Origin of the sequence: Proteus sp. fly-1008, assembly GCF_040140305.1 — a bacterium.
GTDB classification, from domain to species: domain Bacteria; phylum Pseudomonadota; class Gammaproteobacteria; order Enterobacterales; family Enterobacteriaceae; genus Proteus; species Proteus vulgaris_B.
Window position 1 is genome coordinate 52,968 of sequence record NZ_JBEEWH010000009.1, and the last position, 57,671, is coordinate 110,638.

40 protein-coding genes, 2 tRNA genes, 1 pseudogene and 1 riboswitch (1 of these 44 only partly in view) are annotated in these 57,671 nt (G+C 38.6%); of the genes and pseudogenes, 17 read left to right on the forward strand and 26 right to left on the reverse strand.

Annotated features, from left to right (window positions below):
- A tRNA-Met gene (locus tag ABN256_RS14495) sits at positions 1-74 on the forward strand.
- 22 nt (positions 75-96) lie between these two features.
- Positions 97-173, forward strand: a tRNA-Met gene (locus ABN256_RS14500).
- 212 nt (positions 174-385) lie between these two features.
- Here the strand turns inward: ABN256_RS14500 and amiC are convergent.
- Entirely contained in the window at positions 386-1,648 is a 1,263-nt protein-coding gene (gene amiC / locus ABN256_RS14505) for an N-acetylmuramoyl-L-alanine amidase AmiC (protein ID WP_072070031.1), read from the reverse strand.
- A 240-nt stretch (positions 1,649-1,888) separates the two neighbouring features.
- Here amiC and argA point away from each other — a divergent pair, with 240 nt between their 5' ends.
- The gene (gene argA / locus ABN256_RS14510; protein WP_072070032.1) at positions 1,889-3,223 is read left to right on the forward strand and encodes an amino-acid N-acetyltransferase; all 1,335 of its coding nucleotides are present in this window, start codon (positions 1,889-1,891) and stop codon (positions 3,221-3,223) included.
- Positions 3,224-3,298: 75 nt separating this feature from the next.
- On the opposite strand, the gene recD is transcribed toward argA, so the two are convergent.
- The 12 genes from recD to rppH all read right to left on the reverse strand — a co-directional run bounded on the left by recD (position 3,299) and on the right by rppH (position 21,948).
- Entirely contained in the window at positions 3,299-5,209 is a 1,911-nt protein-coding gene (gene recD, locus ABN256_RS14515) for an exodeoxyribonuclease V subunit alpha (protein WP_349439632.1), read from the reverse strand.
- A gap of 2 nt (positions 5,210-5,211) precedes the next feature.
- Entirely contained in the window at positions 5,212-8,832 is a 3,621-nt protein-coding gene (recB, locus tag ABN256_RS14520) for an exodeoxyribonuclease V subunit beta (protein WP_340893718.1), read from the reverse strand.
- Positions 8,829-11,717, reverse strand: coding sequence for a pitrilysin (ptrA, locus tag ABN256_RS14525; protein ID WP_340893719.1), 2,889 nt, complete (start codon positions 11,715-11,717; stop codon positions 8,829-8,831). Before ptrA ends, recB begins: the two co-directional genes overlap by 4 nt.
- 15 nt (positions 11,718-11,732) lie before the next feature.
- On the reverse strand, positions 11,733-15,116 hold the full coding sequence (gene recC, locus ABN256_RS14530; protein ID WP_340893722.1) for an exodeoxyribonuclease V subunit gamma: 3,384 nt from the start codon (positions 15,114-15,116) through the stop codon (positions 11,733-11,735).
- Between the two features lie 12 nt (positions 15,117-15,128).
- Positions 15,129-15,473, reverse strand: a complete 345-nt coding sequence (locus tag ABN256_RS14535; RefSeq protein ID WP_231619359.1) for a hypothetical protein — start codon at positions 15,471-15,473, stop codon at positions 15,129-15,131.
- Positions 15,461-15,739 (reverse strand): DUF2509 family protein, encoded by a 279-nt coding sequence (locus ABN256_RS14540; protein WP_349439661.1) that lies wholly within the window; start codon positions 15,737-15,739, stop codon positions 15,461-15,463. Before ABN256_RS14540 ends, ABN256_RS14535 begins: the two co-directional genes overlap by 13 nt.
- Positions 15,740-15,918: 179 nt before the next feature.
- A complete protein-coding gene (locus ABN256_RS14545) occupies positions 15,919-16,563 on the reverse strand; it encodes a prepilin peptidase-dependent protein (RefSeq protein WP_196554710.1) in 645 nt (214 codons plus the stop codon).
- The gene (locus ABN256_RS14550; protein WP_349439633.1) at positions 16,557-17,066 is read right to left on the reverse strand and encodes a prepilin-type N-terminal cleavage/methylation domain-containing protein; all 510 of its coding nucleotides are present in this window, start codon (positions 17,064-17,066) and stop codon (positions 16,557-16,559) included. Before ABN256_RS14550 ends, ABN256_RS14545 begins: the two co-directional genes overlap by 7 nt.
- A 229-nt stretch (positions 17,067-17,295) precedes the next feature.
- Complete coding sequence (locus tag ABN256_RS14555) at positions 17,296-18,147, reverse strand: thymidylate synthase (protein ID WP_196554712.1); 852 nt, start codon at positions 18,145-18,147, stop codon at positions 17,296-17,298.
- A 45-nt stretch (positions 18,148-18,192) separates the two neighbouring features.
- Positions 18,193-19,083 carry a prolipoprotein diacylglyceryl transferase gene (lgt, locus tag ABN256_RS14560; protein WP_197269912.1) on the reverse strand — a complete coding sequence of 297 codons (891 nt, stop codon included), beginning with the start codon at positions 19,081-19,083 and terminating at the stop codon, positions 18,193-18,195.
- Positions 19,084-19,162: 79 nt separating this feature from the next.
- Positions 19,163-21,409: a phosphoenolpyruvate--protein phosphotransferase gene (ptsP, locus tag ABN256_RS14565; RefSeq protein WP_349439634.1), complete on the reverse strand. Its 2,247-nt coding sequence runs from the start codon at positions 21,407-21,409 to the stop codon at positions 19,163-19,165.
- An 8-nt stretch (positions 21,410-21,417) separates the two neighbouring features.
- Entirely contained in the window at positions 21,418-21,948 is a 531-nt protein-coding gene (rppH, locus tag ABN256_RS14570; RefSeq protein WP_036934096.1) for an RNA pyrophosphohydrolase, read from the reverse strand.
- Positions 21,949-22,060: 112 nt separating this feature from the next.
- A riboswitch (TPP riboswitch) is annotated at positions 22,061-22,152 on the forward strand.
- A gap of 65 nt (positions 22,153-22,217) precedes the next feature.
- Between rppH and thiB the strand changes: the two genes are divergently transcribed.
- The 6 genes from thiB (at position 22,218) to rluA (ending at position 31,745) form a co-directional block, all read left to right on the forward strand.
- Positions 22,218-23,231 carry a thiamine ABC transporter substrate binding subunit gene (thiB, locus tag ABN256_RS14575; RefSeq protein WP_502929700.1) on the forward strand — a complete coding sequence of 338 codons (1,014 nt, stop codon included), beginning with the start codon at positions 22,218-22,220 and terminating at the stop codon, positions 23,229-23,231.
- The gene (gene thiP / locus ABN256_RS14580) at positions 23,231-24,811 is read left to right on the forward strand and encodes a thiamine/thiamine pyrophosphate ABC transporter permease ThiP (protein WP_349439635.1); all 1,581 of its coding nucleotides are present in this window, start codon (positions 23,231-23,233) and stop codon (positions 24,809-24,811) included. Before thiB ends, thiP begins: the two co-directional genes overlap by 1 nt.
- On the forward strand, positions 24,804-25,505 hold the full coding sequence (thiQ, locus tag ABN256_RS14585) for a thiamine ABC transporter ATP-binding protein ThiQ (protein ID WP_197269908.1): 702 nt from the start codon (positions 24,804-24,806) through the stop codon (positions 25,503-25,505). The genes thiP and thiQ overlap by 8 nt, the downstream gene beginning before the upstream one ends.
- A gap of 89 nt (positions 25,506-25,594) precedes the next feature.
- Positions 25,595-27,949 (forward strand): DNA polymerase II, encoded by a 2,355-nt coding sequence (locus ABN256_RS14590; RefSeq protein ID WP_197269907.1) that lies wholly within the window; start codon positions 25,595-25,597, stop codon positions 27,947-27,949.
- Positions 27,950-28,132: 183 nt separating this feature from the next.
- Complete coding sequence (rapA, locus tag ABN256_RS14595; protein ID WP_349439637.1) at positions 28,133-31,036, forward strand: RNA polymerase-associated protein RapA; 2,904 nt, start codon at positions 28,133-28,135, stop codon at positions 31,034-31,036.
- Positions 31,037-31,091: 55 nt separating this feature from the next.
- Positions 31,092-31,745, forward strand: coding sequence for a bifunctional tRNA pseudouridine(32) synthase/23S rRNA pseudouridine(746) synthase RluA (gene rluA, locus ABN256_RS14600; RefSeq protein WP_164526714.1), 654 nt, complete (start codon positions 31,092-31,094; stop codon positions 31,743-31,745).
- A gap of 243 nt (positions 31,746-31,988) precedes the next feature.
- Here the strand turns inward: rluA and djlA are convergent, their stop codons facing one another.
- A complete protein-coding gene (gene djlA, locus ABN256_RS14605; RefSeq protein ID WP_196554719.1) occupies positions 31,989-32,789 on the reverse strand; it encodes a co-chaperone DjlA in 801 nt (266 codons plus the stop codon).
- A gap of 430 nt (positions 32,790-33,219) precedes the next feature.
- On the opposite strand from djlA, the gene lptD reads away from it, so the two are divergent.
- Genes lptD through apaH form a run of 6 tightly spaced genes read left to right on the forward strand, consistent with a single transcriptional unit; the run spans position 33,220 to position 40,006 of the window.
- Positions 33,220-35,592, forward strand: a complete 2,373-nt coding sequence (lptD, locus tag ABN256_RS14610; RefSeq protein ID WP_196554720.1) for an LPS assembly protein LptD — start codon at positions 33,220-33,222, stop codon at positions 35,590-35,592.
- 50 nt (positions 35,593-35,642) lie between these two features.
- Positions 35,643-36,980, forward strand: coding sequence for a peptidylprolyl isomerase SurA (gene surA, locus ABN256_RS14615; protein WP_072070045.1), 1,338 nt, complete (start codon positions 35,643-35,645; stop codon positions 36,978-36,980).
- Entirely contained in the window at positions 36,970-37,968 is a 999-nt protein-coding gene (gene pdxA / locus ABN256_RS14620) for a 4-hydroxythreonine-4-phosphate dehydrogenase PdxA (RefSeq protein WP_196554722.1), read from the forward strand. The genes surA and pdxA overlap by 11 nt, the downstream gene beginning before the upstream one ends.
- On the forward strand, positions 37,961-38,779 hold the full coding sequence (gene rsmA, locus ABN256_RS14625) for a 16S rRNA (adenine(1518)-N(6)/adenine(1519)-N(6))-dimethyltransferase RsmA (protein ID WP_115350151.1): 819 nt from the start codon (positions 37,961-37,963) through the stop codon (positions 38,777-38,779). Before pdxA ends, rsmA begins: the two co-directional genes overlap by 8 nt.
- A 25-nt stretch (positions 38,780-38,804) precedes the next feature.
- Positions 38,805-39,182 carry a Co2+/Mg2+ efflux facilitator ApaG/CorD gene (apaG, locus tag ABN256_RS14630; RefSeq protein WP_109409103.1) on the forward strand — a complete coding sequence of 126 codons (378 nt, stop codon included), beginning with the start codon at positions 38,805-38,807 and terminating at the stop codon, positions 39,180-39,182.
- 2 nt (positions 39,183-39,184) lie between these two features.
- Entirely contained in the window at positions 39,185-40,006 is an 822-nt protein-coding gene (apaH, locus tag ABN256_RS14635; RefSeq protein WP_197269902.1) for a bis(5'-nucleosyl)-tetraphosphatase (symmetrical) ApaH, read from the forward strand.
- A 434-nt stretch (positions 40,007-40,440) separates the two neighbouring features.
- Here the strand turns inward: apaH and folA are convergent, their stop codons facing one another.
- Positions 40,441-40,926 carry a type 3 dihydrofolate reductase gene (gene folA, locus ABN256_RS14640; RefSeq protein WP_196554724.1) on the reverse strand — a complete coding sequence of 162 codons (486 nt, stop codon included), beginning with the start codon at positions 40,924-40,926 and terminating at the stop codon, positions 40,441-40,443.
- 175 nt (positions 40,927-41,101) lie between these two features.
- Between folA and ABN256_RS14645 the strand changes: the two genes are divergently transcribed.
- On the forward strand, positions 41,102-41,716 hold the full coding sequence (locus ABN256_RS14645; RefSeq protein ID WP_197269901.1) for a LysE family translocator: 615 nt from the start codon (positions 41,102-41,104) through the stop codon (positions 41,714-41,716).
- A 45-nt stretch (positions 41,717-41,761) separates the two neighbouring features.
- On the opposite strand, the gene ABN256_RS14650 is transcribed toward ABN256_RS14645, so the two are convergent.
- The 11 genes and pseudogenes from ABN256_RS14650 to nudF all read right to left on the reverse strand — a co-directional run bounded on the left by ABN256_RS14650 (position 41,762) and on the right by nudF (position 56,463).
- Positions 41,762-42,322, reverse strand: a complete 561-nt coding sequence (locus ABN256_RS14650) for a hypothetical protein (RefSeq protein ID WP_349439639.1) — start codon at positions 42,320-42,322, stop codon at positions 41,762-41,764.
- Positions 42,323-42,358: 36 nt separating this feature from the next.
- Positions 42,359-42,904, reverse strand: coding sequence for a hypothetical protein (locus ABN256_RS14655; protein WP_349439640.1), 546 nt, complete (start codon positions 42,902-42,904; stop codon positions 42,359-42,361).
- Positions 42,905-43,011: 107 nt separating this feature from the next.
- A complete protein-coding gene (pta, locus tag ABN256_RS14660) occupies positions 43,012-46,236 on the reverse strand; it encodes an autotransporter Pta (RefSeq protein WP_349439641.1) in 3,225 nt (1,074 codons plus the stop codon).
- 457 nt (positions 46,237-46,693) lie between these two features.
- Positions 46,694-48,115 carry a cell division protein FtsP gene (gene ftsP / locus ABN256_RS14665; protein WP_115350153.1) on the reverse strand — a complete coding sequence of 474 codons (1,422 nt, stop codon included), beginning with the start codon at positions 48,113-48,115 and terminating at the stop codon, positions 46,694-46,696.
- A gap of 244 nt (positions 48,116-48,359) precedes the next feature.
- Positions 48,360-49,109 (reverse strand): 1-acylglycerol-3-phosphate O-acyltransferase, encoded by a 750-nt coding sequence (locus tag ABN256_RS14670; protein ID WP_072070052.1) that lies wholly within the window; start codon positions 49,107-49,109, stop codon positions 48,360-48,362.
- A gap of 64 nt (positions 49,110-49,173) precedes the next feature.
- A complete protein-coding gene (locus ABN256_RS19250; RefSeq protein ID WP_431311724.1) occupies positions 49,174-49,899 on the reverse strand; it encodes a DNA gyrase C-terminal beta-propeller domain-containing protein in 726 nt (241 codons plus the stop codon).
- A gap of 105 nt (positions 49,900-50,004) precedes the next feature.
- Positions 50,005-52,131: pseudogene (parC, locus tag ABN256_RS14675) on the reverse strand (DNA topoisomerase IV subunit A); the annotation flags it as partial.
- 32 nt (positions 52,132-52,163) lie between these two features.
- Positions 52,164-54,059, reverse strand: coding sequence for a DNA topoisomerase IV subunit B (gene parE / locus ABN256_RS14680; RefSeq protein ID WP_196554730.1), 1,896 nt, complete (start codon positions 54,057-54,059; stop codon positions 52,164-52,166).
- A 123-nt stretch (positions 54,060-54,182) separates the two neighbouring features.
- Positions 54,183-54,758 (reverse strand): esterase YqiA, encoded by a 576-nt coding sequence (yqiA, locus tag ABN256_RS14685; protein ID WP_196554731.1) that lies wholly within the window; start codon positions 54,756-54,758, stop codon positions 54,183-54,185.
- Positions 54,759-54,761: 3 nt separating this feature from the next.
- The gene (gene cpdA / locus ABN256_RS14690) at positions 54,762-55,601 is read right to left on the reverse strand and encodes a 3',5'-cyclic-AMP phosphodiesterase (protein WP_349439642.1); all 840 of its coding nucleotides are present in this window, start codon (positions 55,599-55,601) and stop codon (positions 54,762-54,764) included.
- A 226-nt stretch (positions 55,602-55,827) separates the two neighbouring features.
- Positions 55,828-56,463, reverse strand: coding sequence for an ADP-ribose diphosphatase (gene nudF, locus ABN256_RS14695; RefSeq protein ID WP_196554732.1), 636 nt, complete (start codon positions 56,461-56,463; stop codon positions 55,828-55,830).
- Between the two features lie 213 nt (positions 56,464-56,676).
- On the opposite strand from nudF, the gene tolC reads away from it, so the two are divergent.
- Positions 56,677-57,671 carry the 5' portion of an outer membrane channel protein TolC gene (tolC, locus tag ABN256_RS14700; RefSeq protein WP_196554733.1) on the forward strand. 400 nt of this gene lie beyond the right edge of the window, so the window shows 995 of its 1,395 coding nt (coding positions 1-995); its start codon is at positions 56,677-56,679; the stop codon falls past the right edge of the window.

The window sequence follows — 57,671 nt, forward strand, 5'->3', positions numbered from 1 at the left end:
GGGATGGAGCAGCATGGTAGCTCGTCGGGCTCATAACCCGAAGGTCGTTGGTTCAAATCCAGCTCCCGCAACCAATTCTATAAACAACAATTCAGTCGCGGGATGGAGCAGCATGGTAGCTCGTCGGGCTCATAACCCGAAGGTCGTTGGTTCAAATCCAGCTCCCGCAACCAATTTTTCTTCAAAATTTCCTCTTCTTTTTACTTTCTCTTTTAATTCAAAAAGTTAATCGCATCAAGCATAGATTTATTACATCAATTTCTTTTATTTCAATAACCATTATATTGGATAAATTTATTGTGCTGAAAATACAATAAGAAGCTCCAATAGAAAGCACATGATCTTAGCTTTCTACTGGAATATAAGAAAAGGGTATAGGAAGAGATTAGCTACGATCAGCTAAGGTTAACTCGCCACCGTTGGCAAAATAGGCTTTGATACCTTTAAAGATAGACTCTGCGATTTGTTGTTGGAATTTTGCTGTTTTTAGTTTTTTCTCTTCTTCGATATTACTGATAAAAGCAGTCTCAACTAAGATAGAAGGGATTTCAGGTGCTTTTAATACTGCAAATCCGGCTTGATCAACCTTATTCTTATGCAGTTTATTAATTCCCCCCATCAATTTAAGCACTTCACTACCAAATTTCAGGCTGTCATTGATAGTCGCCGTTTGTACAAGATCAAGCATCGCATGATCAACATAACGGTCACCACTTTTGCTCACACCACCGATTAAATCAGACTCATTTTGTGTTTGTGCAAGATAGCGTGCAGTATTACTGGTCGCACCTGTTTTTGATAACGCAAAAACAGATGAACCTCTGGCAGAACGATTCGTAAATGCATCTGCATGAATAGAAACAAACAAGTCAGCTTGCATTTTTCGTGCTTTAGCAACACGTACTGTTAATGGAATAAACACATCTTCATTACGTGTCATATACGCCTTCATTTTGGCGTCTTTATCAATAAGTGTTCTTAAACGGCGTGCAATTTGTAAAACGACATCTTTTTCACGGGTTTTATATTTACCAATGGCACCGGGATCTTCACCGCCATGACCAGGATCGATCATGATAATGATAGGTCTATCTCGCCCTGCTCTACCTGGTTTTCGGGTATCTGTTTGGGCTGGTACGGCTTGTTGTAAATCACCATCATTATATTCACGTAACAGCGCTAAGAGTGGATCATCTTCAGCATTTGCACCGTGGCTTGGGTAGAAATCTAACACCAAACGGTTTTTAAATTCAGCAACGGGTTTTAGAGTAAACATTTGTGGTTGTACGGGTGTTTTTACTTCAAAGACCAATCGCACTGTTTTGGGCGTATTTTGACCAACCCGGATCAACTTTAAATAAGGATCGCTAGTCTGAACTTGATTAGCGACACCCTTTAATACGCTATTAAGTTGAATACCTTCTAAATCCACCACAATACGTTCTGGGTTTGATAATGCAAACTGACGATATTTCAGTGGTGTCCTTGATTCTATAGTCACGCGAGTATAAGTCGAAGCAGGCCAAACCCTGACAGCAACAATAGATGCTGTCGCAGCAAAGCCAACAGGACTAACACTTAACAATAATAACGCGCCAATTCCTTTAACAAGACGACGACGAGTTTGATTGTGCTCAGAATGACTCATGAAAATATTCCAAAAAAACGATTAACGTCAATAAACTCTAAAAAGAGATAAAAAAAGTTAAGAACGAAAAACTTTACCCAATCCACACTTCACTGTCACTTAAAAACAGCACAATTACTCACATTTACACGAATATTCTGCCCTCATGCAAAACAATAAGATAGGATTTTACTTGCCATTTCTCATTAAAAAGAATAAAAATACATTAAATGCGAATAAAAATTCACTTGAGAGGGTTTTATGAAAGAGCGCAGCACCGAATTGGTCGATGGATTCCGCCATTCGGTTCCGTATATTAATGCACATAGAGGCAAAACGTTTGTCATTATGTTGGGTGGCGAAGCTATCGCACATGAAAATTTTCCATCAATCATTAACGATATTGGATTACTACACAGTTTAGGCATCCGTTTAGTGGTTGTTTATGGCGCAAGACCACAAATTGATATGGCGCTTGAAGTACAAAAAGTCTCACCAATTTATCATAAATATACTCGTATTACTGATAGTAAAACCTTAGAAGTTGTTAAACAAGCTGCGGGTACATTACAGCTCGACATTACAGCACGTTTATCAATGAGTTTAAGTAATACACCATTACAAGGTGCGCATATTAATGTCGTTAGTGGCAATTTTGTCATTGCACAACCCTTGGGAGTTGATGATGGCGTGGATTATTGTCACAGCGGAAAAATTCGCCGTATTGATGAAGAAGCTATTCACCGCCAATTAGACAGTAACGCCATTGTATTAATTGGCCCTGTTGCAGTGTCTGTTACTGGTGAAAGTTTTAATCTCACATCTGAAGAAGTGGCAACACAACTTGCTATAAAACTTAAAGCGCAAAAAATTATTGGTTTTTGCTCTTTCCAAGGTGTTGTCGATGAAGATGGACACATTGTCTCTGAATTACTACCTAATCAAGCCGAAGATAAAATCCAAGAGCTACAAACCGAAGGCGATTACCACTCAGGTACAGTCAGATTTTTGCGAGGTGCCGTTAAAGCCTGTCGTCGAGGTGTGGAACGCAGCCACCTATTAAGTTATCAATCTGATGGTGCGCTTATTCAAGAGCTATTCTCTCGCGATGGTATAGGAACTCAAATCGTGATGGAAAGTGCTGAAAAAGTTCGTAGAGCCAATATCAATGATATTGGTGGCATACTCGAACTTATTCGCCCATTAGAGCAACAAGGTATTTTAGTCAGACGTTCAAGAGAACAATTAGAAATAGAGATAGATCAATTCACTATTATTGAACGCGATAATATGACTATAGCCTGTGCCGCACTTTACCCTTATCAATCAGAAAAAATTGGTGAAATGGCTTGTGTTGCTGTTCATCCCGATTATCGTAGCTCTTGTCGTGGTGAGGTATTACTACAACGTATTTCTACCCATGCTAAGCAATTAGGATTAGAAAAACTATTTGTTTTAACAACACGTAGTATTCACTGGTTTCAAGAAAAAGGATTTGAACCTGCTGAAATTGATAAATTACCCATTGAAAAGCAGGCACTCTACAATTATCAGCGTCGCTCCAAAATTTTGATTTTAGATTTACATAAAGAGTAACTATCAAACATAAATAAAAAGACAGGCATCCCTCTCAAGCCTGTCTTTTATTGTTTTTATCTTATCCGACAGAAATTAATAACGTAACTTATCGACTAAACCACTTCGACGCTGAATACGTGTTTGAATAGCCATTTTCACCATATACTCGCTGGCATAAAGAGAAAGTTTTTGTTTAGCGCGTGTTAAGGCGGTGTACAGTAATTCACGGCTGACCACTGGCGAAAATTTTTCAGGCAATACTAATGCTGTATGCGTAAATTCAGATCCCTGTGATTTATGCACTGTCATAACATACGCAGTTTCGTGTTGAGGCAACCGGCTAGGTTGAATTGCTTTTAAAGTACCATCCGGTAATTGGAAAAAGGCTTTCATTTCGCCTTCATCATTATTGAGCATAATACCAATATCACCATTAAACAGCCCAAGTGTACTGTCATTTCGCTGGATCATAATTGGACGTCCAATATAGTCACTCTGGTAGCTATTTGTAGGGCGACGAATTAATCGTTGACGATGCAATAGCATTTCAATTCGATCATTTAATCCACTTACACCAAATGGCCCTTCTCTTAATGCACACAATAAACGATATTGGTTAAATGCATTAAGAATAGCATCAGGAGTGGCGTTTTCTGCTATCAATGAGAGATACTGACGATAGGCTTGCGCCGCATCTTGTATCATCAGTAAATAGTTTTCATCACTTTCTAATGGGATAAAATTCACATCTTGAGTATCTAGTGCCATTTCAATTTGTTGAGGCGTAATTACTGCCTTCTTCAGTAATGTCAGTGCTGTTTTGGTCTGTCCTTGGTTTACAGCAAAAGCAAGTTGACCAATACCTGAATTCGAGCCGAATCGATAACTTTTTCGTAATAGGCAAAGTGAATCACTAACAACTGAAACAGGTGTGTTAGAAACAGAGATAATCGCTGCAGATTTTGATAATTCACCTTGTGTTAAATAATCAATTTTATCAAATCGCTTTTGGCTCAAACCATCATCAGCAAAACGACAAATATCCCCTAATACGGCTCCGGCTTCAACAGAAGCGAGTTGGTCTTTATCTCCCAAGAAAATAACGTGACATTGTGGCGGAAGTGCATCAATTAAGCGAGCCATCATAGGCAAATCAACCATCGATGCTTCATCAACTACTAAAATATCAAGTTGTAATGGGTTATCTTTATGGTAACGCACTTGCTGGCTTTCAGGCTGAGCCCCTAACAAACGATGAATAGTTTGTGCTTGCTTTGGCATCCACTTATATTCTTCTTCACTTAAAGCGAGTTGGGCAAGTGCTTTACCTAAGGATTCAGTTAATCGAGCAGCGGCTTTTCCGGTTGGTGCTGCTAATTGAATAATGGGCTTTTCATTCGAAGTAAGCATCACAAAAGTAGCCAAGATTTTTGCCACTGTTGTGGTTTTTCCTGTTCCAGGGCCCCCAGAAATAATAGAGATAGGGCTAGTGATAGCAACACTGGCAGCTACTTTCTGCCAATTAGTTTCTTTATTGTCTTTTATTATTGGAAAAAGTTGATTGAGTGCTTTAATTAATGCATTTTCATCAATTTCAACCACTGGGTATTCTTGCCTAAAAAATTGAGCCACTTTTTCTTCGTAGCTCCACATTCTTTGCAGATAAAGAAGTCCATTATCTAAAATGATAGGTGATGGGGAATTATCACCACTTTGATTAACACAATGACTTTGTATTAACGCTTCAATTATTTGATTAGTAGAAGGCTCTCCCATTCTTTGCCAAATATCACGAGCAAGTTCGTCTTGCCTACTATCAAATAATTGATTTTCTTTGATAATATTTAATGGCAAACAAACATGTCCAGCTCCTGTTTGAGCACTTAAATAAGCAAATATAAACAGTAAAATCGGATTTTCATCTTCTACCAGCATTTGTGCAAATCGAAGATCTAATGGTCGTAATACATTTTGTGTAATCGCTTGTTCTAATAGTTTGATCATTTTTATTTCTCATCGACTACATCAGGAGTGCTACTTTTCATTCTTTTACCTGTAAATAAAGCATCTAGCGCCAAAACAAACGCCTCATCAGGTAAATAAGCATAAACTCCATTTCCAGGGTGTGCTTTATCTATACCGCGTAAGAAAAGGTAATAGATTCCCCCAAAATGGCTTTTGTAATCATAATCTGGAATGCGTTGCTGTAAAAAGCGATGTAACGCTAATGTATAGAGTTGGTACTGCAAATCGTAACGGTGATCTATCATTGCATTGACCATCGCTTCTTGAGTGTAATCTTCACTCGATTCACCTAACCAATTTGATTTGTAATCCACCACATAGTATTTCCCTTCCCAGCAAAACACTAAGTCAATAAAGCCTTTTAACATGCCTTCTACTTGCTGGAATTGTAAAGCAGTACAACGTTTTGATAAGGGATCAAATTGACTTATTAATTGAGTCAACTGAGATGATGTTATTTCTTGTTCAATCGGCAAATAAAATTGCAATTCATCCAGTTGTTGTGTTTTAGGGATATCAGCAAGGCATAACCCATCAGTATTAAGAGGGGTATAAAACAGTGTTTCCATCCATGTTACTAATAATGGCGCCCACTTTTCATCAAAGCCTTGAGCTGTTAATTGCTCTTGCATCCATTGTTCATCAATGGGTTGAGAAAAATCCAAGACTTCAAGCAAACCATGTAAAAATGTTCCCGCAACCGCGCCTCGAGGAAAATGATGAATCGAATTTTCATTGGTTTCTTCTCGTTGCTTCTCACCTTTGGCATCAGTATCCAATCCTGGGGCAATAGACTGCACTAAAGCCTCAATATCACCTAAATCGAAATGGTACCCGCGATTTGAATGTTGATAAGTTAGTCCTGAATAACTGGTTATACGCCAATTATCATGAATTTTACGTTTAAATACCGCAGCCTCTAATTTTGCCTCACTGACTAACTGAGGTTGGTAACGGTGAGCTGAAACTTCATCAAGCGTGATCACACTAATATTTTCATCGAGTAATGCATGAATTGATTGATGTAATAATTCGCTATTCCCTTCTTCACCTTGCTGTAATAAATACCCTAAAGCATTTTTATGAAGATCAGTGAGTCCCGATTTACGTTTATTCCCTTTCACCAATGGCGCAACACCCACATAACAACAAAATTTAGAACGTGTTAATGCTACATAAAGCAGGCGTAAATCTTCTGCTAAACGCTCCTCATCAGCTAAACGCAAGCTTTCAGGTCTGCTAAAAATATCTAACTTAGCGTAAAATTTTTCTCTGTCATGATAAAGCGCCCCTTTTTGCTCTTGATAGTTACAAGCAAAAGGTAAGCAAACAATAGGATATTCAAGGCCTTTGGATTTATGAATAGTACAAATTCGCACAAGATTTCGGTCACTTTCCAAACGCATTTGTTGGCTTTCTGATTGCGCATCAGGGTGAGAAATTTGTTGTGCTAACCAACGAATAAGCGCATGTTCGCTATCAAGCTGTAACGAGGTTTCCTGCAATAATTCACCAATATGCATGATATCGGTGAGTCTGCGTTCACCATCAACACTGGCAAGTAGATCCTCGGCAATCTGATTATCCATCATAATTTTACGCAACATCGGTAAAACGCCACGTTTTTGCCATAATACATAATAGTCAGCAAATTTCTCTACATAACTATTCCAGCGCTGTTCATCATGATTTAGGCTATCAATTTGTCTTGCACTAAAACCAAATAACCGACTAGCTAAAGAGGCTCTTAAAACACGCTCTTTCTCTGGCGTTACAACTGCTTGCAGTAACCAAAGCAAATCTTTAGCTTCGTTCGTTTCAAATACACTTTCGCGGTTTGATAAGAATACAGATTGTATAGAGAGTAAATTTAGTGCATCACGAATAAGTAATGCTTCTCTACGACTACGAACCAGCACCATAATATCAGCCGATGTCAGTGATTTTTTTTCACCTTGTTCTAGAAGCCATGCTTGCTGTTGATCGCCTGCTGATAGCCAATCACGAATTTGAGTGGCACATTGTGTTGCCATAATTTGCTCATAATTTCCCGTTGATAGACTTTCACCTTCAGCAAGCCAAAAATTAAAAGGCGAGATCGATTTACCATGGTAAATAAAAGCCATATCTTGGTTTTTTTCAGCAGAACTCACATCAATAAAAGGGATATGCTCAAATAAAAACGGAGCACTAGAACGCATAAAAAGCTTATTAACCGCATTCACCATCCCTGGTGCAGAACGCCAGTTAGTATTTAAAGTGTAATGGTGTGCCGTTTGTTTTCGCGCTTGAATATAAGTGAAAATATCAGCACCACGGAAAGCATAAATTGCCTGTTTAGGATCACCGATAAAAAGTAACCCACTGTTTTCATGCTCACCATAAATAGCATCAAAAATACGGTATTGTTGAGGGTCGGTATCTTGAAATTCATCAATCATTGCAACGGGGTAACGCTCACGAATAGCCTGCGCTAATGCTTCTCCCCCTTCACGTTTTAATGCTCTGTCTAAACGTGTTAAGAGATCATCAAACCCCATTTCCCCTCGACGCATTTTTTCATTTTCAATACCTTGGCGTATTTCAGGAATAGCATTCACTAAGATAACATCACGCAGTGTTAAGCTTTGTTTTGTTAGACGCTCAATTTCAACAAAAAGAATATGCTCTGGAGCAGGGCCCTTGGTCGCTTTCTCATTTAAAGTTTCTTGAGAAAAACGAACCAAGCAATCAGGTAACTGATAACTTTTTGTTTCAAGCGTTGCGGCCCATAACGTGATTTCTTCAATCCATTTAGGTAAAAAACGGCTACTATAACTTCGTTTATCTACTCCTGAGGCCGTTATCCACGCTTCAACTTCATGATGATGTTCATTCCAACGCGCTTTCACCTTGTTAATAGCTTCAATAACAGCTTGATGACGCTCTTTTACTGATTCATTTTCACTGTCTAATGCCACGCCTTCAATTTCTGGCATTTCACCTTGTAAATAAGGCTGTATTTCATAAAGCAGTTGCTCAGGACCAGACCAAATCTGGCTAACCGCATTAGCAACATCATAAGAAAGGGGATAACAGTGGCGACGCCAAAAATCAGCACAAACACGTTTTTTCAACTCATATTCATCTTGGATCAAGACTTGTTCAAACAACACACCTGACTCAAATGCATTGTTTGCCAGCATACGCTGGCAAAATCCATGAATAGTGTAAATAGCCGCTTCATCCATTTGACGCTCAGCTTCTAATAACCACTGCGCAGCTAACTCTTTATTAGGAATTTGCTTGAGTAATTCTTGGTATGTTTTGTCAACATTATCAATGTTATGACGGATACAGGCAAGCCTTAGTTCATGGATGTTTTTACGAATACGTGCACGTAATTCATCGGTTGCAGCATCTGTAAATGTCACAACCAAGATCTCTTCAACGCTTAGAGGTCGATAAAACGCAGAATCCCCCCCTAAACCAAGAAGTAATCGCAAATACAGTAATCCAATGGTATAGGTTTTACCTGTACCCGCAGACGCCTCAATAAGGCGTCTTTGGTACAAAGGAAGTGTATAAGGATTTAATGGCTGCGCCTGTATCACTTCACTCACTCTTTAATTTCCTCAACTGGTAACGTTCTTTGTAATTCGCTAACTGTTGTATAACGTTTCCATTGTTTATTTTGCGCGTAATCAGCTTCTTTACCATCTTTGCCAATTATTTGAGAAACAAACACAAAACCGTTTGGTTTTATTACTGCTTTTTCATAAAACTCAATAGCTTGCTTTAACGTCACTTTATTAAGCTCAGCTAAGAATTTCTCTCGTCCATCATATTTTAAATTATTACGATGGAAATCATTTCGATAAAGAGAAACTTCTTCATAGAAAGTTTGAGGTGGTTGTTTAACTTCAGTAATAATTGCTTTCTTATACTGATTAAAATCAGCCTCATTCATTTTTTTCAAGCGTTCATAGGCTTGCTGATAAAATGCGTTATAACGCTCATTTAAATAAACTGGCGGTTTAGCATTACTTTGTAATAAGAAACCTAGACCAGACTGTTCACCCATAGTGCCTTGATAAGCAAATACAGCATAACCAAGTTGCTCTTCTGTTCTTAATTGATCATAAAACCAAGGTTTAATAACCGAAGCTAACACAGAAGAAATAGCCTGACCTTCAAGGCGGCTATACCCAGTAGGAATATAAAGTTCGCCTAAGGCATTATCGGTACTGTTTGATTTATTTTGAAATTCAACAGCATCTAATTTATTGAATACTAATGTTTCACCAATCCAGTATTCTGTTCCTTGATTACCTAATAACTCATGTGCAGACTTCGCTATATCACGGCTTTGCTCTGGCGTTAAGTTACCAATAATCAGTGCTTGAAGAGCTGCGTTTTTAATCACTTCACGACGGTTATCAACAATATCTTGCAGTGTAATTGACTCTAATGCTTTGAGTTTGTCAGCTTCTTCATAATACGGAATAGTATTTAATCGGCGAGCTGGCAACATCGCTGCTTCAAACGCTTTTAGGTTATGAGTTACTTCAAGTTGTTCGCGATACCAAGATTTAGCCTGTTCAAGCTCTTCTTGTGTTGATTCAAAACTCATATAACTTTTTAGTGTGGCATTAACTAATTCTGGTAAATGTTGTGTGTAGCCATTCATTGAAAAATCGATACCTTGTCCTGATGAGGATGAGATATTCATGCCTGCAACAGATGCTTGGTAAGATAATTCACTGAATGCTAAACCAGCAAGATAATCAGTTAAGGTTTGCGTAACTTGCTGTTTAACAGTAATGTCTGATTTCTTGTTTACCAAACTTAATGTCACGCTGGCTTTTGGCTCATCAGAAAAATAGTGTGATGGCATATAGAACAAGCGAGCACTTTTATCTTGCCACAATAATTGTGGCTTAGTGATTTTACTATCAGCATCAATCAACGACAGATTATTAGGAATGTATGGGTTAAGTGCCGGTAATGATAATGAAATATCATCCGACAGTGTTTGCCATGTTTTTAATTGTTTATCGGTGATTTTATCAACCTGATAAGGCGCATTAACAAAATAAGCTTGTTTGTTTGATGGCTCATTAGGGCTTATTACCCAAATTCGTGCTTTCTCTGGTGTGAGTGACTCAAGGCGAGCAAGAATTGCTGAAGGCTCATAATTATCGGCAATATAATCAGCATTCAGGATATTTTTGATTGGATAACGCAACATCATATCTGAAATGCCTTCTATGTAATTCATATCTCTTACAATAGAGCCATAACGAAATGAGAGATCTAAAACATTCGCAATTTCATTAAAATAGCGCTGGCTAATACCATGTGTCTCAATTAAGCGGAGATATGAAAAGATAGCTGAGATAACTTTATCTTTTTGCGCTAAACCTTTATCTGTTAATGCGACATAAATCGTAAAGGAGCCTTGGTTACGATCGATATACGGTTCTGAAAATGCACTAATACTTTCAGCTAAACCTTGATCTTGTAACCATGTTGCAAGTGTTCCAGAACTACGATTACCGATTAAATAACCGATATATGCATCAGATTTGCTACGAAAATCGGCAACATTATTATCAATACCAAATTCAATCTGTAAGGTTTTTTGCGGTAAAGCCGGTACTAGATGGATCATTAACCCTTTTTCTTTATCCGTCATCGCAGGCACTGTGGTTACTGGAGTATCTGCTTTTTTATTTGGAATACGGGCAAAGGTTTCTGCGGCTAATCTAGATAATTCATCAAGTGATTTATTACTATAAATCACCCCATTCATTAAGTTGCCAGAATAGTGTGTTTGATAAAACTTAATGAGTTCATCTTGAAGTTTGCTATTTGGCTTATCACTTAGCGTTTCTAAATTTCCGCCCATAAAACGAGAGCTTGGATGTGCTGGGTTTAAGGTTTCTGCTCTAACCTGCCAAAAACGCATACCATCACGCGCACGCGCCATAGTTAATTCGGCATTAACGGCATTGCGCTCACGATCTGCATTTTTAGGATCAAGTAAAGGTTCAGCTAAAGCATCTGCAAGACGATCGACCGCTTCATTAATGGCGCTATTTTCTACTTCTAAGTAGAAAGCTGTACGATATGTAGTGGTGCTTGCATTATGAGATCCCCCGTTCTTTTGTAAGAACTCTGACATACTGCCAGATTGAGGATATTTAGCCGATCCCATTAGCACCATATGTTCTAAATAGTGTGCAAGCCCTTGCTGACTATCTGGATCTTCTAATGCGCCAACAGGTAACGCAACCGCCGTTAATGATTTAACCGCTTTTTCGTCAGAAACCAGTAATACAGTCATATCATTAGGCAATTTAATCGCTTGATATTGCCGTGGATCGCTTTCACTCTTTTCAATGCTATCTGGCAATACTCGCCAAAGTGGATCAGCAGCAAAGCTGTTGATACTCACTAGCATCAATAGCAACATGATCCATAGTTGCGATAAGTATTTTCTCATCTGATATGAGCTCCCTTATTTTTTTAAAAATGGAATTATTGGTTTAAATATCGTTAATGTCGTCTGTTTTACAGTTTGTAAAAAATGCTCGTCTAATTGAGAGAATGCACGCTGAACATACATATCACTCATTTCGCCATCTCGATTATAGCTATCCGTTAAATGTTGCAGCAGCACTAACTCTGCTTTTGCGAGTGTCTCTTCATCATCAAGTAAAAATTCTTGTGTTTTTTTATCATAGCAAGCTTGTAACCAAGCCCAGCCACTCTTCGAAAATAATGCTAATGGACTATTTAACCCTTGTTTATAATCGTGAATTAAATTATCTAAAGTCGAATAAGCAAATTCAGGATCAACTGGCAATAAACACCATTGCGTTTCCTTTCTGCCATAAAACCGACTTTCGCCAGTTCCCTCTTTCAAACAATAAACCAGATGTTCAATCCATAGTTGCAATAAGTCATTAGCCGTTAAACTTGCAGGTCGCCAACGTAATAAGCCATCGGCTTGCACTTCATTTAAACGCCCAATTAATGGCATAGCACTAAAGCTTTGCTCTAATGTGACAGAATACGAAGCTAATCGTTCACTTCTCACTTTTTCAGCTAAAGGGAGTAACTCTTCTATTTGTTGTTCCCAATAAATTTGACCAAATGCACTTGCTGGAAGTTGCCCTGCTGCTTTAATACGTTCAAAGAGTGCTCCTGTTGAGGTTTCATCAATCAATGCTTTCAATAGCCATTGATTTAATAGATAGCGCTGAAGTGCATTTATCACAAAAGGCTCTTCTTCGGGCAATTCTGTCTCTTCAATAACAAAGTTTGTTTTTAATCTTTGTTGGAAAAATGCACGGACCGGATGACGATAAAAACGAGAAAGTGCATCAACGGAGACTTTATCTATTGATATATCATCATCTAATGACTCCGTAAAACCTTGATGAGCCTCCCCTTGCCCACTGGCAGCCGGTAACCATTCTGAGGCATAAGAACGAGTGAGTGCCTCAATGTGGAAGTTTTCTTGAGCAAAAGGAACACGACTATGCTGTGTTAATAAATGCTGATTAATACGAGTCGCACTATCATCAACATTAAGTTTTCCGTCATCAGGTAAACGGAAGTTTTGACCAATATAGTCTTGTAACTCTTTGATTAATACTGATGGATTACATTCTCGATCATCACGTATCGATTTACCGATATAACTGATATAAAGGTATTTTTCGGCCGAACTCAGTGCTTCAAGGAATAAATAACGGTCATCATCTCGACGTTTTCTATCACCACGACGTCGCTTTTCTGCCATTAAATCAAAGCCTAATGGCTGAATATTACGAGGATAAATGCCATCATTCATTCCTAATAAGCACACTGCTTTAAAAGGAATTGAGCGCATAGGCATCAGCGTACAAAAGTTCAGGCTTCCCGCCAAAAAGCGCTGACTGATTTTTTCATCATCAAATCGTACCGTTAATTCATCTCGAATAAGCACTAATGGGATTTCATTTTGATATTGTGCTTTCAATCCGTTTTCAATCACTTTTTGCCACTGTTGTGTGATCAACGCTAAAACTAGCTCTGTCTCTTCATCAGCTTCAAAAAAGGCATCAACTAATTGCTGTCCAATCTCTAACCACGCTTCTAAGGAGCGAGTTTCACTTAAACGTGTACGCCATTCACTTAATGTGTAAAGAAAATCAGCAAGATGCCCTGCAAGCTCTGCAACTAACCCACTAGATTCATCATAAGGAAGCACTCCTTTCCAAGGGCCATTTTCGCTTTCCATCGCATAACCAAGTAGCATACGAAGTAAACCAAACTCCCATGTATTTTTACCGGTGATAGGGAGTAAAAATGAAGCTACGTTTTCATCATCCAATCCCCAACGTATGCCTGATTCATCCACCCATCGGCGTAGTAGTTTTAATTCACTTTCAAAAATAGAAAAATGCCCAGCTAACGCAGGTACTTCAAGTAAAGCTAAGACTTGTTCTGCTGTAAAACGACTTTGAGGAAGCTCTAATAGCGTAATAAAGGCTTGTAATACTGGGTGTGCTTGACGTGCTTTTCTATCAGAAATAGCAAAAGGGAGATAACGTTCAGCAGGTGCATTACCAAAAACGGCCTGAATATAAGGTGTATAATTATCAATATCCGCAACCATCACAATAATATCCCTTGGTAGCAATTCGGGATCTTGCTCAAGCAAATGCAGTAATTGATCTTGTAATACTTCTACTTCGCGTTGCGGGCTATGGCTTGCATGAAAGGTCAACGAGTGATCAGCTAGTGAGATAACACGTTTTTTTTCACTACATTCATAGGTTTTAAGTGTTGTGCCTAATTGTGAAAAATCTTCTAAATCAAGAATATCTGCTTGTAATTGATGAAGTAAATTATCTCTTGGAATATCAACAAAAGCATCCAATACATCGGTATACTCAAGTTCAGAAAGAAAATAGAGATTATCTTTACCCAATTTTCCCCATGAAGCTAATAGCGGATTACCAATATTTTGCTCCCCTTCTTCATTAAATAACGATGAAGCATTTTTTTCATCTTTAAACCAAGGTGATTCATGCAATTGCTGATAATGACGAGGTTTTCTACTATTAAGCCGAGCAAGAAATTTAGGATCTTGAATATCACCCCAATAGTAACGGCAAGGATTGGTAAAGAGTAAATAAATCTCTGTATGACGCCCTATAGCCTGTAACGCCTGCAAATAAACTTGCGGTAATGCCGAAATTCCACAAATAAAAATACGAGATGGAAAACAATGCTGAAGTTCTCCTTCTTTTGCACCATTTAATGTCGAAATAAATTGCTGGTAAAGATTAGAACGATGCCATTGAGGCTGATTGAGATCTTTTGTGTATTGCTGTAATGCTACCCACAATATTTTCTGCCAACGCTGATTCTCACTCAGCCCTTCTATCAATTCATCTTTTTCCCACGAAGCTAACCAATCTGAACGATACACCAAATATTGGTCAAATAAGTCAGCAACACGCCCCGCTAATTGGTGTAATTTACGTTTATCTTCATCATCATCAAGATAATGAAGTAGTGGTTTAAATTCTTCATGAGATAAATATTCAGGTAATAATGCCATTAATTTCCATGTCATAGCATCTTTAGAAAAAGCACTTTCTTTAGGTATACCTGATAGCACCCGCGTAAACATTTCCCAAATGAATGTTGCAGGCAATGGATAGCGAATATTTGCGGCAATTCCTAAACTTTCAGCAAGTTGAATTTGTAACCACTGAGACATTCCGGGGCTTTGTACTAAAATTACTTCTTGTTCAAAGGGAGAAGAGAGTGGTCTGGTCTGCATAAAGTGCACCATAAGTGACTTTAATAATGACAACTGATTTGAGTGATATATATGAAACATCAGATCCTCATCTTATGGATTGCATGACCAATAGTATAAATTTATCGTGGGTAAAATATTATTAGCAACATAACCTTCCATTTGCTGACAACCTTCAGAATGTGAAAGAGAATGCATCATTATTTTCTGGTTATAAGCAAAATAGTAAGGTGATTTATCAGGTAATTTTTCAAATAAAACAAAGATCCCCTGTCCTGTTTGCTGTATTTGAATTAACCGCTGAAAATCGGCTTTTAATGATTGACTATACCCTATAATAGCGACAAAACTAATATTAAAAAATAGTAGTACAAACATTGTATTAAGTAAGATAGAACCATTTTCTGATCTATTTTGAGCCTTTTTTATGATACACACTCCTTATGCACGAATGGGCAATAATCTAGCCATCCATTTGGATCAGGCACAATCGCTTTATCTTTCCCTTTTTTAAAACTAATCCATTGATAATGATATACTTTATAACCTAATAAGCTTTCTGCTTGTCCTTGAAGTAAGGCCTTATCTGCTGAGATTAAAAATAAGCAACTCTTTATTTTGGGATCAGCATAAAAAGAACGGCATTGCCATTGATTTAATTGTATTGATGAAAGTTCCCAATCCTGTGTTATTCCCCATTGCAGAGCAGATTCAGCAAATAAAAAGGCCTATCTTGCTTGTAACTCTTGCATCACTATTTGTTCAGATTGTCTGTAATGGTAAGAAAAATCTCCGAGCATAGATAAACTCATGCCAATAAAACCTATCACTACAAATATACCCGCTAAGCCTTGTTCATTGCTCCTGTGAGTGAAATAAATATTCATAATGCAGTCACATTCCTTAAACGGATGATATTTTGATAATGTGATTTTATTTCAGGCTTTTGTTTTAAATGAAATTTTAAAGAAATAGAAAGATAAAAATACGGGCTTTCTTTCACAGAATACGTTTTAGCATAAGGCTGTAAAATAAACTCTGTTACCTCAATCTCGTTATTTTCGAAAAATTGTTGCCATCCTGAAGAAGCACAATCTTTTACACCTCTCAATTGCTCTAATTGTCCTTTTTTAAGGCGATATCCAAAATAATCACTCTCTTTTGACAAAGGAGGCTCCCATCGACCATTACTATTTATGTCATAAGCAAAAATAACGCAGGAATTTTTTCCTTGATTAGGATACTGCCCTATTTTTAAAGGTGACACTTGCAAGCCACCTACCTTCAACGTATTAACACAATCGCCATAACAATACCCTGTACGCCTTAATTGCGTTTCAAGTACCAATAATCGCTCTCTTAAAAAAATATCTAATTGATATTGTTGATAAGAATGGAGTAGCGTATTCATTATTTGGGGATAAGCTCTACTGATACAAAGAAATAAAATCCCACTTATCGCAATAGCAAAAAGACATTCCATCAATACCATTCCTGATGAAAAAGAAAATACAGATCGTTTTAACATGATGAAAACACCTTTATTTTCTGGCTACACGCTCTTATCCTACCTAAAGATGAAATAATAATTTTCACTTCATCCTCTTCATTTTGAAGCACAAAACTCATGGGTTTTAACGTTTGACGAATTCCACCAAACGTAAAATTTGAGACTGTTGATTGCTTAAGTTGAATACCTAGGGCTAATTGATAAATCGTTTGTTTTTCAGGTAAGTATCGTAGAGAAAAAGGAATAGCGACTATTTTATTACTGGGCGATAAATGAAGTGATATTTTAATTTTAACATTAAACAACAACGCCTGCTGTTGCTGATAAGAAAGAAAAACAATGGTTTCTCGTACACTCTGTATTAAATGGCGTTGCTTAACAAAATGTTGATAAGAAGAAATTGATAAATAACTTAAAATAGAGACTATCAGCATCACGATAAGTATTTCGAGTAAACTGACACCTTGCTCACTTTTTTTCTGAAACTCCCTATTTAGGCTTAATTTTCTATTATTGTTCATTTGTTTCTCCTTTTTAGCCTGTGGTGAGCATGCAGACTACAGCCTTAAAGGTAAACAAAGATAAGCATTTTTCTCGAACAGTTACGCAATAACAATATTTTCAGAGCAAATACAAAATAAACGTATTTATGATTAATAAATACTGACAACGCTTTAAATTTTAAATAAAAAAATCAATAAAAAAACCCCTGCTTATGACTAAACAGGGGCTTTAAAAGTAAAGGAGAAATTATACCGTAAATGGATATTTTATTGCTTCATGACATTGATAGCCTTCAACAGTAAAATCATCTGTTGTTACCCATGTTTCGATATCTTCCAATGTTTTGATTTTTGGATTGATATGCAACGTTGGTAACGGTAAAGGTTCTCTTTTTAACTGCACATCACGCATTAGAGGCAATTGATTTTCATAGATATGTGCATTGATTATCTTATGAAATGCTTTACCCGGTTTATGTCCTGTAATTTGAGCCACCAGCGCTAATAAGACAAAACACTGAATTTGGTTGAAATTTAAACCTAGTGGCACATCACAACTGCGCTGATAAGAGGTTAAATAAAGGGTATCACCAACAAGTGAAAAGGTATGCGTATGCATACAAGGGCGTAAGCAACCTAGTTCAGTTTCACCTGGATTGTAAAACGTGATGATTTCACCACGATCATCGATACCTTTAGTAAGGTTATCGACTACTTTACGCAGTTGATCAAAATGAGAACCATCAGGGCGTTGCCATTGGCGTCCTTGGACACCATAAACACGGCCCATATCGTCTTCACCTTTTCGATGAGGATTATTTAACCATGCATCATTTTCATTCGCATTGGCATTCCATGTATTACAACCAATTTCACGAAATTGTGCTGCATTATCATAGCCACGCAAATACCCTAATAGTTCTGCTATTGCGGCTTTATAAAAACTTTTTCGTGTCGTTATTAACGGAAATTGGTTATTCGCAACATCATATTCCAGATCAGCATTAATCACCGTTAAACAACGGGTTCCTGTCCGTTTATTATCAATCCATTGCCCTTCATCGATAATGCGTTGACACAATGCCAGATACTGCTTCATGTTGTCTCTCTTGTTAATTAGCTAATAATAAAAATTTATCTCACACTATTTGTGAGTTGGTGTTGGGTTTTGTGGTGTTTTTTTATCTTGGCGATAAGCCCATACCATAAAAATAATACCCAACAAAATCATTGGAATTGAGAGTAATTGTCCCATACTCACACCGCTAAATAGCCCTAATTGCGCATCAGGTTGACGGAAGAATTCAACAATAATACGGAATGCACCATAACCTATCAGGAATAGACCCGAAACACTGCCTACTGGACGATTTTTACGCACAAAAATATTAAGAATAATAAATAATACTATCCCTTCTAACAACATTTCATAGAGTTGTGAAGGGTGACGAGGTAAAACCCCATACTCTTGAATAATAGGTAGCAGCGTTGATGGATCTTGAGCAACAAGCTGAAGATCTTCAGAGCGTGAGTTTGGAAATAAGAAGGCCCAAGGCGTATCTAATGTGACGCGCCCCCATAATTCACCATTAATAAAGTTACCAATGCGACCTAAACCTAAGCCGAACGGGATTAAAGGCGCTACAAAATCAGCCACTTGGAAAAATCTACGTTTAGTGCGTTTTGCAAACCAGATCATGGCACAAATCACCCCAATTAAACCACCATGGAACGACATACCGCCATCCCAAACTTTAAAGAGGTAAAGAGGATCATTTAAAAAGACTGGCAGATTATAGAATAAAACATAACCTAAGCGACCACCGATAAACACACCAACAAAACCGACATAAAGTAATGTTTCAACTTCATTTTTATTCCAACCACTATTCGGTTTTGCGGCTCGTCGATTTGCAAGCCATAAGGCAAAGACAAATCCAACTAAATACATCATACCGTACCAGTGTAATGACACAGGCCCGATAGAAAACATAACGGGATCAATCTCTGGAAATTTAAGGTAGTTTATACTCATTATTCCCTACTTCACTTAATTAATAATTTCTGTGTTTGCTCTTTATAGCCAACACAAAAAAGGCTTATACAAAGGCATGTCAAATACCTCCGCGAATTAATCCACCTAATCCTTGTCTTTCCATAAACTCAGAAGACAATTTTTTGATTTCTGTTGCTGTTTCAGCTTGCAACACTTGTTGCATAAAAGGCTGTAGCACCACAGGATCAAGATGGCGTAATAAGTATTTTACCCTAGGTAAACTACGTCCACTCATGCTTAACTGCCTAAAACCAAGCCCTATTAACAGCAATGCCCCGATAGGTGTTCCTGCCATTTCGCCACAAACACTGATTGGTAACTGGTAATATTGGCATTGTGTCGCAATCAAATTCAGTGAACGCAATAATGCAGGATGCAAATTATCATAGAGTGATGCGACATGGGTATTATTACGATCGACTGCAAGCAAGTATTGAGTTAAATCGTTTGTTCCAACAGAAATAAAATCAACCCGATTAGCTAATTGTGACAACATAAATACCAACGAGGGAACTTCAAGCATAATACCTAACGGTGGTAGAGCACATTCACATTTTAACTCTCGACTCACTTCATCACATGCACGTAATAGCAATGTTCTCGCTTCGTCAATTTCATCAATACTTGTCACCATCGGCAACAATATTTTCAAATTTTTAAATTCGAGGTTTGCTTTTAGCATAGCACGAAGCTGAATAAGGAAAATTTCAGGTTGATCGAGTAATATTCTTACTCCTCGCCAACCCAAGCAAGGATTTTCCTCATTAATGGGCATATAAGGAAGTTGTTTATCGGCACCCACATCTAATGCACGTAACACAACGGGTTTATCGGGGAAAAAAGAGAGTATTTCACGGTAGCGGTTTTTTTGTTCATCTTCTGATGGGAAACCGCTTTGTAGCATAAAAGGAATTTCTGTCCGATATAAACCAACACCGTCTATTCCCATGCTAATACGTTGCTCGTATTTAATATTTAATCCTGCATTCAATTGAACGCTAACCGATTCACCATTTTTGAGAACAGCTTGCTGCTCTAGTTGTTCTTCTGCAATCTGACTTAATACGCTCTCTTCATCAATAATCTGTTTATATTCTTGGGCTATAAAAGGCTCTGGTTCAATAAATATCTCGCCACGATAACCATCAAGAATAAGCATGCGATTATGTAAAAGCTCAGGTTGAATATCCGCACCCATAATCGCAGGAATTCCCATTGCTCTAACAAGGATCGCAGAATGTGAGTGTGTTGCACCATCTCGCACAATCACACCTGCAAGTTGTTGTTCAGGTAATTCAGCCAATAAACTTGCGCTTAATTCATCTGCCACCAAAATAAAGCGCTCAGGCCAAATATTGGTTGAACTTACCTCATCATCTAAATGAAATAATAAACGCCGTCCTAATGCTTTTAGATCAGAGGCTCTTTCTCGCATGTAGCCATCTTTCAAGCTAGAAAATTGTGCCGAAACTTTCTCAACAACCACTTTTACAGCCCATTCTGCGACATATCCTTGAGTGATAATCGCTGTCATTTTGTGTTTAAGTTGGGGATCATTAAGTAAATGCGAGTAGAGATCAAAAATGGCAGCACTCTCTTTTTGTGCATTCGCCATAAAACGCTTACTAAAACGGCGACATTCTGCTGTAGCATCTTCTAAAGCCACGGTAAGTCGATTGAGTTCTGCTTTTATATCCAGAGCACTGGCTTTAAATACATTCTCAAGGATAGGTTGCGAGACTTCTTGCCAGCCATACGCCATAACCACGCCCGTAGAAATGGATAATGCTTTAATGCGACTTTGACGATATTGTCCAAAAAGTCCTTTCGTTTGTACTTGCGATAACGTTGCACCTAATTGTGTTGCTAGCGTCACCATAAAAGACTCCTCGCTCTCGTTAAATAAGCGACGCTCTTTTTGTTGAACAACTAAAACACCAAGAAGTTGACGACGATAAACAATAGGCACACCAAGGAAAGCGCGCAGATCGTCTTCTTTTACTTGAGGAAGGTATTTAAAACTAGGGTGCTCACGAATATCCGCAAGATTGATAAGCTCAGAAAGGCGTCCAACTTCACCAACAACGCCTTCATCAAAAGAGAGGCTAACAGCTCGTCCTCTGGGTTTTTTAAGCCCTTTTGTGGCCATTAGATAAAAACAACTACGTTGCTTATCAGCAAGATAAATAGAACACACATCCGTGTGCATTGCCTGACACGTTTCCTTGACTAAGAGTTCAAGTGCTTCTGGAAGTCCTGCTGCCATAGCCACTTTTTCTACAATTTCTCGCAAACGTGTCAGCATAGTGTTATCTAATACCTTTTACGCCGATATCCATACGATGGACGAGGTAAAGACACTTGTTCTTGCAATGGCATGACTACTGGTGCGAACTCTTTCATTACACGACGATAAACATCACGCTTAAAAGAGACGACTTGTCGAACAGGATACCAGTAACTCACCCAACGCCAGCCATCAAATTCTGGCGTTTTGCTTTGTTGAACGTTAATGTCCTTATCATTACTTGTTAACTGCAAAAGGAACCAACGCTGTTTTTGTCCAATACAAACAGGTTTTGTATCCCAACGCACCAAACGTTTCGGTAACTTGTAACGTAACCAGTTACGTGTGGAGGCAAGAATTTTAACATCCTTGCGACTTAACCCAACTTCTTCGAACAACTCTCGGTACATTGCCTGCTCTGGCGATTCTCCAGGATTAATTCCCCCTTGAGGAAACTGCCATGAATGTTGCCCATAGCGACGAGCCCAAAGCACTTGCCCTTGCCGATTACAAATTACAATCCCTACATTCGGGCGGTAGCCATCATCATCGATCACTAGACTACCTCAATAACCAAATTTGAAAGATAACTCATTGTTTCATACTACCCACAAACGGTAAACCTCTATCAACAGACTTTGCACAACGTGTGTATTTATCTACAATGGGAAAGTCTCAACGGGGTGCCTTGTTAGGCTGAGAAAAACCCGTGGAACCTGATCCAGCTAATACTGGCGTAGGGATTTGAGTCAGGATAATGCAATATTTCATGATTTGCGGTCCTCACTCCTCAGATCCTACCTGACTTTTTACTGAGGAACTAAACGTGTTAACTAAATTGCTTCGTTTTACTTTCCTACTGGGTGCACTGGGTGTAATAAGTGCTTTTTCAACACAAGCCCAAGCACAAAAACCGACACTAACTGTTTATACCTATGACTCATTTACTGCTGATTGGGGCCCTGGACCTGCCATTAAAAAAGCATTTGAGAAACAGTGTGATTGTGAATTAAAGCTTGTTGCCCTTTCTGATGGTGTTTCTTTGCTTAATCGCTTACGTATGGAAGGTAGCAAAAGTAAAGCTGACATTATTTTAGGTTTAGATAACAATCTGATACACGCGGCTAAAGAAACCGGGCTTTTTGCGCCAAGTAATATCGATACATCAAAACTCGCCTTACCTGAAAAATGGACTGACGATACCTTTGTGCCTTATGATTACGGCTACTTTGCGTTTATTTATGATAAAAACCGTATTGCTAACCCGCCCAAAAGCATGGATGAGCTACTAAATAGCCAAGAAAAGTGGAAAATACTGTATCAAGACCCTCGTACCAGCACACCAGGCTTAGGCTTAATGCTATGGATGCAATCACTTTATCCTGAAAATACCGCCTCTCAATGGAAGAAATTATCTGAGAAAACCCTTACTGTAACAAAAGGTTGGAGTGAGTCTTATGGCTTATTCTTAAAGGGTGAAGGTGATTTTGTGCTAAGTTATACTTCATCTCCGGGTTATCACATTTTAGCGGATAAAAAAGATAACTATGCGGCAGCTATTTTCTCTGACGGACACTATTTACAAGTCGAGGTTGCAGCAAAACTAAAATCGAGTAAACAACCTGAATTAGCTCAGCAATTTATGCAATTTATGCTAACCCCAGCTTTCCAAGAAACTATTCCCACCACCAATTGGATGTACCCCGTAATAGATATGCCGTTACCTGATGTCTATTCTGTGATGCCTAAACCAGAAAAATCATTGCAATTTGATGCAGATGTTGTCGCTAAAGAGCGTCAAACATGGACGCGTAATTGGCAATCTGCGGTTAGTCGCTAATGGGAAGATGGCTTATCCCGGGGCTATGTGCCTCGGGTTTACTGCTTATTGTGGCTTTATTGTCATTTGGTGCATTATGGTTTAATGCGCCAAGTGGTGAATTATCCTCTATTTTTGCTGATGACTATTTATGGCATGTCGTGCGCTTTACTTTCTGGCAAGCCTTTTTATCTGCCTTATTTTCAATATTACCTGCCATTTGGCTCGCTAAAGCACTTTATCGACGCCAATTTAAAGGTAGAACACTTTTCTTACGTTTATGTGCCATGAGCCTTGTGTTACCCGTTTTAGTGGCACTTTTTGGTATTTTAACTGTTTATGGAAGAGTCGGTTGGATTGCTCAAATTTGTGAATGGCTGGGGATTAATTACCAATTTACCCCTTATGGTTTACAAGGCATTTTATTGGCACACGTTTTTTTCAATATGCCATTAGCAACCCGAATGCTATTACAAGCCCTCGAAAGTATCTCTCCAGAACAACGCCAATTAGCCTCACAATTAGGCATGAATGGCTGGCAACGTTTTCGCTTTCTAGAATTTCCCTATTTATGGCGACAAATACTTCCCACAGCGTCACTGATTTTTATGCTCTGCTTTGCGAGCTTTGCCACTGTACTGGCGTTAGGTGGAGGCCCTGCTGCAACAACCGTTGAGCTAGCAATTTATCAAGCATTAAGTTATGACTACGATTTGCATAGAGCGGCTCTTTTAGCCCTTATTCAGCTTTTTTGCTGTTTAGGTTTGGTGCTAATTAGTCAAAAACTCAAAGGAACACTCATTGTCGGAGATAGTCAAAAACAGCATTGGCGTGATCCCAATGATCCTCTCTTTAGCAAAATAACTGATACTCTAATTATTACGCTCGCGATCCTTTTTTTAGTGCCCCCTATTTTAGCGGTGATAACAGATGGTCTTAACAGCGAATTAATTCGAGTGATACAACAACCCATACTTTGGCAGGCTTTTACAACGTCTCTCATTATAGCGGTTGGTGCGGGTATTGTTTGCGTTGTATTAACAATGATGTTGCTATGGAGTAGCCGAGAACTTCGCCTACGTCACTTTAAAAAAGCGGGACAGGCTATGGAAATGAGTGGACTGATTATTCTGGCAATGCCGGGCATTGTATTGGCAACAGGCTTTTTCTTATTATTAAACAATACAACTGGGCTCCCTGAATCACCATATATATTAGTGATTTTAACCAACGCATTAATTGCCATTCCTTATGCTTTAAAAGTGCTCGAAAATCCAATGAATGATATTGCTTCACGTTATGGCCTTTTATGCCAATCGCTTAATATTCAGGGTATCAATCGACTTCGTTGGATAGAGTTACGAGCATTAAGAAAACCAATTTCACAAGCACTTGCTTTTGCTTGTGTTATTTCTATTGGTGATTTTGGTATTGTTGCTCTATTTGGCAATGAAACATTTAGAACACTTCCTTTCTATCTTTATCAGCAAATTGGGGCTTATCACACGCAAGATGGTGCTGTCACAGCCATGATCTTGTTGCTACTTTGCTTCTCTCTTTTTAGCCTAATAGAACGATTGGCAGGAAAATCTCATGATTAAATTAGAGCACCTTGCTTATACCTATGAACACCAACACCTTGTGTTTAATTTAGCGGTAAACACCGGTGAGCGTATCGCCGTATTAGGCCCAAGTGGCGCGGGGAAAAGTACCTTACTCAGTTTAATTGCTGGATTTTTGCCTTCTGAAAAAGGAACCCTTTTTCTTAATGGTTGTGATCACACTAAAACCGCACCCGCAAAACGTCCTATCTCTATGTTATTTCAAGATAATAATTTATTTCCTCATTTAACAGTTAGGCAAAATATTGGCTTGGGATTAGATCCTGGTTTAAAACTCACAGATACACAAAAAATACTGTTAGAAAACAGAGCCAAGCAAGTTTCTTTAAATGAATATCTTGATCGCTTACCTTCACAATTATCAGGAGGGCAGCGCCAACGTGTTGCCATTGCTCGTTGTCTTGTACGTGAACAACCTATCTTATTGCTCGACGAGCCTTTTTCTGCACTCGACCCCGCTTTACGCATTGAAATGTTGGCTTTGCTAGAACAACTTTGTGAAGAAAAAAAACTAACCTTACTGATGGTTTCACATAGCTTAGAAGATGCTATCAAGATTGCCTCAAGAGCGATTGTGATTGATAACGGAACCATTGTGTATGATGGCAATACACAATCGTTGATAAATGGTGAAGTGGATCAATCACTTATTTTAGGTATTCCGTTTAATTAATCTCAACCAAAATTAACTGTATAAATAACCACTATATTGACTATAATAAATACATCTTTAGTGAATTTTTTTGTGTTTATTGGGTGCTCATGATTGGTCATACGGAACAAGGCTTTATTCTTACTCGCCACTGGAGCGACACACCAAAAGGTATTGTCGTCTCTTATTGGTTGGCGACGGATAATGGTCCACGCAAAATTACTGTTCCTATGCAACGCGCTATCGGTTTTGTAGCCCGCCAACATGAAACTGTTTTACGCTCACTCATTAATAAAAATCCTGATATAGAAATTCGCCCTCTCGATTTAAAAGACTTTGAAAGGCAGCCGGTTTTTGGTATCTACTGCAAACAGTACCGACAACTCGTTCAACTAGAACAACAACTCAAAGAGCACCACATACGTCTTTATGAGGCCGATATACGCCCTCATGAACGTTATATGATGGAGCGTTTTATCACCGCACCAATTTGGTTTCGTTATCAACAAAACAATACCGTGACACTAAAACCTGCTCCTGATTATCGTCCTACATTGCGAACAGTATCTTTAGATATTGAAACCAGCGAATTCGGTGAACTTTACTCTATTGGACTTGCGGGTTGTGGCGATAATGTTGTGTTTATGCTGACAGATAATGTCCCGGCAGAAAGTGAACACCTACAGCCTGAAAGCTATCGTTTATGTTATGTCAGTAGCCGTTTACGTCTAATTGAAAAGCTCAATGAATGGATGCAGCATTACGATCCCGATGCCATTATTGGCTGGAATTTAATTCAATTCGATTTACGTATTTTACATACCCATGCTCAGCGTTATGGCGTGAGCTTGTTACTAGGTCGTCAAAATAATCCATTGGAGTGGCGAGAGCATAGCTTTAAAAAAGGACATTTCTTTGCCTCAGCACAAGGTCGCTTAATTATTGACGGTATTGAAGCTCTGAAAATGGCTACATGGAACTTCTCCTCATTTAGCCTAGAATCAGTCGCGCAAAGCCTATTAGGGGAAGGTAAAGCCATTGATACACCTTATGCCAGAATGGATGAAATTAATCGGCGTTTTAAAGAAGATAAGCCTGCGTTAGCCTACTATAACTGGCAAGACTGTGTTTTAGTAAACCGCATTTTTGATGCCACATCTCTTATGGCGTTTTTATTAGAAAGAGCTTGTGTCACAGGACTTTCTGTTGATAGAAGTGGAGGCTCCGTAGCCGCGTTTACACACCTCTATCTCCCTTCTATGCATCGCATTGGATATGTTGCCCCTAATCAAGGAGAAAAGCCTGAAGAACATAGCCCCGGTGGCTTTGTTATGGACTCTACTCCCGGTTTATATGATTCGGTCGTTGTGCTTGATTACAAAAGCCTTTATCCCTCAATTATTCGTACTTTTTTAATTGACCCTGTTGGAATGATTGAAGGAACACATCAACCTAATGAAAAACTGTCTATTCCTGGTTTTCGCCAAGCGTGGTTTTCGCGGGAAAAGCACTGTTTACCCACTATTGTGTCGCAAATTTGGCACGAAAGAGATAACGCAAAATTACATAAAAATGCCCCGCTTTCTCAAGCCCTCAAAATTATTATGAATGCTTTTTATGGTGTTTTAGGCTCAGTGGGATGTCGTTTTTTTGATCCTCGTCTGGCGTCTTCAATTACCTTACGTGGCCATGAGATTATGAAAAGAACGCGAGCATTAATTGAAGATAAGGGTTATCAAGTTATTTATGGTGATACGGACTCTACTTTTGTTTGGCTTAAATCGCCACATACTGAGCAACAAGCACAACAAATTGGGCATCATCTAGTACAAGAGGTTAACCAATGGTGGAAAACATACCTTTTTGAAACCTATCAACTTGATTGCAAATTAGAGCTAGAGTATGAAACACACTATCGTCGTTTTTTAATGCCAACCGTTCGAGGTATGGAAACAGGCAGTAAAAAGCGTTATGCGGGATTAAGCAATGATAAGATGGTGTTTAAAGGATTAGAAACCGTCAGAACAGATTGGACACCTCTTGCTCAGAAATTTCAACAAGAGCTTTATACTCGTATTTTTCATCAACAACCTTACCAGCAGTTTATTCGTGATTATGTCGCAGATACGCTTGCGGGAAAATATGATGATAGATTAGTGTATCGTAAACGGTTACGTCGAAAATTATCAGAATATCAGCACCACGTTCCCCCTCATGTTAAAGCTGCACGTAAAGCTGACGAATATAATTTATCCCAAAATAGACCTCAACAATATCAGCAAGGCGGTTGGATTAGTTATATAATTACCCTCTTGGGACCTGAACCATTAGAGCACATTACCGCTGCACCTGATTACGAACACTATATCAATAAGCAGTTAATGCCGATTGCAGATGCTATCCTGCCTTTTATACAAGATGATTTTTCAACCTTGTTAAATGGACAATTGACGCTGACATTTTAAGATGTGTCATTTTGCAGGTGACGGTTTGCTTTGCATCTATTAACATAACGCCCCTTTGGTGATAATTAACTTTTCTTGTTTCAAGAACAGGCATTTTTATCCCACAAATTTTAATGACAACACCGCAATACTGCATTCATTAATAATTCCTAAATTATATATTTGAGAGCTGAGTTTATATATATGCCTTTTACTCTTGGTCAACGTTGGATTAGCGATACTGAAAGCGAGCTTGGACTGGGTACTGTTGTGGCAGTTGATGCCCGCATGGTGACCTTACTTTTTCCTGCCTGTGGCGAAAACCGCCTTTACTCCCGTCATGATGCTCCAATAACGCGGGTGATGTTCAATGCGGGAGATACTGTCACCAGTCACGAAGGCTGGAAACTCGCCATCGATAACGTTGTAGAAGATAATGGCCTTCTTATCTATCAAGGTGTACGTTTAGACACCGAAGAGCCTGCGCAATTACGTGAAGTGTTCTTAGATAACAAACTCACTTTTAATAAACCACAAGATCGCCTTTTTGCAGGCCAAATTGATCGTATGGATCGCTTTGCCTTACGCTATCGCGCACGTAAATTCTTAAGCGAACAATTTAAACAAGCACAAAGTGGCTTACGTGGCATTCGTGCAAGCCTTATTCCTCATCAGCTTTACATTGCCAATGAAGTGGGTAAACGTCATAACCCTCGCGTTTTATTAGCGGATGAAGTGGGTCTGGGTAAAACCATTGAAGCGGGTATGATTATCCACCAACAGTTAATGGATGGTCGGGCTGAGCGTGTGTTAATTATCGTGCCTGAAAGCTTACAACATCAGTGGTTAGTTGAAATGTTACGCCGTTTCAATCTGCGTTTTTCACTGTTTGATGATAGCCGTTATAGCGAATCCTTGTTAGATAGCGATAACCCATTTGAAACAGAACAAATGATCATCTGCTCTTTAGATTTTGTGCGTAAAAATAAGCAACGTTTTGAACATCTCGTTGAAGCAACATGGGATATGCTGGTTGTCGATGAAGCTCATCACCTTGTGTGGAGTGAAGACGCACCAAGCCGTGAATATCAAGTAATTGAAGAGTTGGCTGAATCTATTCCTTCAGTGTTGCTATTAACCGCAACACCTGAGCAATTAGGTCAAGAAAGCCACTTCGCTCGTTTACGTCTGCTTGATCCAAGTCGTTTCCATGACTATAACGAATTTATCAATGAGCAACAAAAATACCGTCCTGTTGCCGATGCTGTCACTATTTTGCTATCAGAAGATGATTTAAATACCGAACAACAAAATATCATCAGTGAAATGATTAGTGAGCAAGATGTTGAACCATTGCTGAAAGCGGCAAATACCAAAGGCGAAGACCGCACTAAGTCTCGCCAAGAACTTGTTCATATGTTAATGGACAGGCACGGAACGGGGCGTCTGTTATTCCGTAATACACGCTCTGGTGTGAAAGGTTTCCCTAATCGCCTACTTCGTGCGATTAAAATGCCACTGCCAACACAATATCAAACAGCGATTAAAGTTGCCGAAATTATGGCGGCGAAAAAGAGCCTCGAAGTTCGTGCAAAAGAGATGCTCTACCCTGAACGTATTTACCAAGAATTCGAAGGTGAAAACGCAACATGGTGGAACTTTGATCCTCGTGTTGAATGGTTACTTGGTTTCTTAACTGCAAATCGCAATGAAAAAGTTCTGGTTATTTGTGCGCAAGCGGCAACCGCATTGCAACTAGAGCAAGTTTTACGCGAGCGCGAAGCTATTCGTGCGGCAGTCTTCCATGAAGGAATGTCTTTACTTGAACGCGATCGCGCTGCAGCATATTTTGCGTCTGAAGAAGAAGGCGCACAGGTTCTATTATGTTCTGAAATCGGCTCAGAAGGACGTAACTTCCAGTTTGCAAATCAACTGGTCATGTTTGATCTGCCATTTAATCCTGATTTACTAGAACAACGTATTGGTCGTCTCGATCGAATTGGTCAAAATCGCGACATTGATATTAGTATTCCTTATCTTGAAGGTACGGCTCAATCCGTCTTATTGCGCTGGTATCACGAAGGCTTAGATGCCTTTGAGCATACTTGTCCAACAGGTCGTACTATTTATGACAGCAAATATGATGCACTTGTTAACTATCTTGCTCAGCCTAATGAATTAGCAGACTTTGATGAGTTTATTGCCGCTTGTCGTAAACAACATGATGAAATGAAACTTAAACTTGAGCAAGGCCGTGACCGCCTATTAGAAATGCACTCTAATGGTGGTGAAGTGGGCGTTGAATTAGCGGGTGAAATTGCGGCTCAAGATAATGATCCTGAATTAGTTAACTTTGCGTTGAATTTGTTTGATATCGTTGGTATTAACCAAGAAGATCGTAGTGACAGCTTAATTATTTTAACGCCATCTGATCATATGCTAGTGCCTGATTTCCCGGGCTTACCACAAGATGGTTGCACTATCACATTTGATAGAGAGCAAGCGCTATCTCGTGAAGATACCCAATTTATCAGTTGGGAACACCCCATTATCCGTAATGGCTTAGATTTGATCCTATCAGGCGATACTGGTAGCTGTGCAGTGTCTTTATTAAAAAATAAAGCATTACCAGTAGGAACGCTATTAGTTGAACTGATTTATGTCGTAGAAGCACAAGCGCCTAAACATCTTCACTTAAGTCGTTTCTTACCTGCAACACCAGTTCGCTTATTACTTGATCTAAAAGGTAATAACCTAGCCTCTCAAGTTGAGTTTGAAAGTTTTAACCGCCAATTAAATGCGGTTAACCGTCATACTTCTAGCAAACTAGTCAATGCGGTACAAAGCGAAGTACACCATGTACTCAAAGCCTCTGAACCATTAATGGAAGTCGAAGCGAAAGGGCTTATTCAAAAAGCGAAAGAAGAAGCTGATCGCGTATTAACACATGAATTATCACGCCTAGAGGCTTTACGCGCTGTAAATCCAAATATTCGTGATGATGAAGTTGAAGCGATTGAAAATGAGCGTACCCATATTCTTAATCATTTAGATGAAGCAAATTGGCGCTTAGATTCAATACGTTTAATTGTTGTTACCCACCAATAATTACCATTAAAGCGGGGAGTCTTTTGCTCCCCGTTGTTTTGATGAGATATCCACCATGATGGAAGTTTATAACCCGCCGACTGATCCTTGGTTACATATTTTATATCAAGATGAGCATATTATTGCCGTCAATAAACCCAGTGGATTACTATCTGTGCCGGGCAAAGCGCCAGAGCATAACGACAGTATTATGTCGCGCATTAAAGCTGATTTTCCTAATGCCGAATGTGTGCATCGTTTAGATATGGCAACCAGTGGCGTCATTGTTGTTGCACTAAATAAAGATGCTGAGCGTGAGCTAAAACGTCAATTTCGTGAACGTGAACCGAAAAAAACCTATATTGCTCGCGTATGGGGGCATATCGAAAAAGAAGAAGGATTGGTTGATTTACCATTAATTTGTGATTGGCCAAATCGACCAAAACAAAAAGTCTGTCATGAAACGGGAAAAGCAGCGCAAACTTTTTATGAGGTGCTGGAGTATGAAGAGAATGCGACAAGAGTCAAACTCTCGCCAATTACGGGGCGTTCACATCAATTGCGGGTACACATGTTAGCGTTGGGGCATCCTATTTTAGGGGATCGCTTTTATGCACATCCGCAGGCAAGAGCGATGGCTCCTCGCCTGCAGTTACATGCTCAGGAATTATTTATTACGCATCCTGCTTTTCGATCCCCGATACATTTTGAATGCCTTGCCGATTTTTAATGTCTTATGACACTAAAACAGTCACTGAACTCAATGAAGCAAGGAGCAGGCAAAGCGCTAATCCCATAACCCCAACAAGAACACGGACGTTTGACATGGATATAGTTCCTTTTTTAAGAGAAGAGAGAATGAAATAATTAAATTTCACTTATATTTTACCGTGATAAATAATAAACTCAACTCAACCTAAGTTATCTCTATCACGGAATAATTCTCTCTTTTCTCATCTTCTTTTACAAGATGTTAACGAAATCCTTTTTCTTTTTTAATCAAATCGTAAGCAACTTGTATGGACTGTGCTTTTTGTTTTGCAATTTCCATCATTTCTGGTGGCAAACCTTTTGCTACAAGTTTATCTGGATGATGTTCTCCCATTAATTTTCTATAAGCTCTTTTTATGGTTTTAACATCATCGCTCTCCTTAACACCAAGTACCTTACATGCGTCAGAGAGTGTTGGCCCTTGAGGTTGAGGCTGATATCCTTGCCTATTTTGATAATGGAAATTTTGGCCAGCCTGCATCATTGCTAATATATGTTCAAAATGCGCACGCGAAAAACCCAGCTCATCAATAATGATAAACAGCATTTTTCTTTCATTCGGATGCAATTGGCCATCGGCAAAAGCCGCTTGTAACTGAATTTCCAGAAACATCTGAAGTAGGTCACGACGGCCAGCACAAATTTGTCGAACACGTTGCAAGGTAGCTCTTAAGGGAAAATCTGGTGATTTGCCTTCTCTAAATGCTTGCTGAGCAGCTTGACGCCCTACTCCGTGTAAATTCATCCTATCCATCAATTCACTTGCAAGTGAGATATCCGTTTGAGTGACTCGCCCTTTTGATTTTGTTAGGTGTCCTAAAACTTGAAAAGTCGCAGCAAAGAAAAAAGCTTGTCTATCACGAGTATAGCGCCCACCACTTCCTAATTTACCTCGTTGCATGTCATAGAGGTGTCCAAGAAAAACACCAATAACAATACCCCAGAAGCCTACCCCCGCAAAACTACCGATGATAAGGCCTAATAATTTTCCCCAATAGCGCATAGACTCCTCAAATCTTCAATGCTCTGCCTGCAATTTTGCATTATCATACTATTCATTTGCTTGCACACCTAACACCAAGCGACGTCTAAATAGACTTTTTCTTAAAATGAAGAGATTTACTGTTTCTCTTTGGACAGAGGTAATGCTGTTTTCGTTTAAATTGTGTTAAAGTAAAATGAGTGACCAAACGAATAACTTTAGCGTTATTAGACCGCACGAAATACCGCATCAGCGCGGTGTTTTTTTGTTTCTAATAAGGCTATAACCCTATTTCAACACAGAAACATCGAAAAAATGAGGTTTACGCCTATTTTTCGGTTACCGTTAGAACAATGTTCAGAACGTTGGGCTGGTGTCGCATAACTCCCTGCGTTAGTTTCTGGCTGTTTATCAGCATGAAGCCACTGATGACGGAAGCACATAAATACTTATGAAAAAAAGTTATCCCACACTGCTGGCCACCTTAGTTTGGGCCACAATATACGGTCAGCCTGCTTATGCTGATCTTGCCTCCCAATGTTTACTGGGAGTCCCCGTTTATAACAAACCATTAGTACAGGGCGATCCTAATAACTTGCCTGTCACTATCACTGCAAATGATATGCAAGGTGAATATCCTCGCATGATCAAATATAAAGGTGATGTTGATATTAAACAGGGAAACCAAACCTTAAGTGCAGACAGTGTTGAACTGACACAAACTGAGGGAGAGACGCCATTAAGAATGGTGACCGCGACAGGAAATGTCTCTTATGATGATCCTCAAATTATCTTAAAAGGCCCTCGTGCTTGGTCTAATCTTAATAATAAAGATACGGATATTGAGCAAGGTGATTACCAGATGGTTGGCCGCCAAGGCCGTGGTTATGCCGACAAGATGCAAATGCGTGGCGAGAACCGCTATACCATTATGGATAAAGGGATGTTCACTTCTTGTTTACCTGGCGATGATAGCTGGAGCGTTGTCGGCTCTGAGGTTATTTTAGACCGTGAAGAACAAGTTGCTGAAATTTGGAATGCACGTTTTCGTGTTGCTAATGTCCCTATTTTTTACAGCCCTTATCTTCAATTACCTATCGGTGATAAACGTCGTTCTGGTTTCTTAATTCCAAACGGAAGCTATTCTCGTAGTTCAGGATTTGATTTCCAACTCCCTTACTATTGGAATATCGCCCCTAATTATGATGCCACTATTACAACTAATTATATTAGCCGTCGTGGTTTAAAATTAGATAACGAATTTCGTTATTTAACAACGCCGGGACGCGGTACCATCGCTGTAGATTGGATTAATCACGATAGCCAATACAATAAAGACAAAGAAGAAAATAAAGCAGGCTATCTTCCTCGTGATACCGCCACACGTTGGTTATTCTACTGGGGCCATAGTGGTGTCATGAATAATGTGTGGCGATTCAATGCCGACTACACAAAAGTGAGTGATAATAAATATTTTACCGACTTTACCTCACAATATGGTAATACCACCGATGGTTATGCCACTCAAAAATTTAGTACGGGTTATGCACAACAAAACTGGAATGCCACATTAACCACTAAACAGTTCCAAATTTTCTCTGATAATAAAGATGCAAGAGCTTATCGTGCCGAGCCACAACTTGATCTGAATTATTATAAGAATGATGTCGGGCCATTTGATTTCCGAACTTATGCTCAGTTTGTACGTTTTACCAGCGTGGGTGAGAATACACCTGAAGCAAATCGTTTCCATATTGAGCCAACGATTTCACTCCCTGCATCTACGGGTTGGGCAAGCTTTAATAATGAACTGAAAGTAATGGCAACTCATTACGATCAGGACATTCCAGATGCTTATAAGAAAAGATATCCTAACCAATTAGATGACAGTGTTAATCGGGTATTACCACAGTTTAAATCTGATATGAAAGTGGTTTTCGAGCGTCAATATCAGACTAATGACATTACACAAACCCTTGAGCCACGAGTACAATATCTTTATGTCCCTTATAAAGATCAGTCTAATATCAATAACTTTGACTCCGCGTTATTACAGTCAAACTATGGCGGGCTTTTCCGCGATAGAATGTATGGTGGTTTAGACCGCATTGCTTCTGCAAACCAATTAACAACCGGTGTAACTTCGCGTTTTTATGATAGCGAATTGGTTGAACGTTTTAACGTTTCTGTAGGTCAAATCTACTTCTTTGAGCGCCCAAGAACAGGACCTTCTTCAACTGGTAACGAAATCATTAATAGTAAAGATGAAACAGGTTCAATGGTCTGGGCGGGTGATGCCTACTGGCGGATCACTGATACTGTGGGTATGCGTGGTGGTTTACAATATGACCGTCGTTTAGGTAGCGTATCAATGGGTGATGCGATTATGGAATATCGCGCCGATAGCGATCACCTTCTACAATTGAGTTATCGCTATGTTGATCGTGATTATATTCAAGCAACGCGTGTTCGCCCTTACGATGGTGGTATTAATAAACTTCCTGAATACCAAAAAGGTATTTCGCAAGTCGGTGTTGTAGGCAGTTGGCCATTAGCGGAACGCTGGGGTCTTGTGGGTGCTTATTACTTTGATACTAAAGAATCCGAACCTGTTAGCCAGATGGTTGGTGTGCAATATAATACCTGTTGCTGGGCTGTGAACGTCGGTTATGAACGAAAAATTGTTGGCTGGAAAGTTGACCACAGTGATATTGACAATAAATGGTCAATCAACGTGGAACTCAGAGGCCTAAGTAACAATCATAGTTTGGGTAGCCAGAAAATGCTTGAACGCGGTATCTTACCTTATCAAAGAGCATTCTGATTTAATCAGACTACGGAATTGGCTGAATAAATATGTCATCCCGCAACAAGATGCGGAAAACACATAATGGGAAACTTATGAAAAATTGGAAAACGCTGTTTATCGGCTTAATGATCACGGTCGGTGCAGCTACCAGCTCAACAACGTTTGCTGCACAAGAATTAAACCGTGTATCGGCTATCGTCAATAACGGTGTCGTTCTAGAAAGTGACGTCAATAGAATGCTACAGACTGTCAAAATGAACGCAAAAAGTGCGGGTCAGGAAATGCCTGATGAGCAAGTTCTTCGCCAACAAATCCTAGAGCGTTTGGTGATGGATAACATCATTTTGCAAATGGCACAGCAAATGCAAATTGATATTCCTGATGCAGCGGTAGAATCTACCATTCAAGGTATTGCCGCTGAAAATAAAATTTCACTTGATCAAATGAAAAAACGCCTCTTAGCTGATGGCATTTCTTACAACGAATATCGCCAAGATATTCGCAAAGAAATGATGCTGGCAGAAGTACGTAACAATGAAGTTCGTCGCCGTATTACAATTTTGCCTCAAGAAGTTGATTCTCTTGCTAAGCAAATTGAAAGCCAAGCAAGCCAAAGTGTTGATCTGAATTTAAGCCATATTTTAATTCCATTATCAGAAAACCCAGCGCCAGCAGAAATGGAAAAAGCAAAACAAGTCATTACTCGCATAATGAATCAACTTAAAAATGGTGCTGATTTTGGTAAATTAGCAGCAACTTATTCGGCTGATCCACAAGCTTTAAATGGCGGTAATATGGGTTGGGCATCTATTGATGAACTACCAACACTGTTTGCAAAAGAATTAGCTAATGCACAGAAAGGGCAAATTGTAGGGCCTCTTCACTCTGGTGTCGGCTTACACATTATTAAAGTAAACGATATTCGTGGTGGCTCAAATACACTCTCTGTCACCGAAGTTAAAAGTCGTCATATTCTGCTGAAAAGCTCTCCAATCATGAATGATGAGCAAGCCTATGCCAAATTACAGCAAATTTCTGCCGATATTCGCAGTGGCAAAATAAGCTTTGCTGATGCAGCAAAAGAATACTCTGAAGATCCAGGTTCAGCATTACGTGGTGGTGAGTTAGGATGGTCAATGCCTGACGTTTACGATCCAGCATTCCGCGATGCGTTAATGCGCTTAAATAAAAATGAATTAAGCCAACCTGTTCGTTCAAATTTTGGCTGGCATTTAATTGAATTAGAAGACACACGTAGTGTTGATAAAACAGATGCAGCTAATAAAGAACAAGCATACCGTTTACTCTTTAATCGTAAGTTTAATGAAGAAGTACAAAACTGGATGCAAGAGCTACGAGTAGGGGCTTATGTGAAAATAATGAACGAGAATAATGCAAACTAAGCAAATAAAACCACTTGTTATCACCCCCGGCGAACCAGCCGGGGTTGGTCCTGACCTGATTATCTCATTAGCACAAATGAATTGGGATTTACCTTGGGTTGTTTGTGCTGATCCTCAGTTACTTAAAACAAGAGCAGAATTACTAAACCTGCCTCTTTCATTAGTTGAATACGATCCTGCCACACCACCTCAAGCACACACTCCAAGCCAAATTTGTGTACTCCCTATTGCACTTCATACCAATGTTATTCCAAGTGCATTAGATGCACGCAATGGGTTATACGTTGTAGAAACATTAGCTCGTGCTTGTGATGGCTGTCTTAATGGCGAATTCTCTGCATTAGTAACTGGCCCCGTTCATAAAGGAATTATTAATGATGCGGGTGTACATTTCACAGGACACACCGAGTTTTTTGCCGATCGTAGTCACTGTGAACGTGTGGTCATGATGTTAGCAACAGACACATTAAGAGTCGCGCTAGCAACCACACATTTGCCTCTACGAGATGTCGCCGATGCTATTACAGGTGAACTACTGCATGAAATTATCACCATTTTAAATCATGATTTAAAAACTAAATTTGGCATAGCAGAACCTCAAATTTATGTTTGTGGCCTTAATCCTCATGCTGGGGAAAGTGGCCATATGGGGCGTGAAGAAATTGATATTATTGAGCCTGCATTAACACAATTACGTCAGCAAGGCATTAGCCTCCATGGGCCTTATCCTGCTGATACCCTTTTTCAGCCTAAATATTTAACGCATGCTGATGCTGTACTAGCGATGTATCACGATCAGGGATTACCTGTGCTAAAATATGAAGGTTTCGGTCGTGCAGTGAATATAACACTCGGTCTTCCCTTTATTCGTACCTCTGTTGATCATGGCACAGCCCTTGAGCTAGCAGGTACAAAAAGCGCAGATGCTGGCAGTTTTTGCACCGCATTAAATTTAGCCATTAATATGATACAAAATTGTAATGAATAATAGAGTCCATCAGGGGCACTTTGCCCGCAAACGCTTCGGGCAGAACTTTTTAACAGACAGCTATATTATTGAAAGTATTGTTGAATCTATTTATCCACAACCTGGTGAGGCCATTGTTGAAATTGGTCCCGGTTTAGGCGCTATCACAGAACCCGTTGGCGCGAGAATGGATAAAATGACAGTAGTTGAAATCGACCGTGATTTAGCTGCTCGTTTAGAAGTTCATCCTACATTAAAAGACAAGCTGACCATTATTCAGCAAGATGCAATGACAATTGATTTTGCACAATTAGCAAAAGAACGTCAGCAGCCTCTGCGTGTCTTTGGTAACTTGCCTTATAATATTTCCACTCCACTTATGTTCCACCTTTTCAGTTTTGCTGATGCTATTTCTGATATGACCTTTATGTTGCAAAAAGAAGTGGTTAATCGCCTTGTTGCTGGTCACGGTAGCAAAACTTATGGACGCTTAAGTGTGATGGCGCAATATTATTGCCAAATCATTCCTGTACTTGAAGTTCCACCTACTTCATTTAAACCAGCACCAAAAGTGGATTCAGCCGTTGTTCGCTTGATCCCTTACAAAGAAAAGCCATATCCAGTTACGGATATTGCAATGCTAAGCCGTATTACCGCTCAAGCATTTAACCAACGACGCAAAACATTGCGTAACAGTTTAGGTGGATTGCTAACAGCAGAAGATATGGTTGCTCTGGGGATCGACCCGACTGCTCGCGCAGAAAATATTTCTGTTGAGCAATACTGTAAAGTGGCAAACTGGTTATCACAAAAGCAAGATACTCAAGCATAAGATAAAGCCAGAGACAGGAGGCATTATGTTCACCTCATCAAAAGTGGCGATACAAGTACAAAGTGTTTACATCGAAAGCCAATCATCTCCTGAAGATGAACGCTATGTATTCGCTTATACGGTATCAATTCATAATTTGAATAAATGTGCAATTCGCCTCCTGCGCCGTTACTGGTTAATTACCAATGCACAAGGTAATACGACAGAAGTTCGAGGTGAAGGTGTTGTCGGTGAACAACCACTGATTGAACCCGGTACGCATTACAGCTATACCAGTGGTGCCGTTCTTGAAACACCGATGGGAACAATGGAAGGCCATTATGAAATGATTGATACTGACGGTCGATTATTTCAAATAGAGATCCCTGTTTTCCGCCTTGCACTTCCAACATTGATAAATTAATTATGGCAACTTATTTAATTGGTGATATTCATGGCTGTTACCATGAACTGCGCCACCTTCTTGATAAAGTGAGTTTTGATCCTACACAGGACACATTATGGTTAACGGGTGATCTTGTTGCTCGAGGACCAGACTCACTTGAAGTGCTACGTTTTGTAAAAAGCTTAGGCTCTTCTCTAAAACTTGTTTTGGGTAATCATGACCTTCATCTATTAGGTGTATTTGCAAAAATTAGCCGAAATAAACCAAGAGATAAACTTAATGAATTACTCAATGCTCCAGATGTAGATGAGTTAATTAATTGGTTAAGACGCCAACCTGTGCTTCAAGTTGATGAAGAAAAGAAAATTATTATGGCGCATGCAGGGATCACACCACAGTGGGATTTAGAAACTGCAAAAATGTGTGCCCGTGAAGTCGAAGCCATTTTAAGTAGTGATAGCTATCCTTTATTTATTAATTCAATGTATGGAGATCTACCCAATAATTGGTCACCAGAACTTACTGGTTTAGCACGATTACGCTTTAGTACCAATGCATTCACTCGAATGCGCTACTGTTTTCCTAATGGTCAATTGGATATGATTTGTAAAGACAAGCCATTAGAAGCCCCTGCACCATTAAAACCTTGGTTTGATTTACCAAGTCAACTTCCGGAAGGTTATAGCATTATTTTTGGCCATTGGGCCTCTCTTGAAGGAAAAGGCACTCCTGATAATGTATATGCTCTTGATACTGGGTGTTGCTGGGGAGGAAACCTCACTTGCTTGCGCTGGGAAGATAAACAATATTTCACTCAGGCTAGCCTATCTGCACCAAAGTAACTCTCGTCATTATCTTCATTTCAAGCGCAAAAAGTAAAAAACTCAATTTTGCGCTTTACTCATTCCACCCTACTTATTTTTACCTAATTTGTTTTTTTGATACTAAAAAGAACATTTCTTATATAAAAACGAACACCAAAAAAAATAATAAAAATTACCACCTATAAATCAATAACTTATTTTTTTTCGATACGAAATAAGCAGAAAAAACCACAATATTGAGAATAAAAAATCTATATATTGATTAATATCTCATACATTATTCTTATAAAATGAGTTTATTAAAATATAAATAATGATCACGTTTAAATAATAAGTTTTATAAATAAAATTCTTAGTTGGTATAATAAATCTTATTTTTTATTATTCTTATATTAATAATATAGGAATAATAAAAAGGGAGATATTTAATCTCCCTTTTTATTTAATTCTTGTTATTTTCTTCTTTTTAATATTTCGAAGCAGTAGTTATGAGAGTTGTTTTCATCAGCTTCATGATATTCCATAAAAGTAGAATCCCATTCATCAGGCTCATAATCAGGGAATGTGGTATCACCAATTACTTCAGCATCGATGTGTGTTAGATAGAGTGTATTAGCCATAGGTAAAAATTGCTCATACACTTTACCACCACCGATAACCATAATTTCGTCATAATTTTCAGCGGCTTGCAAAGCTTCTTCTACAGACTTCACCCAAACAACTTCACTATCTGTTCCTGGTTGGCTACTTAACACAATATTGAGGCGATTCGGTAGAGGACGCCCAATAGATTCATAAGTCACCCGGCCCATAATAACGGGTTTATTTAGCGTATTCTTTTTGAACCATGCGAGGTCACCTGGTAATGTCCAAGGCATTGCCTTTTCCATACCAATAATGCGATCCATCGCTAATGCTGCGATTAAACTAATATTCATTTACACACCTACGGGTAAAGATGGGAAAAAAACTGCTCACACTATACGTAAAGCTAAAACCTGAGTCGATACAAATTATGCTTCCTAGATAATAAATAATTGCTTTATACTCGAAGTGTTAACTTAATCATATAAGATTCAATCATTATAATATTGTTATATGCAAGGCGCTATTATGCTTGAAACTTCTTTAGTCGTTTTTACAATTGCTTTACTTGGTATGATCTCACCAGGCCCTGACTTTTTTCTCGTTGTAAAAAATGCGGCACGTTATCAACGCTCTGCTGCAATGATGACCGCAATGGGTATTGTAGCTGCATTACTTGTGCATATGTCGTATTGTGTTGCCGGTATTGCTGTACTTATCACCACTACACCTTGGCTTTTTTCCATTTTAAAATATGCTGGGGCCGTGTATTTATTCTGGATTGGTTTTCATAGCTTACTCTCAAAATCTAATCATACGATTGATGAGAAAGCGACACAGCATTCACAAATCAGCTTTAAAAAAGCCTTTATGCAAGGCTTTTTGTGTAACCTACTCAATCCGAAAGCAACCCTTTTCTTTCTTGCCGTTTTCACACAAGTGCTAAGTGTTGATTCAAGTATTGGTGAAAAACTGTGGTATGCCTTTATCATCTGGGGATTAGCTATCGTTTATTGGCCCTCACTCGTTTTATTAATCCAAAGTTCACCAGTCAGAAAGGTACTTAATAAAGTCCAAAAAAGTATCGATAAAGTACTCGGTGTAGTATTGATTGGTTTGGGGATTAAAGTCGCGTTGAGTTAAATTAAAAAACCTCTTTAATAAATTTCATTAAAGAGGAATAACTCATTATACTAAATTTAAATTAAAATTATTTTCACTCTTTAAATAATCAATAACACCCAGTAAAACCCTTTCGTTTTCAAGATAATTAGACTTATTTTTCATTTGGCTTAAAATAATCTCATAATTATCTCTAATAACCTTCGCTATATTGTTTTTAATTTCATCACTATTTATATTTTCACTAAAAACATTCTTTATTTTTTTATTGTAATCAGATATATAGCATTCATCCTCTGCTGTTTTTTCTTTTTCTTTAATGATATCATTATAATCTAACAATCCAGAACCAAGCATATTATCGACAAACTCCTTAACGCCTTCATTGTTTTTTAATTTATTTATCAAGAGGTTTATTATCATTTTTGTAAAACTATCATTATTATAATTTCCAACATTATACTTCACCGTTTTACCAATAAAACATTTAGCTATATTTATAATAAATCTCTTCTCCATTTCCATAGAATAAATATTATGCATTGTATTAACCAAGTAAATTATTGAATTACCCATTTTAGTAGATTTTTTTCCATTAATCTCTTTACAAGCATAATTTAATGCCATGTCAATATGCTGTTTATAGCTAGGTTTAATATAATCTCACATACTAGAACATTCTGAACTATGCCTACTCAATTGTTCAAATTTTTCTTTTTGATAATGATTAATCAAATCTAAAGAGATGCTAAGTATAGCAATGAAATCTCCTTTTGTTTTAGATTTATCATAAAGATAGGTTTGTATTATTTTTTTAGCATTATCATGAGAATCATTTTTTATTGCCGTATTTAAACTTAAAAATAAAGAATCTAATACTTCTCTTTTAATACTAATAAAGTCAGAATTTATTAATTTGCAATTCTTAAACTCTATTTTTTCATCACCACAAAAAAGAGTGGATAAATTATTCAACTTAGCATGCTGACTTTTATCTAACAAAAAAACCAAACTCGTCTTTAAATTAAATATTTTTTTTATAAAAAAAGATAATTTAGATGAAAAATTTTCATTTCTCTCAACCACATAAAAATGACTAAAAACGTTTAATATACTATTAATTTCATTTTTTATTTTGTATTTTTCTTTTTTGTTTATATTAAAATCGTCTACTTGATTAATTTTAAATTTAGTCTCGTTTATATGCATAATAACTCCTTATTTCATAGCAATACATTCCTTTATTTATCTGTATATTCATACAAAAAAAGGCCCTTATCACTAAAGACCTTTTATAGAAAACAACCTAAATATAATTAGAAATTAATTTTTAGGGTTGCATTAATGCCACTTGAGCTTACATCACTATTATATTGGCCTTGGTAAGAAAGCCCGAAAGTGGTTGATTTGCTTAATTGCGCATCAACACCGAAACCAACACCAAACAGATTATCCAGTTTGCCACCGCGCAATGTTGCATCACCAGAATTTGATAAGAATAGACGTGATTCAGGACGGTTATCGCCAAATAAATGACTTGCAGAAATATCGCCTTTTAATGCCATATTAATGCTGCCAGCCATAAATGGATATCCACCACGTAAACCGATAGTACCGACTTGAATATCTTGTGAATCAGTCTTGGTGGTAAATTTCATATTACCGACATTTTCATTGATATCATCGGTTGATACACGCAACCAACTAAATCCTGCATATGGCTCAATAGAGTACTGATTAGTATTAAATTGAGTATAAGCACCTTCTAAGAAAATTTGAGTAATTTTTGCATCATAACTGGTTGAGTTATAACCTGCATTTTTTCCTACCCAAAGTGTTCTTTTGGCATCTCTATCTTGGTTAGTATGTGTGAAACCATAGTTTAATGAAGCCACATCATATAAATTAGACACGCCATAAGCACCAATATGGATATCGTTACTGTCTATTTTACCGTGCTCATTACCTTTATATTTGGTTGAGCCGGCACCAAAGAAGAGACCAGCTTTGGTATTTTCAGTCACATCAATTTCTGCGCCTAATAAGCCGACATAGAAATCAACATCCATATTGCTATGACCATAATCAGCATTACCCCATTGGCCAATGCCTGTCATCCAAATACGTGCGTTACTGTTATCCAATGTAGCATAACGACCTTGACCAATACCCATGGCTTGATCTTTCACTGTACGAGTTAACCCTAACACATTTACCACACTCGCACTGTTGGCATTTAAATACATATCACTACCTAATGATCCGTAGGTCTTATTCAGATCCCTTTCATTCATAGGAAGTACAGCATTAAATAAATCACCACTACCTGTATTATCTAAAGCATTGGCAATAGAACGACCATTTTCATTATTAGCAAAAGTCGCTAAAGACGTATTTTCCTTTTTACTTAATGTGCCTGTAATGGTGTTGTCTTTTACAGAAACATTTTTATTAAATAATGCGTAATCACTATCTGGGTTGTTATTCGCTAACATTTTAGTTTTAGTACGATTATCAACTAAATTTTCTGCATTAACAGTACCTGTTGCAACGGTATTATTAAGGTAAATATCTTTTAATTGACCTTCACTATCAGCACCAATATCTAAACTTGCCCCTTTATTTAAGGACATATCGCCGACATTAACATCATGCCCAACAGTCACTAAATACGTGCCTTTATCGTTGATATTAATATTGGCTTTGTGGTTTTCGTTTGATGCTAATTGGCCTTGTTGAGTGAAAGTATCATTATAGCGATCAATAACACCTAATTTGCCACCATTAACATTAACTGCTTCTGTACCAAATGATTCAGTAAAGCCATATAAAGTACCTTGCTCGACTGTTGTACCACCACGATAAGTATTATCGCCCGTCATCACTAAGGTACCTTCACCTTTCTTAACTAAAGCGCCGTCATATAAACCAGCATCAATTTTAGCTTGAATAGCATCAGCTCGTTTTTGGTAATACTCTTTACGCCATTTTTCAGCATCTTCTTTACTAACAATATGAGACGTTGGATCTGGATTACCATCGTTGATAACAAAATCAGTCCCTAGATTGTAATCACCACCAGCTGCAATGCCTTTATCTGTATATTCCTTCAACCATGCGAGATCTTCTTGTTCACGTAAATCTAACGCAGTTTGTGAAATATCATTTGTCCAAACATCAAGTGGGGTCATGCTTAAGTTGTATTCAAATTTACCTAAGAATTGACCCGGACCATACATCCCTTTATCTAAATCCGGAGTACCCCAACCATAGCGCACGTCAGGCGTTCCTTCTGCTGCAGTCCAGCTATCATATAAAGAACCATCTGGATTATGATGGTTAGCCGTTGTAAACATCACATCACGTATTTGCATCGCATTCATTGACTCGTAACGTGACATCAATACACCCATGGCACCCGTAACGTGAGGAGCTGCCATTGATGTACCACTAAAAGTATCCCAACCTGCATTCCCTTCTTCATCAACAACTGACGAATAAATGTAACGACCTGGTGCAACAACTGTCCACCATTTCGCATTACCCGCTTCATTGAAGATTTTTTCTAATTCATAACCCGACTTGTCCGCATTCTGTTTCAGGCCTGCAACCGCAATCCAATGTTTTTCTGCTTCAGGATTAAAGTAAGGATAAAGAGGGCGATAATAAGGCTGAGCAAAGTCACGGTTACCGGTTGTAAATACTTGTACAACGTTAGTGCCTTTTACTGCGTCATAAGCCGCATCAACAAAGGAAGGTTTATCACCATAGACTTTTTTAAAGTAGAAATATTCATATTCAGTTTGCGCAGTGGTATCTACAGGCATGTGTACGGTTGTATTACCGCCATCAGGTCCTTTAGTTGGAACCGTATTAACAATTCGAGGGTTTGTTCCCCAACTATTATTAATAACTTGAGCTCCAGCATCGACCATGGCTTTCCAGCCAGTGTAGAAATAAGTGTAATCTTGATAAGGACCGTAGTTATTGCTATCTGTCGCGCCAGTATTTCCTAAATAAACATCAGCTCCCCACGCTACACCATGCATACCATTACCATCACGGCTTGCGCCTACGGTACCTGTAACATGTGTTCCGTGTGTATCATTCACACCTTTGATCCAACCTCCATCAACATCAAAGGCCTGGCCTTTTTCATAATGTCCCCCCATTTCCTGAGGATAACGCATGCCAGTTGAACCATATTGGCCTTTGGCTTTCACAGCATGAAACCGTGCATCATTCAATTCTGGATGTGACAATAATGCACCAGAGTCCATTACACCGATTTTGGCACCTTGCCCATGGAAACCAAGTGCATAAGCACTAGAGGCATTCATGGCCGCCAAGCCCCAATCTTTTTGATATTCTTGGCTTTCCCAACTTTTTGTATCACCTAATTGTCCAGCTTCTGAATATGCAACGGAATATCCAGAAAAAAGTAACGCGGATGCAACAAGGGAGAGTTGAAATATATTTTTATTTATTCTATTTTTTTTATTCATTTTGTGATGGTGACTTAAAGCTATTTCTTTGTTCATTCTGTACCTTCAGTTATATTTAAATTAATAACATTTATTAAGGATCAAAAATAAAAGACGCAAAGATTCTCTTGTTTCTAGAGAAATAATTACTTGAAGAGTATCTCAAAAATATGATTTCATGCCATAAAAATAGATAGATTGACTAGGCAATCACAAATTAACAGATAGATTAAACACATTTAGATCGCAACACATTATATTACAAAAAGTTAAAACTAACTTTAATCAACATTGATTCCATTAATATCAATATTTAAATCAATTTAATAAAGAGAATGTAGATAAAAAAACAATCACACTAAATTAATTAACAAATTAAACATAAGAATATTATTCTCTATTTAACTTTAGTCGAAAAAATATAATCTGCATTATTTAGATATAAAAAAAACAGTATTTTTGTTTTAAAAATACTGTTTTTCTTTTAATTTAATTTAGTGTTATTGCTAAACTATTATTCTGCAGGCATGATTTCCATTTGTCCTACCATTCCTTTATCCGCATTTTCTAGTAACTGGCTGTAATACAGGAAAGGAAAGTGAGTATAAGAAGGCTGCTTTAACTCTACTAGTAACTCACTCTGGCTTTCGATCCAAACCGTATCTTTCCAACCAAAATCCGCAGGTGAAGGTTTTTGCCCATTATGATTAATTACTTTAAAGCGAGCACCTTCAATATGGAATGATTGAGGTGTTGGTACAGTGACAAGCCAACGTTCCCAGCCATTTTGTTTACCCACCAAATCAATTCTTGAAAGCTCCCAACGAGCATTATTGATACCTGGGGGACTGTTATGAAGTTGAATGGTTCTAGGCTGAATCGAGGTCGTAATTTGTGTGTCATCTAGTGCTAATTGTTGAGGCGCTTTATCAGTAACTAATGACATTAATCCTGTCGGTTTAATCGTCAATATATTGGCATTACGTAATAAGTCAGAAGGCTCAAAAATACCACGAAGTCTGTCCATAAATCCGGCACTTTGCCCCGCTGTAATGATGACATCTCCCCCTTCAGACATATCAACGAGTATTTCACGTCTTTCGCCTGGTGCCATTGGCACTGATTTCAATTCAACGGGAGAAGTTAATAAACCTTGATCTGAGGCGATAAGGTAAAGCGATCGACCATCATTTGCAGTTAATTCATAACGGCGAGCATTAGATGCATTAACTAAACGTAAACGGATCCAACCTCTAGAAACTTCGATATAAGGATCTTCACGCCCATTTACGAGTAACGTATCACCATAAAAACCGTCACTTGCAGCTTCTTTGTCGTATTGCGGTGTACCAAAATTATCAATTCGTTTATCTTGAATTATTAGCGGAAAATCATTTACACCATACTCTTTGGGTAAAGGTAGAGATCGGCTCTCTTCATCTTCCACAATCCACATTCCCACCAGCCCGTTATAAACATGAGACGCCATTTTAAAAGGAGTATTAGCGTGATACCAACACGTTGCCGCTTTTTGGCGAATGGGTAATACTGGCGACCAATAAGCGCCTGGCGACATTAATCTGGCGGCACCCCCGACTTGTGTGCCCGGAACTAATAGACCACTTACCGTCATGGATACAGCTTCACTAAGACGGTTACTATAAATAAGTTTTATATCATCGCCACTTCTAACTTTAATTGTTGGTCCTGGAGTTGAGCCATTAATGCCCCAAACCTGCGCTTTTTGCGCACCATTAAACGCCCAATGCACGTTTTGCAACGTCAAAAAGAGAGGCTGACCATGGCGAGATTCGAGCAATGGCGGTATTGGTAATTGTTTATCATTGACTGATTCAGCACGAACAGAAGAAGATATTGAGCCCAGACATACCGCTAAGCCTGAAGCCTGAATAAACTGGCGACGACTAAATGACATACTTTCTCCGCAACAAAATACAAATATTCCTACCGCATAATCAAAAATATTGGACAGGAAAAAAGCTGCTGTGATTTAAAGACAAAAGGACTTAAATGAAATTACGGGAGCATAATAGCGCGGATGTGACATAAATCCTAAAAATAGTTGATAATCTAGTATGTTTTCATAAATTAAAAATGATATAAGCCTGAAAATCAGGCTTATATCTGCTATCTGCACAATCAAAGGAATTAAATAAGTATTAATTTAATTTACCGGGAAAATCACGATTATTCATCTCTTCAACTTCTTTATCTAACTCTTCAATTTTCGCTTTCATAATTTGGCGACAATCTTCAGCTAATTCCCGAACTTGATCTTTGGTGTATTTTGAAACATCAATCGGAGGCAACATTTCAACAATCACGTAGCCATTATTCCAGCGATTGAGTTTAATTTTACCTTGGGTTGTCGACACACAAACCGGAATAATAGGTACACCAGCTTGAATTGCAGCATGAAACGCCCCTGTTTTAAATGGTAATAGCCCACGTCCACGACTACGCGTTCCTTCAGGAAACATCCACACTGAAATTTTCTTCGATTTAATTTGATCGGCAACTTGTGAAATTGTGCCATGAGCTTTAGAGCGATTCGCTCTATCAATCAAAATATTACCCGTGATCCAATATAATTGGCCAAAAAAAGGAATAAAAATTAAGCTTTTTTTGCCCACAGTCACTGTATTAGGTTGTACTGCATTCGACATTGTTACCATATCAAAATTATTTTGATGGTTTCCAATATAAATACTTGGGCCATAGCTTTTTGCATCTTTTGGAAAACGTTCAACAAGCTTAATCCCAAAAATACGAGATAACTTGCCAAATGCTCGTCCATAAGTCATTACATGTTTGGGATTTCTTGGTGAAAACATGCAATAAATTATTCCAAACGTCACCACAATAATGGTGTAAAGAATGACAATAATGCCTCGAATAATGGCTAACATAAGTTTTAGCGTCCTAAATAGAAGTGGGTCAATAGACCCACTAAATATCAATTAAGTATTAAATTTAATTTGTTTCAATATCAATATGATCGATAACTTGAGCACCGCGAGGTAATGAGGTTCCTCGGCGTCCACGTTTTGCTTTAAAGCTAACTAACTCATTCATCGACATTGTCAGTTTACGCTTGCCAAAATGCAGTGTTACTGAAGCATTTTCTGGTAGTACACGTAACCAAGCGACATTATCCTCACCACTTGCAGCTTGTGAAGCAGGAATAGAAACCATCTGGTTTCCTTTTCCTTTTACCATCGTTGGCAATTCTGCTGCTTCAAAGATCAGCATTCTACCGCCTTTAGTAATGATCATGATGAGATCAGTCAGCTCATTATTCAAACGTTGCGGCGGTAAAGGTAATGCATTTTCAGGTAATGTTAGTAATGATTTTCCTGCTTTATTTTTAGAAGTTAAATCATCGACTTGGCAGATAAAACCATAACCAGCATCAGATGCCATTAAGATCTTATCGGTGCTTTCGCCCATAACAATATGGCGTAACTGCGCACCTTTCTGAATTTTTAATCGTTCAGTCAGCGCGTCGCCTTTACTACGGCCTGAAGGCAAGGCATCAACATCAACAGTATAGCTTTGACCTGTGGTATCTATTAAGTGTACAGGCTGATTGCTCATTCCTTCAATAGCAGCGAAATAATCATCACCTGCTTTAAAGCCAACAGATTGAGCATCTATATTATGGCCTTTCTGGCAACGAATGAGTCCTTTTTCGGACATAATGACCGTAACAGCTTCAGGATGTAGATGTTTTAATGGAATAGGTTCATCACCTGCATTGCCACTAAAATAGCTAATCTCTTCGGCTTTCAGTACTTCATGTTGACCATCTACAGTAAAGATTAATGCTTCATTTTTAGGTGCGAATAGCATTTGTTCAATTACATCACCTTGCTCTTTGCCTAACGCAACTAAGCGCGTTCCACGCCCTTTTTTATTCATTTCATTCAGTTGTTCTGCTGAAATGGCTAAAATACGTGTTTTATCCGTGATGATAATAAACCAATATTGATCATTCTTTTTCTGTGGATCAACTAAGAAAGGCTCAAGTAACTCGGTTCCTTCTGAAACTGTCAGTAACCCTTTACCCGTTTTATTTTTTGTTTCCATCTCATCGTAAGAGAGGACAGAACCATAACCTTCTTTTGTTGCCAGCAAATATTCTTGCCCTGTACTGCCAGCTAACATGTATTTCACACTAGCCTCAGGTGGGAAAGTTAATTTTCCTGTTAATGGTTCACCCTGGCTTCGCCCAGAAGGCATATCATTCGGACTTAGAGTGTAGCTTCGGCCTGTAGAATCAAGGAACAGAACAGGCTGATTGCTCATCCCACGGACCGCACTGTGATAACTATCCCCAGCACGATAACTCATACCGCTAGGATCAATATCATGTCCTTTTGCATTACGTACCCAGCCCATTTCAGACAGCACAATAGTCACAGGCTCTGATGGCAACATATCTTGTTCATTAACCACTTTCGCTTCTTCTTGAGGGCGAATAGGAGAACGCCTGTCATCACCAAATTCTTTCGCGTCTGCTTCAATCTCTTTTTTCAATAACGTATTTAAACGACGTGGTGAACTTAATAATTTCTCAATACTGTCACGTTCTTTTTCAAGCTCGTCACTTTCACCTTTTAGTTTTATCTCTTCAAGTTTGGCTAAATGACGTAAACGTAACTCTAAAATAGCTTCAGCTTGAATATCAGATAACTCAAAGCGACGCATTAATTCTGCTTTTGGCTCATCTTCATGACGAATAATCTCAATCACTTCATCAATATTAAGATAAGCAATTAATAAACCTTTGAGAATTTCTAAGCGACGTAACACTTTTTCTAAGCGATGATTTAGACGATTTGTGACTGTTTGGCGACGATACACCAGCCATTCATTTAAAATCGTCAGTAATCCTTTTACTGCTGGGCGGTTATCTAACCCAATCATATTCAGGTTAACGCGATAACTTTTCTCTAAATCAGTATTCACAAACAAGTAGTACATCACTTGCTCTAAATCAACACGATTACTACGAGGAACAATCACAAGTCTAGTTGGATTTTCGTGATCAGATTCATCACGCAAATCTTCAACTAAAGGCAGTTTTTTGGCTCGCATCAAGGCTGCAATTTGCTCAAGTACCTTGGCGCCAGAAACTTGATGAGGTAACGCTGTGATAACCGCGCATCCCTCTTCTTTATGCCAAACAGCTCGCATTCTGACCGAACCGCGACCCGTTTTATAGATTTTTTTAATATCGTCTTGAGCCGTAATAATTTCAGCTTCAGTCGGATAATCAGGACCTTGAACATATTGCATTACGTCAGATAATCCCGCATCAGGATTATCTAAAAGCATCACTAAAGCTTGTCCAATTTCACGTGCATTATGCGGTGGAATATCCGTTGCCATCCCAACAGCAATACCTGTTGTGCCATTAAGCACGATATTAGGTAAGCGTGCAGGCAACATTTTCGGCTCTTGCATTGTGCCGTCAAAATTAGGGATCCAATCTACCGTACCATGCCCTAATTCACTCAATAAAGTTTGTGAATATTTTGAAAGGCGTGATTCGGTATAACGCATTGCAGCGAAAGATTTCGGATCATCCGGTGCCCCCCAGTTACCTTGTCCGTCAATTAACGGATAACGATAAGAGAAAGGCTGAGCCATTAGTACCATTGCTTCATAACATGCAATATCACCATGAGGGTGATATTTACCTAACACGTCACCAACAGTACGAGCTGATTTTTTAAATTTGGCGCTATTGCTTAAGCCTAGCTCTGACATCGCATAAACAATACGACGTTGCACAGGTTTTAGCCCATCTCCAATAAAAGGTAATGCACGATCCATAATGACGTACATGGAATAGTTGAGATAGGCATTCTCTGTAAATAAGTGGAGCGGTTGACGCTCTACACCATCATGAGTCAATTCACTCATTCGATATTTTCCTCAGACTCTTGTGGTATCCATTACACTTCGATGTCAACTTCATCGCCTTTTTCTTGTAACCAATTTCGGCGATCTTCAGAGCGTTTTTTCGCTAACAACATATCCATCATGCCTAGAGTTTCTTGATAATTTTCTTCATCAATTACCAATTGCACTAAACGGCGCGTATTAGGATCAAGCGTGGTCTCACGCAATTGAAGCGGGTTCATCTCCCCCAACCCTTTAAAGCGCTGTACGTTAGGCTTTCCTTTTTTACGACTTAAACGTTGTAAAATGGCATTTTTTTCTGATTCATCAAGGGCATAATGGACTTCTTTACCTAAATCAATACGGTAAAGCGGTGGCATTGCCATATAAACGTGCCCTTGCTTAACAAGAGCAGGGAAATGACGCACAAATAACGCGCATAATAAAGTTGCAATATGTAAGCCATCAGAGTCCGCATCCGCAAGAATACAAACTTTACCGTAACGTAATTGGCTTAAATCATCACTATCAGGGTCCATTCCAATTGCCACAGAGATATCATGTACCTCTTGTGAAGCAAGCACTTCATCAGAAGAGACTTCCCATGTATTTAGAATTTTACCGCGCAGTGGCATAATCGCTTGATATTCACGATCACGCGCTTGTTTCGCCGAGCCTCCCGCAGAGTCCCCTTCAACTAAAAACAGTTCGGTATATCGTAAATCTTGAGAAGTACAATCAGCCAATTTTCCAGGTAGTGCAGGCCCAGAAGTGAGTTTTTTTCTCACTACTTTTTTTGCGGCTCGCATACGACGCTGAGCACTACTAATAGCCATCTCAGCGAGTAATTCACCAACTTGAACATTCTGATTTAACCATAAGCTAAAGGCATTTTTTACAGCACTTGCAACAAACGCACTGGTTTGTCTTGAAGAGAGTCGCTCTTTGGTTTGCCCTGCAAATTGAGGATCTTGCATTTTGACTGATAATACATAAGCGCAACGCTCCCATGTATCGTCAGCAGTTAATTTAATGCCTCGTGGGAGTAAATTACGGAATTCACAAAATTCACGCATTGCATCTAACACCCCCTGGCGTAAACCATTAACGTGTGTCCCCCCCTGAACAGTCGGGATTAAGTTAACATAACTTTCAGTGAGTAAATCGCCACCTTCGGGTAGCCATAACATAGACCATTCAACGGCCTCATTATCCCCTTCAAATTTTCCAGTGAAAGGCTCTTCAGGAAGGCGAATAAATTCAGCAACAGCTTCACTTAAATAATCGGTTAAACCATCAGCGTAGCACCAGTTTTCTTGTGTTTTATTCACTTTATCAACAAAAGAGACATTAACACCGGGACACAATACAGCTTTGGCTTTTAATACGTGAGATAAGCTTTTGGAGGAAAAGCGAGGAACATCAAAATAAGAGCCATCAGGCCAAAAATGCACACTTGTTCCAGTATCTCGCTTTGCACAAGTTCCAATTTCGTGCAACTCTTCGACTTTATCACCATTTTCAAAGGCAATTTGATAAATCTTACCATCACGACGAACTGTCACTTCAATACGCTTAGAAAGTGCGTTAACAACCGAGATCCCTACACCATGTAACCCACCGGAAAATTGATAGTTTTTATTAGAGAATTTTCCTCCGGCATGAAGGTGAGCAAGAATTAACTCGATAGCAGAGACTTTAAGTTCAGGATGAATATCGACAGGCATTCCTCGCCCATTGTCGATAACTTCGATAGATTGGTCTTCATATAAAATGACATCGACCTTCGATGCGTGTCCCGCAAGCGCCTCGTCCACGCTATTATCTATCACTTCCTGTGCCAAATGGTTCGGTCTAGTCGTATCAGTGTACATGCCAGGACGACGACGTACTGGTTCTAGACCATTAAGAACCTCAATATCCTTTGCGTTATAACTTGATTGAGTCATTGTTTTAATCTGCGGTTCGCTGTTAGAAAATGCTGTTTATAATAACAGGTGTTTGCGGCAATATGATATTAATTTTCGGGTAGATGCATCAACCTACGTTTTACAGGTTAATTAACCGAAAGGCTAAATTATCTTTAAAAATTGAATAATTTTTGGAAAAAAACGTTCAAAACCCACAAATGCGTGATTTCCATCCGATTCTACGGTTTGCCTACACGCGCCAAGATATGAGACAGCTTGACGATAATCAAGTATTTCATCTCCAGTTTGTTGAAGCAACCAAATAAGTTCGGGTGATGTAATTACAGGAATACGCAAGGCAAGTAACTCATCCATATGGTGAGGTTCTAATCTATATTTTTGATGTGTATAGGGATTTTCGTTTTCTCCCAAGAAATTCTGCAAAAGATCAAAAGGACGAATAGCGGGATTAACAACAACAGCAGATAAATTAAAACGCTGAGATAACCAGATCGATAAATAACCACCTAATGATGAACCGATCAACCCTAACTTATCCTGTGCATTTTCTTTCACTAATGTTTCAATTAGCTGAGCTGCTTCTTTTGGGTAAGGTGGCAATTGAGGCACTATTAATTCAATTTCAGGATGCGTTGCTTCTAACCATTGGCGAAAAGCTTGGGCTTTTGCTGATTTGGGTGAGCTATTAAAACCATGTAAATAGAGAATACGAGACATCGATTAATAGCCATCCGCATCAAGATCAGGACAGAATTCAGTGCCTGATAAACGATATACCTGTGTTTCAACTTTACCTTTTTCATCCGATGAAAGAGACATTTCTAAATAGCGCCAACCTGGAGAAACCGTATCTAAGGTAAAATTCGTGCAATGAGGGCGAAACTGAATACAAGTCGAAGGCGTTGCCAACATACGAATGCAATTCCACATTTCATCCATTTCTTGATGAATATGACCACAAAGCATCATTTTTACCTGAGTATGGCCTTTTAAGCGTTCAGCTAATTCTTGAGAATTTCTTAAACTATGTTGATCTAACCATGTGCATCCTGAAGGCATAGGATGATGATGTAACAAAATGATCGTATCTCTATGTTTTTGACTTTCAAGACAACGTGTTAGCCAATCTAGCTGACAATCTGATAACTCACCATGAGGAACACCTTGAATTTGGCTATCTAATAACAACATTTGCCAACTATCACCAATCAACACTTGTTTTGCCGACAAAATACCCGCCTGATTTAAAGCATCAATCATCGCAGGTTGATAGTCATGATTACCCGGCAACCAAACACAAGGGGGTGTTAGCGTTGCAATGCCATCAGCGAAATGCTGATAAGCTTCAAAGGTTTGATCTTGAACTAAGTCACCTGTCGCAACAATCAAGTCCACCTCAAGCCCCTGCTCTCTAATCGCATTTAATACCGCATGGTAGCTACGATAGGTATTAATACCCAGCAGAGTATCCTCCACATTAGCGAAGAGGTGGGTGTCTGTGATTTGTAATATTCTTACGGTGTTTTTGTGTTTCACCGATAATTCAAGCTGGCTTTCCAAAAGGTTTCCTTGTTTCACTCTCATTAGCCGTTATGTTAACGTATTTTCGTAGTAAAGATCTGCCAACCAATACACATTTCAAAAGATTAGTGAGAAATATTCTCGCTTTCAGTCACGTTTTTTTCACTTCATTTTACAATTTAATTCATTTGATATCGTACACTTAGAGATAGTTACTCTACTTGATAATATCGTTAAAAACACCCTTTAACCGTTTATTCATGTATTAAATTACTAACCAACGCTCTCTTAGTGCAATATGATGAAGTTGTAACCATTGCAGAGCAATAACAGAGGCTGCATTATCAATAATGCCTTCTTCAACCCAACGATAGGCTTGTTCTCGGCTCACTACATGAACACGAATATCTTCGTTCTCACACGCTAACCCATGAATACCTTTTGCCGTTGTTGCATCAACTTCGCCAACATAGACATGCATTCTTTCACTGGTGCCACCAGGACTAGAAAGGTAACTAATAATTGGCTCACATCGCCCAACAATAACGCCCGCTTCTTCTTGGGCTTCACGTCTAACAACGTCTTCTGGGCTTTCGCCTTGTTCAACCATGCCGGCAATCACTTCTAGTAACCAAGGTGTTTCACTAGTTTCATACGCGGGAATACGAATTTGCTCAATTAATACGACTTCATCACGTTTAGGATCATAAGCTAACAAAACACCCGCATTGCCTCGCTCAAATACTTCACGTTTGACTTCTTCACTCCATCCGCCTTCAAAAAGGCGATGTTTAAAGCGGTACTCGGTCATACGGAAAAAGCCTTTATATAAATCTCTTTGATTGAGCAATTTCACGTCTTCACGACCGTATAAAAATGGTATACTTTCCCTTTTCTTCATACAATGTTCCTTAAGTTACATTTAAGAGTCTTTTTATTGCTTACGTTTAATACAGATTTAAAGAAATTTGCCAACAATTCATGTAAAGTTAATCTAAAATAAAAGGATATGGCACAAATGGCTACCCCTACTTAGGGAAACAATCTGCTAGAATTATCCCCAATCAAGATTAACAGAGGCAACTCAGCGAAACTGTTGCAACAAGGAATTAAAATGAAAAAACTGCTCTCTCTTTTGGTCACGATGAGTTTGGCAGGATTCAGCACTGCAAGTCAGGCTGAGGATCTGCTTCAAGTTTATCAAAAAGCAAAGGACAGTAACCCTGAGTTACGCAAGTCATTAGCGGAACGAAACAGCGCTTTTGAAAAAATCAATGAAGTTCGTGGTTCATTATTACCACAATTAGGATTAGGCGCATCCGCAGATTATAAAAGCGGTTACCGTGACGCAAGAGATACCGAATCCAATTCTATTGGCGCAAGTTTAACGCTAACTCAAAGTGTGTTTAACATGTCATTATGGCGCCAGTTAAACCTGCAAGAAAAAACAGCAGGCATGAGTGATGTCACTTACCAAACAAGTCAGCAAAAGCTGATTTTAGACACTGCTACCGCTTACTTTGATGTTTTACGTGCTATTGATTCATTATCATTTATTGAAGCGCAAAAAGAACAAGTTTACCGCCAGTTAGATCAAACAACTCAACGTTTTAATGTAGGTTTAGTTGCAATTACTGACGTACAAAATGCGCGTGCAAATTATGATAGCGTACTGGCACAAGAAGTAGCTGGTCGTAACCAGTTAGATAACGCATTAGAGAAACTGCGCCAAGTCAGTGGTATCTATTACATTAATCTGGCATCACTAAACATCAGCCGTTTTTCAACAACCTCACCAGATTCTATTGAGAAACTGTTAAAAGATGCCGAAGAGCGTAACTTAAGTTTATTGAGTGCACGTTTAGGTCAAGATTTAGCTCGCGAAAATATTCGTTTAGCACAATCAGGTCACTTACCTACTGTCGATTTAAATGCATCAACAGGCGTATCAAATAGCCATAATCATGGTAGTGCATTACCACCAGCAGATGTTAGTAGCCGTAATAGTTACAGTGGTCAAAATAGTATTGGTTTATCTGTTAAAATTCCATTATATACCGGTGGCAGAACAAGCTCACAAGTTGAACAAGCACAATATGGCTTTACTAG

What these genes read in the sequence shown, in the direction of transcription:
- apaH (WP_197269902.1), top strand. Translation starts at nt 39,185, where the DNA reads ATGGCAACTTATTTAATTGGTGATATTCATGGCTGTTACCATGAACTG.
- thiP (WP_349439635.1), top strand. Translation starts at nt 23,231, where the DNA reads ATGGGAAGATGGCTTATCCCGGGGCTATGTGCCTCGGGTTTACTGCTT.
- ABN256_RS14655 (WP_349439640.1), bottom strand. Translation starts at nt 42,904, where the DNA reads ATGCATATAAACGAGACTAAATTTAAAATTAATCAAGTAGACGATTTT.
- ABN256_RS19250 (WP_431311724.1), bottom strand. Translation starts at nt 49,899, where the DNA reads ATGTCCGAAAAAGGACTCATTCGTTGCCAGAAAGGCCATAATATAGAT.
- ABN256_RS14555 (WP_196554712.1), bottom strand. Translation starts at nt 18,147, where the DNA reads ATGAAGCAGTATCTGGCATTGTGTCAACGCATTATCGATGAAGGGCAA.
- ABN256_RS14645 (WP_197269901.1), top strand. Translation starts at nt 41,102, where the DNA reads ATGCTTGAAACTTCTTTAGTCGTTTTTACAATTGCTTTACTTGGTATG.
- ptrA (WP_340893719.1), bottom strand. Translation starts at nt 11,717, where the DNA reads ATGAGAAAATACTTATCGCAACTATGGATCATGTTGCTATTGATGCTA.
- folA (WP_196554724.1), bottom strand. Translation starts at nt 40,926, where the DNA reads ATGAATATTAGTTTAATCGCAGCATTAGCGATGGATCGCATTATTGGT.
- ftsP (WP_115350153.1), bottom strand. Translation starts at nt 48,115, where the DNA reads ATGTCATTTAGTCGTCGCCAGTTTATTCAGGCTTCAGGCTTAGCGGTA.
- lptD (WP_196554720.1), top strand. Translation starts at nt 33,220, where the DNA reads ATGAAAAAAAGTTATCCCACACTGCTGGCCACCTTAGTTTGGGCCACA.
- ABN256_RS14550 (WP_349439633.1), bottom strand. Translation starts at nt 17,066, where the DNA reads ATGAACAATAATAGAAAATTAAGCCTAAATAGGGAGTTTCAGAAAAAA.
- rsmA (WP_115350151.1), top strand. Translation starts at nt 37,961, where the DNA reads ATGAATAATAGAGTCCATCAGGGGCACTTTGCCCGCAAACGCTTCGGG.
- ABN256_RS14650 (WP_349439639.1), bottom strand. Translation starts at nt 42,322, where the DNA reads ATGGCATTAAATTATGCTTGTAAAGAGATTAATGGAAAAAAATCTACT.
- lgt (WP_197269912.1), bottom strand. Translation starts at nt 19,083, where the DNA reads ATGAGTATAAACTACCTTAAATTTCCAGAGATTGATCCCGTTATGTTT.
- pta (WP_349439641.1), bottom strand. Translation starts at nt 46,236, where the DNA reads ATGAACAAAGAAATAGCTTTAAGTCACCATCACAAAATGAATAAAAAA.
- ABN256_RS14545 (WP_196554710.1), bottom strand. Translation starts at nt 16,563, where the DNA reads ATGTTAAAACGATCTGTATTTTCTTTTTCATCAGGAATGGTATTGATG.
- ABN256_RS14590 (WP_197269907.1), top strand. Translation starts at nt 25,595, where the DNA reads ATGATTGGTCATACGGAACAAGGCTTTATTCTTACTCGCCACTGGAGC.
- nudF (WP_196554732.1), bottom strand. Translation starts at nt 56,463, where the DNA reads ATGAAGAAAAGGGAAAGTATACCATTTTTATACGGTCGTGAAGACGTG.
- parE (WP_196554730.1), bottom strand. Translation starts at nt 54,059, where the DNA reads ATGACTCAATCAAGTTATAACGCAAAGGATATTGAGGTTCTTAATGGT.
- apaG (WP_109409103.1), top strand. Translation starts at nt 38,805, where the DNA reads ATGTTCACCTCATCAAAAGTGGCGATACAAGTACAAAGTGTTTACATC.
- amiC (WP_072070031.1), bottom strand. Translation starts at nt 1,648, where the DNA reads ATGAGTCATTCTGAGCACAATCAAACTCGTCGTCGTCTTGTTAAAGGA.
- rapA (WP_349439637.1), top strand. Translation starts at nt 28,133, where the DNA reads ATGCCTTTTACTCTTGGTCAACGTTGGATTAGCGATACTGAAAGCGAG.
- djlA (WP_196554719.1), bottom strand. Translation starts at nt 32,789, where the DNA reads ATGCGCTATTGGGGAAAATTATTAGGCCTTATCATCGGTAGTTTTGCG.
- recC (WP_340893722.1), bottom strand. Translation starts at nt 15,116, where the DNA reads ATGTTTCATATATATCACTCAAATCAGTTGTCATTATTAAAGTCACTT.
- pdxA (WP_196554722.1), top strand. Translation starts at nt 36,970, where the DNA reads ATGCAAACTAAGCAAATAAAACCACTTGTTATCACCCCCGGCGAACCA.
- recD (WP_349439632.1), bottom strand. Translation starts at nt 5,209, where the DNA reads ATGATCAAACTATTAGAACAAGCGATTACACAAAATGTATTACGACCA.
- yqiA (WP_196554731.1), bottom strand. Translation starts at nt 54,758, where the DNA reads ATGTCTCGTATTCTCTATTTACATGGTTTTAATAGCTCACCCAAATCA.
- argA (WP_072070032.1), top strand. Translation starts at nt 1,889, where the DNA reads ATGAAAGAGCGCAGCACCGAATTGGTCGATGGATTCCGCCATTCGGTT.
- thiQ (WP_197269908.1), top strand. Translation starts at nt 24,804, where the DNA reads ATGATTAAATTAGAGCACCTTGCTTATACCTATGAACACCAACACCTT.
- ABN256_RS14670 (WP_072070052.1), bottom strand. Translation starts at nt 49,109, where the DNA reads ATGTTAGCCATTATTCGAGGCATTATTGTCATTCTTTACACCATTATT.
- rluA (WP_164526714.1), top strand. Translation starts at nt 31,092, where the DNA reads ATGATGGAAGTTTATAACCCGCCGACTGATCCTTGGTTACATATTTTA.
- ptsP (WP_349439634.1), bottom strand. Translation starts at nt 21,409, where the DNA reads ATGCTGACACGTTTGCGAGAAATTGTAGAAAAAGTGGCTATGGCAGCA.
- surA (WP_072070045.1), top strand. Translation starts at nt 35,643, where the DNA reads ATGCGGAAAACACATAATGGGAAACTTATGAAAAATTGGAAAACGCTG.